The organism is Promicromonospora sp. NPDC023805 (assembly GCF_040639635.1).
GTDB lineage: Bacteria > Actinomycetota > Actinomycetes > Actinomycetales > Cellulomonadaceae > Promicromonospora.
Map to the genome: position 1 here is coordinate 1 of NZ_JBFAAH010000037.1, position 44025 is coordinate 44025.

35 protein-coding genes are annotated in these 44025 nt (G+C 71.9%); 12 read left to right on the forward strand and 23 right to left on the reverse strand.

Features of this window, described 5'->3' with window-relative positions; all coding sequences use genetic code 11:
* Window positions 1–134 precede the first annotated feature (134 nt).
* The 3 genes from AB0F70_RS25165 to AB0F70_RS25175 form a co-directional block, all read right to left on the reverse strand.
* Window positions 135–1550 carry a UTP--glucose-1-phosphate uridylyltransferase gene (locus tag AB0F70_RS25165; RefSeq protein ID WP_357455201.1) on the reverse strand — a complete coding sequence of 472 codons (1416 nt, stop codon included), beginning with the start codon at window positions 1548–1550 and terminating at the stop codon, window positions 135–137.
* Between the two features lie 9 nt (window positions 1551–1559).
* The gene (locus tag AB0F70_RS25170) at window positions 1560–2180 is read right to left on the reverse strand and encodes an L-threonylcarbamoyladenylate synthase (protein ID WP_357455204.1); all 621 of its coding nucleotides are present in this window, start codon (window positions 2178–2180) and stop codon (window positions 1560–1562) included.
* A gap of 78 nt (window positions 2181–2258) precedes the next feature.
* Window positions 2259–3254, reverse strand: a complete 996-nt coding sequence (locus AB0F70_RS25175; RefSeq protein ID WP_357455207.1) for a pyridoxal-phosphate dependent enzyme — start codon at window positions 3252–3254, stop codon at window positions 2259–2261.
* Window positions 3255–3349: 95 nt separating this feature from the next.
* Here AB0F70_RS25175 and AB0F70_RS25180 point away from each other — a divergent pair, with 95 nt between their 5' ends.
* Window positions 3350–4270 carry a LysR family transcriptional regulator gene (locus AB0F70_RS25180; RefSeq protein WP_357455210.1) on the forward strand — a complete coding sequence of 307 codons (921 nt, stop codon included), beginning with the start codon at window positions 3350–3352 and terminating at the stop codon, window positions 4268–4270.
* Between the two features lie 60 nt (window positions 4271–4330).
* A complete protein-coding gene (locus tag AB0F70_RS25185; RefSeq protein ID WP_357455213.1) occupies window positions 4331–4789 on the forward strand; it encodes a hypothetical protein in 459 nt (152 codons plus the stop codon).
* Between the two features lie 32 nt (window positions 4790–4821).
* On the opposite strand, the gene AB0F70_RS25190 is transcribed toward AB0F70_RS25185, so the two are convergent.
* Both AB0F70_RS25190 and AB0F70_RS25195 read right to left on the reverse strand, forming a co-directional pair.
* Window positions 4822–5394, reverse strand: a complete 573-nt coding sequence (locus AB0F70_RS25190) for a DinB family protein (RefSeq protein WP_357455216.1) — start codon at window positions 5392–5394, stop codon at window positions 4822–4824.
* A complete protein-coding gene (locus AB0F70_RS25195) occupies window positions 5391–6275 on the reverse strand; it encodes a class I SAM-dependent methyltransferase (protein WP_357455219.1) in 885 nt (294 codons plus the stop codon). The genes AB0F70_RS25190 and AB0F70_RS25195 overlap by 4 nt, the downstream gene beginning before the upstream one ends.
* A gap of 131 nt (window positions 6276–6406) precedes the next feature.
* Here AB0F70_RS25195 and AB0F70_RS25200 point away from each other — a divergent pair, with 131 nt between their 5' ends.
* On the forward strand, window positions 6407–7483 hold the full coding sequence (locus AB0F70_RS25200; RefSeq protein WP_357455222.1) for a hypothetical protein: 1077 nt from the start codon (window positions 6407–6409) through the stop codon (window positions 7481–7483).
* A 4-nt stretch (window positions 7484–7487) separates the two neighbouring features.
* Here the strand turns inward: AB0F70_RS25200 and AB0F70_RS25205 are convergent, their stop codons facing one another.
* Together AB0F70_RS25205 and AB0F70_RS25210 are read right to left on the reverse strand one after the other, a co-directional pair.
* Window positions 7488–8423, reverse strand: coding sequence for a DMT family transporter (locus AB0F70_RS25205; protein ID WP_357455225.1), 936 nt, complete (start codon window positions 8421–8423; stop codon window positions 7488–7490).
* A gap of 298 nt (window positions 8424–8721) precedes the next feature.
* On the reverse strand, window positions 8722–9402 hold the full coding sequence (locus AB0F70_RS25210) for a pyridoxamine 5'-phosphate oxidase family protein (protein ID WP_357455229.1): 681 nt from the start codon (window positions 9400–9402) through the stop codon (window positions 8722–8724).
* Between the two features lie 111 nt (window positions 9403–9513).
* Between AB0F70_RS25210 and AB0F70_RS25215 the strand changes: the two genes are divergently transcribed.
* Window positions 9514–10917 (forward strand): PLP-dependent aminotransferase family protein, encoded by a 1404-nt coding sequence (locus AB0F70_RS25215; RefSeq protein WP_357455232.1) that lies wholly within the window; start codon window positions 9514–9516, stop codon window positions 10915–10917.
* Between the two features lie 86 nt (window positions 10918–11003).
* Here the strand turns inward: AB0F70_RS25215 and AB0F70_RS25220 are convergent, their stop codons facing one another.
* The 9 genes from AB0F70_RS25220 to AB0F70_RS25260 form a co-directional block, all read right to left on the reverse strand.
* Window positions 11004–12857, reverse strand: a complete 1854-nt coding sequence (locus AB0F70_RS25220; protein WP_357455235.1) for an ABC transporter ATP-binding protein — start codon at window positions 12855–12857, stop codon at window positions 11004–11006.
* Window positions 12854–14767, reverse strand: a complete 1914-nt coding sequence (locus AB0F70_RS25225) for an ABC transporter ATP-binding protein (protein WP_357455238.1) — start codon at window positions 14765–14767, stop codon at window positions 12854–12856. The genes AB0F70_RS25220 and AB0F70_RS25225 overlap by 4 nt, the downstream gene beginning before the upstream one ends.
* An 85-nt stretch (window positions 14768–14852) precedes the next feature.
* The gene (ddaH, locus tag AB0F70_RS25230) at window positions 14853–15677 is read right to left on the reverse strand and encodes a dimethylargininase (protein WP_357455240.1); all 825 of its coding nucleotides are present in this window, start codon (window positions 15675–15677) and stop codon (window positions 14853–14855) included.
* Window positions 15678–15686: 9 nt separating this feature from the next.
* Window positions 15687–18296 (reverse strand): GNAT family N-acetyltransferase, encoded by a 2610-nt coding sequence (locus AB0F70_RS25235; RefSeq protein ID WP_357455243.1) that lies wholly within the window; start codon window positions 18294–18296, stop codon window positions 15687–15689.
* Window positions 18297–18325: 29 nt separating this feature from the next.
* A complete protein-coding gene (locus AB0F70_RS25240; protein ID WP_357455246.1) occupies window positions 18326–20821 on the reverse strand; it encodes a GNAT family N-acetyltransferase in 2496 nt (831 codons plus the stop codon).
* The gene (locus AB0F70_RS25245; protein WP_357455249.1) at window positions 20818–22233 is read right to left on the reverse strand and encodes a SidA/IucD/PvdA family monooxygenase; all 1416 of its coding nucleotides are present in this window, start codon (window positions 22231–22233) and stop codon (window positions 20818–20820) included. Before AB0F70_RS25245 ends, AB0F70_RS25240 begins: the two co-directional genes overlap by 4 nt.
* On the reverse strand, window positions 22230–23849 hold the full coding sequence (locus AB0F70_RS25250; protein ID WP_357455252.1) for a pyridoxal-dependent decarboxylase: 1620 nt from the start codon (window positions 23847–23849) through the stop codon (window positions 22230–22232). Before AB0F70_RS25250 ends, AB0F70_RS25245 begins: the two co-directional genes overlap by 4 nt.
* Before the next feature lie 177 nt (window positions 23850–24026).
* The gene (locus AB0F70_RS25255) at window positions 24027–27800 is read right to left on the reverse strand and encodes an Ig-like domain-containing protein (RefSeq protein ID WP_357455255.1); all 3774 of its coding nucleotides are present in this window, start codon (window positions 27798–27800) and stop codon (window positions 24027–24029) included.
* A 62-nt stretch (window positions 27801–27862) separates the two neighbouring features.
* The gene (locus tag AB0F70_RS25260) at window positions 27863–28762 is read right to left on the reverse strand and encodes a hypothetical protein (protein ID WP_357455258.1); all 900 of its coding nucleotides are present in this window, start codon (window positions 28760–28762) and stop codon (window positions 27863–27865) included.
* Between the two features lie 212 nt (window positions 28763–28974).
* Between AB0F70_RS25260 and AB0F70_RS25265 the strand changes: the two genes are divergently transcribed.
* Window positions 28975–29361 (forward strand): hypothetical protein, encoded by a 387-nt coding sequence (locus tag AB0F70_RS25265; RefSeq protein WP_357455261.1) that lies wholly within the window; start codon window positions 28975–28977, stop codon window positions 29359–29361.
* A gap of 74 nt (window positions 29362–29435) precedes the next feature.
* Here AB0F70_RS25265 and AB0F70_RS25270 read toward each other — a convergent pair whose 3' ends face one another.
* The gene (locus AB0F70_RS25270; RefSeq protein ID WP_357455264.1) at window positions 29436–31616 is read right to left on the reverse strand and encodes a carbohydrate-binding protein; all 2181 of its coding nucleotides are present in this window, start codon (window positions 31614–31616) and stop codon (window positions 29436–29438) included.
* 314 nt (window positions 31617–31930) lie between these two features.
* Window positions 31931–32890 carry an NADPH-dependent oxidoreductase gene (locus tag AB0F70_RS25275; RefSeq protein ID WP_357455267.1) on the reverse strand — a complete coding sequence of 320 codons (960 nt, stop codon included), beginning with the start codon at window positions 32888–32890 and terminating at the stop codon, window positions 31931–31933.
* A 114-nt stretch (window positions 32891–33004) separates the two neighbouring features.
* Here AB0F70_RS25275 and AB0F70_RS25280 point away from each other — a divergent pair, with 114 nt between their 5' ends.
* Entirely contained in the window at window positions 33005–33379 is a 375-nt protein-coding gene (locus AB0F70_RS25280; RefSeq protein WP_357455270.1) for a hypothetical protein, read from the forward strand.
* Between the two features lie 131 nt (window positions 33380–33510).
* Entirely contained in the window at window positions 33511–34194 is a 684-nt protein-coding gene (locus tag AB0F70_RS25285) for a thioredoxin domain-containing protein (protein WP_357455273.1), read from the forward strand.
* A gap of 92 nt (window positions 34195–34286) precedes the next feature.
* Here AB0F70_RS25285 and AB0F70_RS25290 read toward each other — a convergent pair whose 3' ends face one another.
* A complete protein-coding gene (locus AB0F70_RS25290; protein WP_357455275.1) occupies window positions 34287–34748 on the reverse strand; it encodes an NUDIX domain-containing protein in 462 nt (153 codons plus the stop codon).
* A 339-nt stretch (window positions 34749–35087) separates the two neighbouring features.
* Window positions 35088–35774: a PAS and ANTAR domain-containing protein gene (locus tag AB0F70_RS25295; RefSeq protein ID WP_357455278.1), complete on the reverse strand. Its 687-nt coding sequence runs from the start codon at window positions 35772–35774 to the stop codon at window positions 35088–35090.
* Between the two features lie 261 nt (window positions 35775–36035).
* Here AB0F70_RS25295 and AB0F70_RS25300 point away from each other — a divergent pair, with 261 nt between their 5' ends.
* The 4 genes from AB0F70_RS25300 (at window position 36036) to AB0F70_RS25315 (ending at window position 39378) form a co-directional block, all read left to right on the forward strand.
* Window positions 36036–36887 (forward strand): LLM class F420-dependent oxidoreductase, encoded by an 852-nt coding sequence (locus AB0F70_RS25300; protein ID WP_357455281.1) that lies wholly within the window; start codon window positions 36036–36038, stop codon window positions 36885–36887.
* 76 nt (window positions 36888–36963) lie between these two features.
* A complete protein-coding gene (locus AB0F70_RS25305) occupies window positions 36964–37488 on the forward strand; it encodes a cyclophilin-like fold protein (protein ID WP_357455284.1) in 525 nt (174 codons plus the stop codon).
* 45 nt (window positions 37489–37533) lie between these two features.
* Window positions 37534–38199, forward strand: coding sequence for an SDR family NAD(P)-dependent oxidoreductase (locus AB0F70_RS25310; RefSeq protein ID WP_357455287.1), 666 nt, complete (start codon window positions 37534–37536; stop codon window positions 38197–38199).
* A gap of 33 nt (window positions 38200–38232) precedes the next feature.
* Entirely contained in the window at window positions 38233–39378 is a 1146-nt protein-coding gene (locus AB0F70_RS25315; protein ID WP_357455290.1) for a PQQ-dependent sugar dehydrogenase, read from the forward strand.
* A 66-nt stretch (window positions 39379–39444) separates the two neighbouring features.
* Here AB0F70_RS25315 and AB0F70_RS25320 read toward each other — a convergent pair whose 3' ends face one another.
* The gene (locus tag AB0F70_RS25320) at window positions 39445–40206 is read right to left on the reverse strand and encodes a hypothetical protein (RefSeq protein ID WP_357455293.1); all 762 of its coding nucleotides are present in this window, start codon (window positions 40204–40206) and stop codon (window positions 39445–39447) included.
* An 89-nt stretch (window positions 40207–40295) separates the two neighbouring features.
* Entirely contained in the window at window positions 40296–41525 is a 1230-nt protein-coding gene (locus AB0F70_RS25325) for a hypothetical protein (protein ID WP_357455295.1), read from the reverse strand.
* Between the two features lie 297 nt (window positions 41526–41822).
* On the opposite strand from AB0F70_RS25325, the gene AB0F70_RS25330 reads away from it, so the two are divergent.
* On the forward strand, window positions 41823–42860 hold the full coding sequence (locus AB0F70_RS25330) for a YdcF family protein (protein ID WP_357455298.1): 1038 nt from the start codon (window positions 41823–41825) through the stop codon (window positions 42858–42860).
* A 434-nt stretch (window positions 42861–43294) separates the two neighbouring features.
* Here AB0F70_RS25330 and AB0F70_RS25335 read toward each other — a convergent pair whose 3' ends face one another.
* Window positions 43295–43915, reverse strand: coding sequence for a hypothetical protein (locus tag AB0F70_RS25335; RefSeq protein WP_357455301.1), 621 nt, complete (start codon window positions 43913–43915; stop codon window positions 43295–43297).
* Window positions 43916–44025: the final 110 nt, after the last annotated feature.

A 44025-nucleotide genomic window follows, 5' to 3' on the forward strand; every position in this document is an offset into this window, starting at 1 on the left:
GCGGGGCCCCGCCATCGTCGCGCTGTTGTATCGGGGGCGGTTGGTGGGTGGCGTGTTCGTTAAAAGTACTGGTGGTCGGCACACCGAGGTGCCGACCACCTGACGTTCTACCGACCACACGGACCCCCTCGCGCTCAGAACCCTTCCGGGCCCACCGTCGCGCCGTCGGGCACCGTGCCGCCGTCGCCCGTGAGCTGCGCCTTGCCCTGTACCCGCACGCCGGACCCGAAGGTCCAGTCGCCGCGGACCGTCAGGGAGTCGGCGGCGCGCAGCGACGGCGCGCCCGCGGCGAACCGTTCGGTGAAGCCGTCGATGAGCTTGTAGTGCTCCTTGTCGAGGTCCACAAGCGGCGCGAGGGCCTGTGCCTCGAGCCGGTAGTCGGGCGTCAGGTCGTAGACGTCCGAACGCAGCACCAGCAGGTCGTTGGTCGTCTTGACCGGCAGGAACCGCGACCGCTCGACCTCGATCGCCGTCGCGCCCTCGAAGACGGCGACCGCCGCACCCATCGCGGACTCGATCTGCACGACCTTGGGCGACGACGAGTCCGACGGGTCGACGGTCTTGTCGTTGCGGATCAGGGGGAGCTCCAGCACCCCCGAGGTCCGCTCGAGCTCGGCGGCCAGCGCCTCGAGGTTGAACCAGAGGTTGTTGGTGTGGAAGAACGGGTGACGGGTGGCGTCCAGGAACGCGGCGGCGTCGTCGGGGTGGGTCTGCGCGGTCTCACGCTGGACGATGCGGCCGTCGGCCTTGCGGACGACGAGCTGGCCGCCCTTGACGTCGGCGGCCGTCTTGCGGCAGAGCTCGGCGGCGTACGGGGCGCCCGAGGCAGCGAACCAGCCGGCGATGGTCGCGTCCGGCGTGGCGCCGAGGTTGTCGGAGTTGGAGACGCACATGTACCGGAACCCCGCCTCCAGCAGCGCGACGACAACGCCGGAGGCGTGCAGCGCCGGGTAGAGGTCGCCGTGCCCGGGCGGGCACCACTCGAGGTCGGGGTCCTTCTCCCAGGTGACCGGGGTGAGGCCGTCGGCCAGCAGCTTGGGCTCGCGGTTCTGCAGGAAGTCGACGGGCAGGCCGTCCACGGCGATGTCGGAGTAGCGCTCCAGCGCGGCGATGGTGTCGTCGCGGGTGCGGAACGAGTTCATGAACAGCAGCGGGAGGCGGGCCCCCGTGGCCTGCCGCGCCGCCCGGACCTGGCCGACGATGATGTCGAGGAAGGTGAGCAGCTCGGTCTCGCCGTCGGCCGCGCCGGGCGAGACCCGGACCGGCAGCAACGACTTGGCCTGGTCCATGCCCATGGAGGTGCCGAGCCCGCCGTTGAGCTTGAGCATCGCGGTCTGCGCCAGGGCCGCGGAGGCGTCGTCGGCGCCGATCGTGAGGTCGGCACGGTTCGGGATGTCGACCAGCGGATCGATGTCGTCCTCGCGGATCAGGCCCGTCTCACCCGCCTGGAGCAGGTGGTAGAACCGCGTGAACGTCTCGATGGCGGCGGGCGCCACGCCTGCCTCGGTCATCTTGGTACGGGCCTGCTCGAGCCCGGTGAGGTCCGTCATGGGCACAGGTTATTCGAAGCGGGACGGGTCCCCGGCACCCACGCGCACGACGTCGGGGAACCCGTCGGACCAGTCGACGACGGTGGTCGGCTCGGTCCCGGCGTCCCCGCCGTCGACCACGGCGTCCAGCAGGTGGTCGAGCTCTTCCTTGATGGTCCAGCCGTCCGTCATCGGCTCGGCCTGGTCCGGCAGGATCAGCGTGGACGAGAGCAGCGGCTCCCCCAGCTCGCGCAGCAGCGCCTGCGTGACGGCGGAGTCGGGGATGCGCACGCCCACCGTCTTCTTCTTGGGGTGGGCGAGCCGGCGCGGGACCTCGGCGGTGGCCGGGAGGATGAACGTGTACGGCCCCGGCGTGGCCGACTTGATCGCGCGGAACGCCGAGTTGTCGAGCTTCACGAGCTGCCCCAGCTGCGCGAAGTCCGAGCACACCAGCGTGAAGTGGTGCTTGTCGTCGAGCTTGCGGATGCTGCGGATGCGGTCCGCGCCGTCGTGGTAGTCCATGCGGCAGCCCAGCGCGTACGAGGAGTCGGTCGGGTAGGCGACCAGGGCGTCGTCGCGCAGCATGGCGACGACCTGCGCGATGCTGCGCGGCTGGGGGTCGACGGGGTGGACGTCGAAGTAGCGGGCCATGCCGCCGAGCCTAGTCGGGCCCAGGGCACCGCGCAGCGCTCCGGCAACCTGTTCCGGCAACGTGCTCAGCGACCGCCCTCAAAGGACGGACAGGGCCCGCCGCAGCTCGTCCCCGCTGGCGTTCCCGCCCGTGCACACGACACCGACGTTGCGGCCCGCGAAGCGGTCCGGATCGGCGAGGACCGCCGCGAGCGCCGCGGCGCCCGCGCCCTCGGCGACGGTGTGCGCGCCGGTGAGGTACAGGTGCTGGGCGGCGGTGATCTGGTCGTCGGTGACGAGCACGAAGTCGGTGAGGTGCCGGCGCATCAGGGCCTGGGTGACCTCGAACCCGCAGCCGACGGCGAGGCCTTCGGCGCGGGTCGTGTTGGCGCGCTCGACGAGTGCTCCGGCGTGCCAGGAGTCGTGGGCCGCTGGTGACGCGGCGGACTGGACGCCGATGACGGCGGTGCCGGGGGCGACGGCGGCGGCGACCAGGCTCGCGGCGGCGGCGCCGGACCCGCCTCCGACGGGTACGACGAGGACGTCGAGGCCGGGTGCCTGCTGGAACAGCTCGAGGTAGAGGGTGCCGACGCCGGCGATGATGCCGGGTTCGTTGGCCGCGCCGACGAGGCGGGCGCCGGAGCTCTCGGCGAGGGCGGTGGCCTGGGCGCGGGCGTCGTCGAAGGTGGCGCCGTGCAGCAGCACGTCGGCGCCGAGGTCGAGGACTGCCCGGAGCTTGACCGGGTTGGGGTCGTCTGGCATGACGATGGTGCAGGCGGTGCCGGTGAGGCGGGCGGCGTAGGCGACGCCCTGGGCGTGGTTGCCGGTGGAGTAGGCGACGACGCCGCGGGCGCGTTCGGCGTCGGGCATGGAGAGCAGGAGGTTGCTGGCGCCGCGGGCCTTGAAGGCTCCGGTGCGTTGCTGGTTCTCGTGCTTGACGACTATGGCGGCGTCGGTGGCCCGGTCGAGCTCCGCGTACTGCCCCACGGGGGTGCGGACGACGATGCCCTCCAGGCGGGCCTGCGCGGCGAGGACGTCGGCGATGGTCGGCGGGGCCGGTGCCGAGAGCCGGGGCGGGAGGGTCGCGAGCGTCATGGTTCCAGCGTGACCCGCGCATGACCCATAGGTCCAATACCTGTTACGAAGACTTTCGATCGATAACACCTATCTTTCTGGGTTAGCCTGGGGTCATGACCGCAGAGCTCGACCTGACCCGGCTGCGTGTCCTCGCGGCGGTGGCCCGTACCGGCTCCGTCACGGCGGCAGCGAAGGAGCTGCACTACGCGCAGCCGTCGGTGAGTCACCACCTGTCCCGCCTGGAGGCCGACGCGGGGATCCCGCTGCTCCAGCGCCACGGCCGCGGCGTCCGCCTCACCGAGGCCGGCCGCCTGCTCGCTACCCGCGCCGAGGAGATCCTGGGCCGCGTCGAGGGCGCGCGCCGCGAGCTCGACGCGCTCGCCGGGCTGCGCGCGGGCCGCGCCCGGCTCGCCGCGTTCCCCTCCGCGCTGGCCACCGTGGTGCCCGACGCCGTCGCCCGGCTCCAGCAGGAGCATCCGGGCCTCTCCGTCGGCCTGGTGGAGCACGAGCCGCCGGACGCCGTCGCCGCCCTGCAGTCGGGCGCCGTCGACGTCGCGCTGGTGTTCGAGCACACCGACGTGCGCCATGCCCGCTCCATGGAGGACCTGTCGCGCTACGAGTCGACGACCATCCTCGACGACCCGGTCCACCTCGTGACGGCGGTCGACCTCGACGCGGCCCCCGTGCCCGGGTTCGTGCCCGACCTGAAGCTGCTCGACGACGCGGAGTGGATCGCCGGCTGCGAACGGTGTCGCGCCGACATGGTGGCCCGCTGCGCCGCCGTGGGGTTCGCCCCGCGCATCGCGTTCGAGACCGACGACTACGTGGCGGTCCAGGCCCTGGTGGCCGCAGGGGCAGGCGTGAGCCTGCTGCCGGGGCTCACGCTCCGCGCCCACCGGAACCCCGGGATCGCGAACGCTCCCCTGCCGGGCGCCGTCCGCCGGGTCATGGCGCTGACCGTCGGGCCGCCCGCGCCGCCCGCCGCGGCCCTGATTCGGCAGCTCGTCGCGGCAGGCGCTAACGTCCCTCTGTGACCACGGCTGTGGCTCCAGCCACCTTCCCGCACGCGGCTAGCTGAGGACGGACCAGGCCCGATGCTCCTGCTGTCCACCTTCTTCTACTCCGCGGGCTCCGCCGTGGCGGCATTCATGGCGCTCGAGGCGTACCTGGCGGTGGCCGCGACCAACGACACCTACCCGAGCGTGCTGCTGGCGGCCGTGGCCGCGGTCGGACAGATCACCGGCAAGCTGCTCTGGTACTGGGCCGGCGCCGGGACGACGCGTCTGCCGTGGCTGCGCCGCAAGCTCGAGTCCCCGAAGGCCGCCGCCGCGATGACCCGCTGGCGCGACCGCACCGACGGGCGCCCCGTCTACATGGGCCTGGTGCTGCTCGCCTCCGCGTTCGCAGGCCTCCCGCCGTTCATGGTCATGTCGGTGGTCGCGGGCGTGCTGCGCGTGCGGCTGTGGCTGTTCATCAGCACCGGCCTGGTCGGCCGGTTCTTCAGGTTCTGGATAGTGCTCGAGGCCGCCGACTACGCGTGGCTCCTGCTCTGAGCCGTCCGCGCTGAGTCGTTTGCGCCGCGCGGTCAGAGGTCCGTCGCGCCGTCCAGGGCCTCGCGCAGCAGGTCGGCGTGCCCCGCGTGCCGGGAGTACTCCTCCACCATGTGCACGAGGATCCAGCGCAGGGAGATGTGCCCGTCGCGCCCGGGCCGCACGGTGGTCCGGTCCAGGACGCCCGCGCCGGTCGGCTGATCCTCGCCCAGCACCTCGTCGAGGATCCGCTCGGAGGCCGCGACGGCGTCGTCGAACAGGGCGGTGAGCTGCTCGGGCGTGTCGTCGAGGGCGCTGTGCCAGTCCCAGTCGGAGTCGGCCGCCCAGTCCACCGTGTCCCAGGGCGGGGCCGGCTCGTTGCCGGCCAGCCGCACGTTGAACCAGATGTCCTCGACGTACGCCAGGTGCTTGAGCATCCCCGCGAGCGTCATGGTCGACGGCGGGTGCGGCGTACGCAGCTGCTCCACCGTCAGGCCCTCGCACTGGCGGCGGATCGTGGCGCGGTAGAAGTCGATGAACGACCGCAGGATCGTCAGCTCGTCGCCGACGATCGGCGGTTCGGTCCGCGGGACGGCGCTGCTCTCGGCGTCGGGCTGGGGAGTGCTCATGGGGCGACAATACCGATCGCCAGGATGTGCTGGCTCATGTCGGTGACCCCGGGCGTCGTCGACAGCACGCGGGCGAGCGTGAGCGCGGCGTCGATCAGCTGGGGTGCCTCGGGGGCGTCGAGCCGCACCCGTTCCAGCGCCCCGCCGGCGGCGCCCTCGATACCGTGCACGACGACGTCGGACAGCCCTGCCTCGACGGCCTCCGCGGCGAGCTCCGCTGCGTCGTGGAAGTGGGCGGCGGGGAACCCGATGTCGTCGGGGGCGTGGCCGTGCTCGAGGATCGCCTGCCAGGCAGTGGGCGGGAAGAACTCGTAGCCGCCGCCGACCAGCGCCGCGAGCCGCGTGATCGCGGCCGCGACCACTGTGCCGCCCGGCCGGGTCACGCGCACGGCCTCGCGCAGGGCGAGCAGCCGGTCCGCGCGGCTCGCGAGGTGGTAGAGCGGGCCGAGGAGGAGCACCGCGTCGAACTCGTCGTCCGCGAGGTCCAGACCCGGTCCGCCCAGGTCCCTGGCGTCGCCGACGCGCGCCTCAAACGTGCCGTGCTGCGCGGCGCGGGCGACCTGGGCGGCGACCGGGTCGACCAGCAGGACGTCGTAGCCGTCGTCCGCCAGCGGTGCGGCGTGCACCCCGGTGGCGCCGCCGACGTCGAGCACCCGCGCGCCGGGCGCGAGATGCTGCCGGATCAGCTCCTGGGTCCTCGTGTGCTCAACCCGGCCCTGCGCCGAGCCGACCGTCAGCCGGGCGTGCTCGTCCCAGCCGGTCCGCCCGGAGTAGTACTCCTGGACCCGGGTGTCGACCGCGTTCTGATCGGTCGCATACCGACCGGTCCGACCGCCGTGCTGCCCGTCGTCTCGCCCGTCGCCGCTCGTCTCGCTCGCCATGGCGAGACCGTAACGGCGCCCCGTGTCCACCCGCCACGTGTTTCCGGGAGGAAAACACTTGTGTAATTCACCCGAGACGAATCGTTATGTGTCCAGTACGCCTCTTTTGCTCCGAGTGTGAGCATGGCAACATGCGCAAGGTGCACCTGATCCGAGAATTCGCACCTGACGCCTATGAGTTCGCGCTGTCGTCCTGGTCGTGGATCGGTACCGGTGACAAGACCCCGCGCTTCGCGTCCTGCTTCGGCGACATGTTCCTCGAGTCCACCGACGGCTGGTGGTTCCTCGACACCGTGGAAGGCACGCTCGAACGCCGCTGGGACTCCATGGAGGGCATGTTCGCCGAGCTCCAGGGCAGCGACGGCCGCGCCGAGTACCTCCTCGAGGAGACGTTGAACGCGGCCCTCGCACAAGGGCTGCGGCTGGGCGAGGACGAGGTCTTCGCGTTCCTGCCGCCCCCGGCGGTGACGGGCACCATGTCCGTGAGCTCCCTGGCGCCGCTGCGCTTCGCCATCGCCGCGAACCTCGCCGGCCGCATCCACGGTGAGCTGAACGGCGTGCAGCCCGACGCCGGCGCGTCCGCCCTCTTCGCCGCCCAGCGGTACGCGGCGCAGCAGGCGGCTGCCCAGGCAGCCGCGGCGCAGGCCGCCGCACGGGACGAGGCGGCCAGAGAGGCCGCCGCGCGCGAGGCCGCGGCCCGCGCGGCAGTGGCACGAGAAGCGGTGGCCCGGCAGTCCGCGGCACGGCAGGCGGCCGCTCAGCAGGCGGCGGCGCAGCGCGCGGCGGAAGCCCAGTCGGCCCAGCACGCGGCCGCGCAGCGAGCGGCCGCGGTCCACGCCGTACCCGCCCAGCGGTTCGCCGCAGCAGCGCCCACGTTCGACGCGCCCAACCCCCGGACCGACCGGTGGCAGCCCGCGGCGCAGCAGGTGACCACCGGCGCCTACCCCGTGTACCAGGCCGCACCGGACCCGGAGTACGTGGAGCCCCAGTACGCCGCGGGTTCGGAGCTGGACTACACCGGGGGCTACGTCGCCCCGGGCGGGAACGGCGGGTACGACTACGTGGACAACTCCCACACCGCCGACTCCGGGCAGTTCAGCCAGTACATCGCCGACCAGTACAACACCGGCCAGATGGCCGCCATCGACCACACGTCCGTCCCGGCCCGGCCGGGGCCGCACCAGGACGGACGCTGGTCGTACGCCTGAGGCGCTAGTCCTCCAGACCCGCCACGGCGGCCAGGATCAGCACCGACCCGACGATCCCCAGGAGCCCGAGCCGCTCCCCCAGCAGGACCGCGGCCGCGACCGCAGCCGTCACCGGCTCCAGCAGCGTCGCGACGACCGCCGCTCCGCTGCGGGTGGTGCGCAGCCCGGCGTAGAAGAGGCCGTAGGCCAGCGCCATCGTGAAGATCCCGAGATACGCGAGCGTGCCGAGCGCCGTCGGATCGCTCGTGACGAACGGGCCGCCGCCCGCCAGCACCACGGGGACGAGGCCGACGGCGCCCGCCGTCGTCGCGACCGTCGTCAGGGCGAGCGGGTCCACGTCGCCGGACGCCAGCAGGGTGCTGCCGAGCGCCGTCGTCGCCGCATAGACGGAACCTGAGGCGATCGCCAGCAGCAGGCCGAGCACAGGCTGGGGGCCGACGGCGTTCGCGCCCGACGCTGCACCCGACGCCATACCCGACGCCATACCCGACGCCATGCTCACCAGCACGAGGCCGGACAGCGCGGAGCTCACGACGAGCGTCAGCCGGACGGTGCTCCTGGTCGCCGTCCGGCGCCGGGCCCGGACGAGGTCGACGACCGCGAGGAGGACCGGTGCCAGCCCCAGGCTGACCACGGTCGCGACGGTGACCCCGGCCGTGGCCACCGACCCGAAGTACAGCGCCTGATAGGCGCCAGTACCCAGGCCGACGACGACGGCGCGGACCGGGCGCGCCCGCACGAGCGCCACGAGGTGCGAGCCTCTGCACCGGGCGAACGAGGCCACGAGCAGCGCGACGGCCGCGATGAGCATGCGGTAGGCGCTGACCGTGAGGACCGACATCGGCGAGTGGTCGCGCAGGATCTCAAGTGCGAGGCCGCCGGTGCCCCAGAGAATTCCGGCGAGGCATACGAAGAGCAGCCCGATACGAGTGGATGACATGTGTGCTCCTGGCCGGTCCCCGCGGGGCCCGGCCCGTTCCGAGGGAATTCCGTGGGCAGGGAATCGTCGTGGAGCACGCCCCAGCACCGGCCCGCGGGGGCCGGTCGTAGTGCCGCTCCGGTCAGACGACCGGGGGCGGCAGGACGGAACGTGTGGGAGTCACGATCGGGATGCTAGCAGCGCTGCCCGTGATGGTGGCGGCCCTCTCCTTCGAGGCCTAAGTTCCTCCGCTCTGAATCGGTTCAGAGCGGAGGAACTTAGGCCTCAAAGAAGGAGGCCGGGGGCCAGAGGCCCGGCGTCAGCCCCGGCCGAGCTCCGCCGCGCGACGCAGGACCAGGTCCGGGACCGGGTCGGACACGTAGTCCTCGGTCACGGGCGCCGACGCGACGCGGCGCACGGGGACGAGCCCGGCCCAGCCGCTCAGGTCCAGGTCGCCCGGCTCGAGCGTGGCGCCGCCCGTGCGCTGCTTCATCGAGGCCTCGGCCAACGGCAGCGCGATGACCGCCGTCGCCGCGAGCTCCTTGCGCGTCGCGGGCGGCAGGGTCGCTGCCCGCCCGGGCATCATGTGGTCGACGACGAGGTCCAGCGCCCGGCGCCGTTCCTCCGGGTCGGTCACCCGACGGGGTCGCCCGATCACGACCGCCGAGCGGTAGTTCATCGAGTGGTGGAAGCCGGTCCGCGCCAGGACGAGGCCGTCCAGCTCCGTCACGGTCACGCAGACGTCCTGCTCCAGGGCCGGGGCGAGCCAGCCGGCGGCGACGGAGCCGTGCAGGTAGAGCGAACCACCGTCGTCGGGCCCGGAGGCATCCACGGCGAACGCCGTCGGGAGCACCACCGGATGCCCTCCGGCGACGACGCCCAGGTGCGCCACGAGCGCGTCCGAGAGCAGCGCCATGAGCTGACGCCGGTCCTCGACCTGGCGGTTGCGGCCGCGGGTCGGAGTGGTGCGTGGGGTCGGGGAGAGCTGCTGCGTCGTCATACCGCTAGCCTGGCCCGGAAGTGGCTGGTGGACACGGGCCAGTTCGCAGCGATTCAAACAAGCCACTTGCTCGGTCCTCGCCCCAGCTCCAGCCCAACCGGAGAAGATCTCGTGCTCCCCGTTCGTCTCGACCGCGCCCGCCCCGAGCCGCTTCCCGCACAGCTCGCGGGCGCCGTCCGCGAGCTCGTGACCGGCGGCACGCTCACCGCGGGCGACCGGCTGCCCTCCAGCCGCGCCCTGGCGGCCGACCTGGGTGTGGCGCGCGCCGTCGTCGAGCAGGCGTACGACCAGCTCCTGGCCGAGGCGTGGGTGGAGACGCGCCGCGGGTCGGGCACGTTCGTGGCGTCGGGCGGTGCGCTTCCCCCAGCCGCGCGCACAGCACACGCACCCGCACGCGCACATGCACAGGCACCGCCACACACCTCCGCTCCCCCGACCCGGACCCGAACCCGGCCGCAGCCGGCCGTCCGCGAGCCGCAGCTCATCCGCCTCGACGCCGGGACGCCCTGGATCGACCCCAGACACCTCGCGGGCTGGCGGCGGGCCTGGCGCGAGGTGTCCGCCGTGGTCCCGCCGCGGGGCTATCCCGACCCACGCGGGCTCCCCGACCTCCGCGAAGCGCTCGCCGAGCGGCTCGCCCGCACCCGCGGCGTGACGGTGCGGCCAGACGAGATCCTGGTCACCGCGGGCTCGACGGACGGTCTCCGGCAGCTCCTCGGTGCACTGGGCCCAGGGGACGTCCTCGTCGAGGACCCCGGTTACCGCGCCGCCGCCGAGACGGTCCGGTCGGCCGGACGCGGCGTCGTGGATCACCCCGGCCTCGAGCCCGTCACGGACCTGGCCGGCTGCGCCGCCGCCTACGTCACGCCGGCACACCAGCACCCGCTGGGCCGGGTCATGCCCGCCGCGGACCGGCTCACCCTGTTGGCGGCGGCCCGGGAGGCGGACGCGGTGGTCGTCGAGGACGACTACGACTCGGAGTTCCGGTACGACGTCGCCCCCGTGCCCGCCCTCGCGGCCCTCGACCGGTCGCGCGTCGCCTACCTGGGCACCGCCTCGAAGTCGGTGAGCCCGAGCCTGCGGCTGGGCTGGCTCGTCGCGCCGCCGGAGATCCACGAACGCCTGGTCCGACGCCGCACGGTCACCCACGACACCCCGCCCTGGCCCACCCAGCGCGCCATGTTCACCCTGCTGCGCGAAGGCTGGGCCGACAAGGTGGTGCGCACGGCCCGCCGGGTCTACGCGGACCGGGCGCCGCGCGTGGCGGCCGCCATGGCACCGTACGCCGAGCTCGCCGGCCCGCTCGCGGGGATGTACTCGACCTGGCTCACTGAGCCCGAGCCGGCCGAGGCGGCGCGGGCCGCTGCCCGCGCCGCCGGCTTCGACGTCCCGCTCCTCGCCGACTACTGCCGCAGCGCCCGCCTGACCGGGCTCGTGCTCGGCTTCGGCGGCGTCACCGACACGGAACTAGACCGCGCGCTCGAAGCGATCGTCCACGGGCTGACCACGGGCTGACCCCCTTCGAGGTCTAAGTTACTTCGCGCTGAAACGTCTCAGAGCGGAGCAACTTAGGCCTCGAAGAGAGTGCCGACACGACAAGCTCAGACCAGCGAGTCCCGCCACGCCTCGTGCAGCCGGGCGTACCGGCCGTCGCCGGCGACGAGCTCGGCCGGAGTGCCGTCCTCGACGATCCGCCCGTGCTCCATCACCAGCACCCGGTCGGCGATCGCCACCGTGGAGAGCCGGTGCGCGATGATGATCGCCGTCCGGTCCGCGAGCAGCGTCTGCAACCCACGCTGCACGAGCCGCTCGCCAGGCATGTCGAGCGACGACGTCGCCTCGTCGAGCACGAGCACCGCCGGGTCGGCCAGGAACGCCCGGGCGAACGACAGCAGCTGCCGCTGACCGGCCGAGACCCGCCCGCCGCGCTTGTTCACGTCGGTGTCGTACCCGTCGGGCATGTCGAGCACGAACTCGTGCGCGCCCACCGCCCGGGCGGCGGCCTCTATCTCCTCCTGGGTGGCGTCGGGCCGTCCGAGCGCGATGTTCTCCCGCACCGACCCGCTGAACAGGTACGCCTCCTGGGTGACCATGACGACGGCGCGGCGCAGGTCGGCCGAGGCCAGGTCGCGCACGTCGACGCCGTCCAGGCGTACCGCGCCCTGGGACGCGTCGTAGAACCTGGTCACCAGCTTGGCGACCGTCGACTTGCCGGCGCCGGTGGTCCCGACCACCGCGACGGTCTGCCCGGCGGGGATCGTGAGGTCCAGGTCGGGCAGCACCACGGGACCGTCGCCGTACTGGAACCGCACGTGGTCCAGCCGCAGCTCGCCGCGAGCCCGCCCGCCGTCCGCGAGCGGCAGCGGCGTCGGGTGCACCGGCTCGGTGACGGTGGGCTCCTCGGACAGCAGGCCCGAGACCTTCTCGAGCGCCGCCGTGGCCGACTGGAACGAGTTGTAGAACATGCCGAGCTGCTGCACCGGCTGGAAGAACCGCTTGCAGTAGAGCAGCACTGCCGCCAGCGCACCCACCGCCAGCGTGCCGTCCAGGACCCGCCAGCCACCCACCGCGAGGGCCGCGACGACGGTCAGGTTGCCGATCAGGATGAGGCCCGGCTGGAACCGGCCGTTGACGCCGAAGATCAGCAGGTTCGCGTCCCGGTAGTCCTCGCCGAACTTGCGGTACTCGGCCTCGGTGGTCGGCTCGCGGCGGAACGCCTGCACGGCACGCATGCCCGTCATCGTCTCGACGAACTTCACGATGAGCCGGGCCGACGCCGTCCGCTGCTCCCGGTAGAACCGCTGCGACATGCGCTGGAACCAGCGGGTGAGCAGCCAGGCGGGGACGAACGCGACGGCGAGCACCAGCCCGGACCGCCAGTCGATGAGCAGCAGGCCCACGAACGTGAACAGCATGAGGAGCACCGAGGAGACGACGCCGGTGAGGCCGCCGTCGAGCAGCTCGCGCAGCGCCTCCAGGTCGGAGGTCTGCCGGGAGATGATCCGGCCCGACGTGTACGACTCGTGGAACTCCAGCGACAGGCGCTGGGTCTGGCGGAACACGCGGCGGCGCAGGTCGAGCAGCACCGCCTGGGCGATGCGTGCGGCGGCCCGCACGTAGGCACCGGCGGCGACCCCGCCGAGGATCGCGGCGGCGAGGTAGCCGGCGCCGCTGAGGACCAGCGGCGTGACCGACCCGTCCCGCAGGGCGGGTATGGCCTGGTCGATCGCGACGGACACGAGCCACGGCCCGGCGACCTGGCCGAGGCTGGACGCGACGACGAGCACCGCCGCCCAGGCCAGGGCCTTCCTGTGCGGGCGCAGCAGGTCGCCCAGCAGGCGCATCGACCGGCGCCGGACGCTGCGCGAGGCCTCCTTGTTGAGGCTGGTCTCGTCGTCCGCCGCGGCGTCGGTGGGCCGACGGCGGGTGGTGGTCGGCTCGGTGGTGGCGGTCATGACAGCGCCTCCTGGCTCTGCTGGTCTGCGCTGTGCGGTTCGGAGCTGCCCGGGGCAGGACAGTGCGGATCATTCGCCTCGTAGTCGGTCTCGAGGCTCGAGATGATGTAGCGGTAGTGCGCGTCGCTCGCGAGCAGGTCGTGGTGCGTCCCGACGGCGGTGATCCGGCCGTCCTGCAGCACGGCCACCCGGTCCGCGAGCGCGACGGTCGACGGCCGGTGCGCGATGACGAGCGTCGTCGTGCTGTCGAGCACGTCCCGGAGGCGGGCCGTGACCGCCTCCTCGGTGGTGACGTCGAGCGCGGAGAGCGGGTCGTCGAGCACGAGCACCGGCGGCCGGGCCGCGATGGCGCGGGCCAGCGCGAGGCGCTGCCGCTGGCCCCCGGAGAGCGACAGGCCCTCCTCGCCGATGCGCGTGTCGACGCCGTCGGGCAGCTCGGCGACGAACTGCGCCTGCGCCACCTCGAGGGCCTGGGTCAGGAGCGCCTCGCGTTCGGCCTCAGGGAGGGTGTCGGAGACGCCGAGCAGCACGTTGTCCCGCACGGACGCGGAGAACAGCGTGGGGTCCTCGAAGGCGACGGCGACCCGCTCGCGCACCTGGGCGCGCGTCAGGTCGCGGACGTCGACGCCGTCGACCTCGACCACGCCGTCGGTCACGTCGAAGAGCCGGGGCGGGAGCATCGCTAGCGTCGACTTGCCGGATCCGGTCAGCCCGACCAGGGCGGTGGTGGTGCCGGGCGGCAGCTCCAGGTCGACGTGGTCGAGCACGGGGCGGACGGCGTCGTCGTACCGGAAGGTGACGTCGCGGAAGGCGACGTGGCCGCCGGCCTGCCCGGCAGCCCCTGGGGTGACCGCTGGGAGGTCGGCGGGCGTCGCCGGGTCGGTCAGCGGGTTCACGGTCTCCATGACCTCGAAGAACCGGTCGACGGCGGTGCGCGCGTTGAGCGTCATCGACAGGGTCATGCCGAGGTCGACGACGGGGCCGTTGATGACCTGGGCCGTGGCGAAGAACGCGACCAGGGCGCCGAGCGTCATGTCGCCCTGGGCCACCAGGTAGGCGCCCACCACGAGCGCCACTGCCTGCGTGACCTCCGGGATGGTGCGCAGGGCGGTGGTCAGCCCCGCGTCGGTGGTGGCCTTGCGGATCTCGGTCTCGCGCAGCCCCTCCGCCTGGTCGGTGAACTGGTCCAGCGCGTCCGGCCCGCGGCCGAACGCCTTGAGCACGCGGATGCCGTGCACGGACTCCTCGACGGTGGTGGCGAGGTCGCCGGACTGGTCCTGGGAGAGCCGCGAGATCTTGCGGTACCTGCTGGAGAACCGGAAGGCCAGGATGGTCACAGGGATGGACCCGCACAGGAAGATGATGCCGAGCCAGCCGCCCGTGGCGACGAGCAGGGCGACCCCCACGATGATGGTCACGACGCTGACCACGAGCTGCAGGATGCCGAACACGAGCCAGCGGCGGAGCAGGCCGAGGTCGCCCATGATGCGGCTCAGCAGCTGTCCGCCGGGCCAGCGGTCGTGGAACGCGATGGGCAGGTCCTGCAGGTGCGTGAACAGGGCCATCCGCATCCCGGCCTCGACACGCGTCCCCGGGAACATGACCAGGGTGCGGCGCAGCAGGATGAGGCCGGCCTCGCCCACGCCGAGCACGGCGATGAGGACGACGGACCAGGCCAGGCCGGACCAGTCGTGCTCACGGACGCCCTCGGTGAGCGGGCCGTCGGTGACCCACCGGAGCACGGCAGGGATGGCGAGCGCCATGAGGCTGGCGCCGAGCGACGCGACCAGCCCGCCGACCAGGCGGGGCAGGGCGGTGCGGACGTAGGGGTGGAGACGACGGATCGAGGCGAAGGTGCTGCGCTCGGACGACGGATCGGATCGATTCGAACTATCGGCTGTTTGAGGCATCAGGACCATTATCCCGCTGCCCGCAAGTTGTTAGTTTGGGTAAGCACCTTGTTTGCTGTGACCTGCGTCACGCCAAGAAAGGTGCTCAGCGCACCCGCACCGACAGGCAGGTCACGCACCCCTCGAGCTTCTCGAACTCGGTGACGGGCGTGGTGAGCACGGTCAGCCCGCGCCCCCTGAGCAGCTCGGTCGTGGCGGGTGCGGCCGCGGACATCAGCACCGTGGACTCGTCCAGCACGACGACGGCGCTGCCCTCCGCCTCGGGCACCGGCACGAACGCGTCGAACACGCCGGCGTCCTCGACGAGGGGCGCGTACCCGATGATCGTGCCGTCCGGCAGGGCGGTCACCGCGGACTTCAGGTGCAGCACCCGGGTCACCGGCACCTCGACCACGCGCCACCCGCGCGGCTCGAGCAGCGCCCGGAGCTGGGCGGCACCTTCGGCGTTGGTGCGCGCCGTGCGGCCGACGTACACGGTGCGGCCCACCTTGAGGACGTCACCGCCCTCCAGCGTGCCCGGCTCCGTGATCTGCGCGAGCTCGGTCACCACCGCCTCGACCACCGGCCGCGCCGACTCCACCTCGCCGCGCCGGGTCAGCGCCCCCGGCCGGGTCAGGACCGCCAGGTCGTCGAACACGACCACCGCGTCCTCCACGAAGACCCCGTCGGGATGCGCCTCGGCCGCCGGCACCGCACGCACGTCCCAGCCGTACCCGCGGAACACCTCCACGTACCGCTGCCACTGCTGGGCCGCCAGGTCCGCGTCGACGGGGACGCGTTCCAGGTGGGTGAGCTCGCCGTCGGCCAGGCGGGCCGACGGCGGGCGGACGAGCAGGGTGCGCCGCGGGCGCCCGGCCGGCTCGGCAGTGGTCGACTCAGGGGCCTGTTCGGTGGTCGGTTCGTTCGCCATGCGGCGACGTTATCGGACCACCCGCCCGCCGGCCGCCTCCTCACGCCTCAGATACGCCATGCGTGCCACCTTCGGACCCTGCGGCGACTCGTACGAGACCTGCTCGCCCGCGGTGAAGCCCATGGCGACCATCCGGCTGATGGCCTTGTCGTTGTTCGCGTCGGGCTCGCCGACCAGCCGCCGGGTGCCCGGTCCGGCGAAGAGGAAGCCGTGCAGCGCAGGGCCGAGGACGGTCCACGGGTTGTCGGGCGAGCCGTGCCGCGCGGTGGGCCCGCGGCTCCCGAGGAAGAAGTGCATGCCGAGGTCGCCCGGCTGCACGTCGTAGGCGGTGGCGATCGGATCGTGCTCGGGGAGGTACGCCTGGAGGAGCACCACCGGCTCGCCGTCCCACCGCACCAGGTAGGCGTGATGGGTGGGCAGGGACTCGACGAACGCGTAGGTGTCCCGCACCTCGTCGCGCGTGTGGTCGCCCATGCCCCAGAAGCTGGCCCGCGGCTGCGTGAACCAGCCGTGCAGGACGTCGGCGTCGGCGTCCGGATCGAGCATGTGCACGGTGATGAGACCGACCGCGCCGAAGTCGCGGCGCCACACCTCCGCCCCGCGCGGGCCGTTCAGCAGCCGCAGCGTCGTGTCCGCGGGGTACAGCCGGTCCCAGTCGGTGACGACGGGGGCGGTTCCGGCGTCGGCCCAGGTGGCGTGCTGGTCGTCGAAGTGCGCGCTGCCCGGGCGGCCGTCGGCGCCGAAGGGCACGCCCCAGCGGCTGTTCGCGCGGTCCGCCAGGTCCCAGACGTAGCGCGCGACGGAGCCGCGGTAGGCGGTGGCCGCAACGCCCGGCGACCCGCCGGTGCAGCGGACCGTGTCGTTGTTCCCGGAGACGTGCGCCGGGGTCACGCCGGACGCCGGGTCGCCAGGGCCCGGCACGGGGTGCAGCGGGGCGGGCACGTGCAGCTCACCCCAGGTGAGCTCGTCCTCGGAGGCCACCTCGGCCAGCGCCGCGCGCGCCTCGGCCGCGGAGTCGATCCGCAGCCAGTCCGCCGCGAGAATGTTGGCGAGCCCGGCCCCGACGGCCGTCGGCACGTCGAGCACACCCCCGAGCACGGGAGCGAAGGACGGGTCCTGCCCGTGCGGCTCGTGCAGCGGCGCGAACACGGGGTGCCGGGCGAGGCGGTGCGTCAGCGTATCCCGCCACCGCATGTACAGGGCGGCGGCTGTCGAGCCGGCGTCGACGTGCGCGCCGTCAGCGACCCAGGCGCGCAGGCGGACGGCGGGCGCCGAGCCGTCGTCGGCGAGGTGCGCGACGAGTCCGGGCGCGCCCAGGTCGCGGGTGTCGCCGTGGATCCGCGCCTGCGTCGCCGGCGACTCCGGGACGGTCGCCGCGGCGAGCAGCTGCCTGATCCGTTCCGCACGGTGCGGCGCGTACGACCAGCCGAGCTCGTGCGCCTCGCGGCCGGGCCGGACGTCACGCGGGCCGAGGCCCGGGCGGCCGTCCAGCTCGGCGGGCGGCTGGGTCACCGGCCGCTCGTTCGCGTCGACGGCGACCTGCGTGACCGCTACCGGCGCGGGGAGGTCCACGTACCCGTCGGCGGGCTTGGCGGCGGACAGCGCGCGGTCGGCGGCGGCGGGGACCTTGCCCGCCGTCATGCTGAGCACCTCACCGGTGCTGTCCGCGGCCAGGACCCGGTTGACCGGGTCCACCCAGCCGCTGAACGCCTCGGCGACGTCGCTCGCGGTGCGGGCGTGCAGCAGGGCGCGCCAGGACGCGACGCCGACGTCGGCCAGCTCGCGCGCGGGCCAGTGCAAGTGCCAGCCGTCGGCACCGGCGCTGTCCGCGCCGTCGGCGACCACCTCGACATGGTGCGCGATGGCGTTGGTGATACCCCACGCGACGGAGCCCGTATGCCCGAAGTGCGGGATGCCGGGCACCCCTGGAAAGGCGAACCCGAGCACGTCGTACGGCGCGGCCGGGTCGGTGCAGACGAGCCGGACCTGCTGGTAGGGGCCGGGGAGCTCGAGCGTGCGGTGCGGGTCCCCCGCGACGAGCGGGCTGCCCGACGAGGTGTTCGAGCCGTGTACCGCCCACGCGTTCGAGCCGGAGCTCGGCCCGGCCTCGGCCGCGAACAGGCCGAGCACCTGCTCCAGCGGCACGCCAGGCACGTGCAGGTGCCTGGCGACGTGCTCGCGCCACAGGATGCTCGGGAAACCGTTGAACAGCACGTGCGCGGTGAGGAAGACCCCGATCGGCGTCCACGGCTGCCAGGGCTCGTGCGGCACCCCGGCCAGCTCCGGCACGTCCCGCCCGCCCGCGAGCAGGCCGGCGCTCACGCCGTCGGAGTACGCGGCAAGCCACTCCTGCTCGGGCCGGTCCAGGGCGTCGTAGATCTCGCGGGCCGTTGCGGCCAGGCGCTCCCGGGCCGCGAACCGGTCCCAGGCGTCACCCGCCGCGCCGGCGATCTCCGCGTACCGCTCCTCGGCCCGCATCCGGTCGGCCTCGACCTGCAGGCCGCGGTCCTGTGCGGTCACCCAGCCCTGGCCGTAGGCCAGCGCGGTCTCGGAGGCGGCCCGCACGTGCGGGATGCCGAGGTCGTCACGGAACAGGTCGAACTCCACGTTCCCCATCATCTCTCGATCATCTCTTGCGCAATCCTCGATCATCCGTGGGTTCTTCGGCCGGCCGGGTTGGCCAGGGTCCCTGCATAGATCAGCGACTCCGACTGGTTGGTCAGGTCGACCATCTGGAGGGTGTTGCGCAGCTGCAGCCGGTTGAGGCACGAGTGCGCGAAGCGTGCGGCCCGCAGGTCGATGCCGAGCCCGGGCCCGCGGCCACCCCCGGGAACGGCCACGGCCGGGTGCTCCGCGGCGTGCCGGTCGATGGTCTCCGCGACGAGCGCCCAGAAGCGGTCCTCGCCCAGCACGCCGTCCTCGGCGAGGATGCCGGACAGGTGGCGCAGCACGCCGTCGAACACGTCGGTGAAGATCGCGAGCGCCTTCTCGTCGTCGTCGACCACGGCGCGGATGCGTTCGATCCGGTCGGGCAGGGGCTGCTCGCCGAGCACCGCTACCTCTTCACCGATGTCCTTCATGACGGTGCGGCGGACCACGCCGTCGTGCAGCACGAGGATGAGGTTCTCGCCGTGGGGCATGAACGCCAGCTCGTAGGTCACCAGGCAGTGCACGAGCGGGTACAGGTAGGCGTCGAGGTAGGCGCGCAGCCACTCCTCGGGCGCGATGCCGGACTCGCGGACCAGGGCGGTGGCGAACGCCGTGCCGCTCACGTCGCGGTGGAGCAGGCTCGCCATGGTCGCGAGCCGCTCGCCCGGTGCGAGGTGCGGTACGGGCGACTCGCGCCAGAGGGCGGCGAGCATCTTGCGGTGCGCGTTGGGCTGCGGCGTGCGGTGGTAGACGTCGCCCGTGTAGCCGACGGACGCGACCTCGCGCAGCACGCTGAACCCGGCGCCCTGCAGGGTCGCGTCGTTCGTCACCAGGTCAGCTACCCAGTCGTTGATCCGCGGTGTGGCGCGCATGTAGGCGGGCGACAGGCCGCGCAGGAACCCCATGTTCTGGATGGCGAGCGCGACCTTGACGTAGTGCCGTTCGGGGCGCGTGCGGTTGAACATGGTGCGGATCGACTGCTGCGGCTGGTACTCGTCCGAGCCGGGGCCGAGCGGCACGAGGTCGCCGCGGGCGACGTCGGCGGCGAAGGTGATCGCGACGCGGTGCTCCCACTGCCAGGGGTGCACGGGCAGGTACAGGTAGTCGGCGCTTTCCAGACCGCGGGCGGCGAGCCGGTCGGCGAAGGCCGCGCGCTCGGCGTCCGACAGCTCGGCGCCGTAGTGGCCCTGCTCGCTCTGGTCGGCCGCGAGCGCGAGGTGGGTGTGCTCGCGGCGGGCGGCGAGCCACAGCATGCGCATGCGGGCGCCGCGTTCGGGGGCGTAGGCGCGGTAGTCGCTCAGGGAGAAGCCGATGCGGCCGTTGTTCGCGAGGAAGCCGGGGTGTCCCTCGGACATGGCTGCCTCGACCTGCTGGAAGGCCTCGGCGGCGGCCCGGGTGCCTGACGCCGTCCGCATCGCCTCGAGCAGGCCGCTCACCGACGGGGTGTGCCCGTCGAGCTCGCGCTCGCGCTTCGCGGCCGCGCTGGCCAGCGTGGAGGAGAGCTCTTCGAGGTAGGTCGCGAGCATCGCGTCGGGCACCTGCAGCAGGGGCTGCAGCTCGGTGACCAGCTCGAGCGCGTCGACGGGCAGCTCGACGTCGCCGCGCATCCCCGCGGTGGCCGTGCGGCGGATCGACGCCGGGTCGACCACCCAGTGCTCCAGGGCGTACCGGCGGGCGGTGTACCGGTAGACGACGCCGTCGAGCGCGAGGCGAAAGCCGTCCGCCGGGGCGCCCGGGGCGTCGTCGGGCTCCGGCTGGAACAGCCGCTCGTGTGCGAGCTCGGCGAGCGCCTTGGCCGCGAGGTGCCGGTGGGCGTGCTCCATGTGGTCGGCGGTCAGGTGGGTGGCGAGCAGGTCCGATCCAGGCTGCTCGGAGGCAGGGAGCGGGCCGTCGCCCAGGGCGGACGCCGCGAAGTCGGCGCGGGTGGCGACGCTCAGCGCGGCGCGCTTGGCGTGCGCGCCGCGGCCGAGGTCCAGCTCGCGCAGGACGCGGAAGCCTGCCGCGGCGTTCTTGTCGGCGATCTTCCGGTTGCCGACGTCGGGCTCGACGACGACGCGCGTGGCGCCCTGGCCGCCGCCGTCGGGCTGGGTCTCAGTGAGGCAGAACCGCATGACGGCGGTCATGACTGCGTCGGTCATGCCGTGCCGCGGGTTGACGGGCGGGGCCACCAGCAGGTGCATGCCGAGGTCGCCGGGCAGGGCGTCGTGGACGTCCGCGAGCAGGACGTGCGCGGGGTCGTACGTCTCGGTCATGAAGACGGGCTCGCCGTCGAGGCGGCCGAGCCAGGCGGCCTCGTGGGGGCCCGCCTGGACGCCGGCGAGGTACTCGCGCACCTCGTCGACGCGCAGCTCGGCCATCTGCCAGTACGAGGCGGCGGGGTGCGCGAGCCAGCCCTGGACGAGCTCGGCGTCGCGGTCCGGGTCTATCGGCTCGATGGTGACCTCGCCGAGCCGGGTGGTGGTCGTGAACGTGTGCACGGTCGTCGGGGCGGTCACCGGGCGGCCTCCATCTCGTCGTCGGGCTGGCCGGCCTTGGTCTCGACAGGCGCGAGCCCCGAGGCAGGCAGGCCGAACTGCTGGAACGCGATCCGGCGCTCCGTCGCGTACGGCTCGCGGCCCGTGACGTTAGCGAGGATCACCGAGTTGCGCCAGGGTCCGAACCCGAGGTCTGGCGCGGTGACGCCGTGGGTGTGCTCCTCGACGCCCACGACGTGGATCCGCCGGTCGTCGTCGACCGTGTAGTCGCGCGCGACGGCGTAGCGGCCGCGGTGGTCGAGGTTGACCAGGCCGGGTGCCAGGAAGCCGGGCACCGTAGCGGCGTAGCCGGTGGCGACGACGAGCGCCCGGGTGCGGTGCTCCGCCGTCGTACCGAGCTGGGCATGCCGCAGGGTCAGGACGTACTCGCCTGCCCCGTCCGCGCCGTCGGCGTCGAACCGGGCGGCGGTCACCTCGGTGTCGGACAGGAGGGTGGTCGGCACCTCGGCACCCAGCGCGGACTTGCGGTAGAGGGTGTCGTAGATGTCGTCGATCAGGTCGCCGCTGATCCCCTTGTAGAGGTTGCGCTGCTCGCGCGCCAGGACGTCGCGCTGCTCGATGGGCAGGGACACGTAGTGGTCGGTGTACTCGGGCGACGTCATCTCGAGCGTCAGCTTCGTGTACTCCATCGGGAAGAACCGCGGCGAGCGGGTCACCCAGTCCACGCGATGCTCCCCCGCGCCGGTACCGCAGCCCTCCAGCAGGTCGCGGTACACCTCCGCGGCGGACTGCCCGCTGCCGACGACCGTCACGGAGCCGGACGCCGCCAGCTCCGCGCGGTGCGGCAGGTAGTCGCTGGTGTGCACGACGGGGCCCGCGCCCTCCAGGCCCTGGAGGTGAGCGGGCAGGCGCGGCTGCGTCCCGGTGCCGAGCACGAGGTGCTTGGCACAGTATTTCTCGACATGCTTCTCGACACCATGGACGGACTCGGCGGTCACCTCGAACACGTAGCCGCCGGACTCGCCGTCCGCCGACGCAGGGGCCGCGACCCGGACGACGCTCGTCACGCGCCGCCCCCAGCGCAGCGTCGGCAGCTGCTCCGCGACCCAGCGGCAGTACTGGTCGTACTCGGCGCGCAGCGGGTAGAACGACTCACGGATGTAGAACTGGTACAGCCGCCCCGTCGCCTTGAGCCATGCCAGGAACGAGTACGGCGACGTCGGGTCCGCCATCGTCACCAGGTCGGCCAGGAACGGCACCTGCAGCGTCGTGCCCTCGATGAGCATCCCGGCGTGCCAGGAGAACCCGTCGCGCTGGTCGAGGAACACCGCCTCGACGTCGTCCAGGGGCTCCGCGAGCGCCGCGAGGCCGAGGTCGAACGGGCCGATCCCGATCCCGAGCAGGTCGTACGTGGGGGCCGGGGCGGTCGTCATCTGGTCTCTCCGTCGGTGTCCTGGGCAGCGTGTGCCTCAGTGTGTGCGTCCGTGCGCGCCAGCCGCGGGTGCACGTCGCGGCACGGCGGCTCGTCGGTGTCGAGCAGCGCCTCCCCCGCGAGCAGGCCGTGCGCGGCCGAGCGGACGAGCTCGAGCACGCCCCGGATGTCGGCGAGCGTCGCGTCGGGGTTGAGCAGCGTGAGCTTGAGGCAGGGGCGGCCGTCGATGACGGTCTTGGCGACCAGGGCGCGGCCCGAGTCGAACAGCACGCGGCGCACCTGCGGCACCAGGGCGTCCGCACGCGCGGCGTCGAGCCCCTCGGGCTGGTAGCGGAACAGGACCGTGGAGAGCTGGGTGGTTCCCACTACCCGGAAGTCGCGGTCCGTCGCGAGGTCCTGGTGCACCGCGGCGGCCAGGTCGCAGACGGCGTCCACCATCGTGCCGACGCCGTCCGCGCCGAGCGCGCGCAGCGTGACCCAGAGCTTGAGCGCGTCGAACCGGCGCGTGGTCTGCAGGGACTTGTCGACCTGGTTGGGCTCGGCGTTCTCCTCCGGGTTGAGGTAGTCGGCGTGCCAGGCGACGGGTGCCAGGTCGGCCCGCTCGCGGACGACGAGCGCGCTGGACGACACGGGCTGGAAGAACGACTTGTGGAAGTCGACGGTGACGCTGCGGGCGCGTTCGATGCCGTCCAGCAGGTGGCGGCGGCGCGGGCTCACCAGCAGCCCGCAGCCGTACGCGGCGTCGACGTGCAGCCAGGTGTCGACGGCGTCGCACAGGTCGGCGATCGGGTCCAGGGGGTCGATGCAGCCGCGGTCGGTGGTCCCGGCGGTCGCGACGACGGCGATCACCGTGTCGCCGGTGCGCTCGATGTCGACGAGGGTCTGGGCCAGGGCGTCCGGGCTCATGCGGCCGTCGGAGTCGGTGCCGACGGTGACCACAGCGTCGTCCGGCAGGCCGAGCAGGAGGGCGGACTTGGCGATGCTGAAGTGGCTCACCGCGGTGGCGAGGATGCGCATGGACTCCAGGCGGGTGCCGGCGCGGCGCGACTTCTCGCGCGCCAGGAACAGGGCCTGGAAGTTGGACTGCGTGCCGCCCGAGGTGAAGATGCCGTCGGCGACGGCGGCGTCGCCCTCCTCGCCCACCGTGAAGCCGATGCGGCCCGCCGTCCACTCGACCAGGCGGCGCTCCATGAAGGTGGCGACGGTCGACTGGTCGTAGGTGTCCACGGACGTGTTGATGGCCGCGAGCATCGTCTCGGCACCGATCGCGGGCAGCGCCACCGGGCAGTTCAGGTGCGCCGTGTACGTGGGCTCGTGGAACCAGATCGCGTGCTTCGCGTACAGGTCGCCGGCCTCGCGCAGCGCCTCCCGGGTGCCCGACGGCGGGCCGTCCAGGTCCACGGCGTCCACCAGGGCGCGCAGCTCGGAGCGGCTGGCGCCGGAGAACGGCTGCGTGACGGCGACGAGCCGGGCGGCGACGTCGTCGGCGACCTCGCGGACCGTGTCCGCATAGACGCTCGCGGTGGCCCCGCGCAACAGTGCTGTCGTGTCGTGGCTCGCGCCCTGGACGGGTGCGGTGGTCGCTGGCTGCGTCGCTGCGGGCAGGCGTGAGGGCATGCGGACGGCTCCTCGGGAAGGGATGCGGGAAGGGCAGGAAAGTACGCACGAACGCCGCCCGTTTCGGGCGGCGTTCGCACTACTTAGGTTTGCCTGACCTAACTTAATCGTTCGGAGGGCCGCGTCAAGCCATGGGTGAAAGCAGCTTCGTGGTACACATCACTCTCGGACGGGTCATCAGCTGCCCGATCCGCCGTGTCCGGGCCGGACCACCAGCCGCAGGACGAGCTCCGTACCCGAGCTCGCACCACGCAGCACGAGGTCGTGGCTGCCCGGGCGCACCCGTGGGACCACGAAGCGCGGCGTGACCGTGCCGCCGTCCGTCGCGGTCACCTCGCCCAACCGCTGCTTGGTCCGCAGCGAGACGGACACCACCTCGCCGGGCGCGAACCCGCCCGCGGTGAACGTGACCTCCCGCCCGATGGCGCCGCGCACCGGCCACGGCGCGACGGTCACCGTGGCCACCGCGACCAGCCCGGTCCCCTCTACCGCACCGCGGACGGTGAACGTTCCGGCCTCTGCGTACGCGGCCTCCTCGACGGGCTCCCAGTCGACGGCGGACGTCGTCCGGCCGCCCCCGGCGAGCGTCACGCCCACCGTCTCCGGCAGCACCGGCGCCCTGCGGGCCACCGTGCCGACACCCACCGCGTCGGCACTCTCCCGCTCGTCCCAGAATCGCGTGCGCAGGAAGGTCGCGGTCGACGTCGCCCGGGTGCTGTTCGCCGTGGCGGTGACGCCAGCGTCGAGCTCGCCGTCGGCGCCGGTCAGCGGCGCGGTACCGACCTGGGTCCACGGCCGCTCGGGCGACGTGCGGTAGTAGCCCGTCATCGTGCTCTCGTCCGTGCGCTCGAGGCGGAGCTCGACGGGCGCCGTCGCGAGCGCGACCTTGCTGCCCTCGCTGTCGAGCCAGCCGTCGCCGTTCGAGTCCCACTGCAGGTACGCGCCCGAGGGGCTGGTCACGAGGTCGACGTAGCCGTCGGCGCTCCCCTTGCCTGCCGCCGACAGGTCGTTACGGACGATGAGACCCGCACGCGGGTCGGCGCTCGCTCCCCTGTCCAGGCCTGCCACGTAGGTCTGCACGGAGCCGCCGACGGGCAGCCGGCCCGGCTGGTAGACGACGCTGAGGTTGTCCTTGTTGGTCCACAGGCCGTCGTCGGAGTCGGAGATGCGGAACGCCGACTCCTCCCCCGCGCAGGCCGACCCCGGACGGGTCGCCAGCGTGGCGAACAGCCACGGGGCGCTCACCGCGTCGTCGGCGCACCCTGTGCCGGCGAACGTGAGCGTGTACGTCCGCGTCGTGCGCCCGTCGGGCGCCGTGACGGTCACGCGTGCGGCCGCCTGGTCGGCGCGGACGGCCACCGTCGCGTCGTCCTGCAGCGGGTCGGCGGTCACCTCGGGGACGGGTCCCCACGGCCCGGGATCCACCCAGTAGTCCAGGGTGGCGGCATCGAACCCGGCAACTGCTACGCCGTTGACCTCCAGACCCGTCAGCCGGGCGTCGCTGCGGGGGTTCAGGACGCGCACGAGGTAGACCCGTTCGGCGACCGCGGCGTCACCCTCCTCGGCCGTCACCGTCACGTGCGCCCAGGGGCGCTCGGCGGTCGGCTGGTCCACGGTGACGGTCGCGGCGGGATCCGTCGCGGTCCCCGTGATGACCGGCTCGGAGCCTGTCGTGACCACCGTCTGGTCCCAGTCCGCCGGGTCGAAGCCGTCCACGTCCTCGCCGTCGACCGCAAGGGTCGCGAGATCGGTGGCCGACGTCGGCGCGAGCCCGAGGATCTCGACCTCCGCGACCGCCTGCCACGTCGCGGCCTCGGTGGTCAGCCGCAGGCGGACGGCGGTCGTGGGCGGCACGGACGACGCGTCCAGCCGGACCACCGGCGCGGGTCCGGCGGCGTCCTGGGCGACGTCGGCCGCGACGTCCGTCGTCTGCCAGTCACCGTTGGTGTCGAGGTACTCGACGGCGATCCGCGACGGCCAGGTAGCGGTGGTGCCGTCCTGGTACAGGTGGGCCACGATCTCCCGCGGCGCCCGCAGCTCCGGCCACGCGTAGTCGAGGGTGCTGTCGCGCGGGTAGTTGCCCCCGGCCGCCCAGTCGTCCCAGCCCTTGCCGAGCCTCCCGTCAGTGGTGCTCGCCGCGAGCTCCTGCCGCACCGAGGCCGTGACCGCCGCCGACGGCGCGAGGTTGTGCGCGCCGTGCGCGACCACCTCGACGGTGCGCCGGAACGTCCGTCCGGCAGTGAACTCGTCGTCCCCGGCAAGGGTGCCCGTGATCGTCTGCGGACCCGCCGACCGGATCACGTCCGGGCTCCACGTGACGGCGACGTCGGAGGCGACGCCGTTCGCCGTGACCTCCACCGTGCCGGGCAGCGCCGCCGTGAGGTCGTCGTTGGTGCGGACGGTCGCCGGGAGCCGGTCGTCGGTGACCTCCCAGATGTACCGGCCCGCGCCCTTGTCGTCCCAGTACTCGCCGGTCCACCCGTCCGCCCAGCGGGCGTCCTCGACCGCGGGGTTGCGCATCTCGAGGCTCCCGCGCTCACCGATGGTGATCGGCAGCCAGACGTACGTGGAGTCGGCGGCGCCGGCGTTCCAGCGGTCGCCCATGTAGACGAACTTGCCGCTACCCGGGTCGAGCGGGAGCACGTTCGTGGACTGCGACCCGAAGCTCGTCCGGCGCGAGTCACCCACCGACAGCAGCCCGTCGCCACCCTCGGGGATCGTGTTGTAGGCGACGTTCTCGTACTTGTCGTCCGGGTCGACGCCGCGGATCCACGTGCCGAGCATCGAGTCGGCGGTGTAGTACGTCTCCGGGTTGGGCGACCAGCCGGTCGCGCCGGAGGCGACCGTGTAGTACTTGCCGTCGTGCACGAACACCGCGGGCGCCTCCAGGATGCCGCAGCGGCGCACTATGCCGTAGTCCGCACCCGCGACGGGCGCGCCCTCGGTGCCGTCCGCCCAGATGCGCGGGTACCGGCCGTCGGCCGAGAACTGGATGCCCACCTCGTCCTCGGTGGTCGTCCGCTCGACGTTCGTGTACTCGTCGTCGAGCTTCGCGATGTAGAGGCTGCGGTTCTCCTCGGACGAGTAGACGACGTAGGCGGTGCCGTCGGTGTCCTGGAACACGGTCATGTCGCGGGCCTGGCCGGGCACGGCGCTGGGCATGTCGCACGCCGTCTGGTACGTCGGCTCGTTGTAGAGGCGGTACGCGCCCTGGAGCTCGAACGGGCCGGCCGGCGAGTCGGCGACGGCGACCGCCGCCAGCGACCGGGCGTAGTTGCTGCCGCCGGGCGTGATGCTCCCGTCGGAGTGCCACCACATCACCCACTTGTCGGTTCGCTCGTTGTAGAGCACCTTGGGCCGCTCGAAGATCGCGTTGAGCTGCGCCCCGCCCGCCTCCGTCGTCGCCCGTACGTTGAGGTGGTAGAACAGCTCGTCGATGCGCTCGGCGTCGGGCGTGCCGTCGTCGGCCACCGTGTCGTAGAGCGCGTCGAAGTACTCGGACTCCAGCTCCGCGCGCGACGTGACCGAACGCAGCACCACGCCTTCGTTGGTCCAGTTGAAGGTGTCGGTCGAGGTGTACAGCGAGACGCCGGGGCTCTCGTAGTAGCCGTTGGACCGGTCCTCGCCGTACCAGTGGTAGACGGTGGTGCCGTCCTGGTCGACGGCGGTGGTCTCGCTCGCCTCGACGCCGAGCTCCTCGGCGGTGTGCGTGACGATCTGGCCGCCGTGCGCCTGGATGTGGCGCCCGTCGGTGTCGTACCAGTGCGGCCGGAAGTAGCTGCCGGACGACGCACCGGGGTCGGCCACCGCCGGGTAGGCGTCGTACTCGATCGGGTCGGGGACCGTCGGCACGTCGGCCACGGCCGGCGCGGCGACACCGGCCGCGCCGGCCGCGAGGGCGAGGACCGTGACGGCTGCCGCCAGTCCGCGCGAGGTACGTCGAATACTCATGGCTGGAAGTTCCTCACGCGTGGTTGCGGACCGATCAGGTGTCGGCTGGCCCTGCGGGCCGATCAGTTGGCGGTACGGCCCACGTAGACGTTGCGGGCCCGGAAGTGGGTGTCGGTGGTGGGCCCCGGTGAGCCCGACGCCCCCTCCATCTGCAGGTTGATGATGAGGTTCATCGGCTTGCCCACGAAGTTGGACCCGACGTGCCTGGCCTTCCAGACGTCGTCGAGGTAGTAGTGGATCTCGACGTCCGTCGCGTTGATCTTGTTCATCCAGATGCGGTACTCGTGCCAGCTCCCCGGCGAGCTGACCGGGACGATCGTGTTGTCCCAACCGCCGTCGTAGGTGTTGAACCAGTTCCGGGCGTCACCCTTGAACTCGAGGATGTCGCTCTCCGGCGGCCAGCTGTTCGCCCCCGTGATCCAGAACGCGGGCCACGTGCCCCGGGCCGACGGCGCCTGGAACTCGCCGCGGATCTCGTAGCTCGGGTAGGTGTCGTTGACGACTATCTGGTTCTTCGCGTGGATCGCCGCCGAGTGGTACTTGATGGGCAGGTGCGGGTCCTTGTTGCTGACGCCCTCGTCCCAGGAGATCCGGGTCGCCTTGATGTTGAGCTGCCCGGCGGGCGACAGGAACAGGTGGTTGCTGTCGGACGAGCTGGCGTACATGCGGGCGGTGCCGTTGTGGTCCGACCCCCACGGGTACAGGTAGTTCCACTCCGACTCCAGCGCGGCGCGACTGGCGAACGAGTTCCCGTCGATCAGGGTCTCCCAGGCCATCGCCCCCGCCTCCGCCGGCGCGTTCTCGTCCGCGGGGCCGGCCGGGGCCGACGCCGCGGGGACGGACCCGCCGACGAGCAGAAGGACCGCGGCGGCCGCGGTCGCGTACGCGGCACGCAACGGGCCGGGACGGGTTGGTACCGGACGGGCTGGCGCAGGACGGCGGTTCGCGGCGCTGATCGGCATGATGATCCCCTTGTGGCTCGGCTGTCGTCGTTGACTGTGCTCGTCGGGCGATGGCTGCCCCGGGGGATGCGAACTGCGATGTTAGCGCCACCATTTCGGGATTTTGCCACCATCTGTGAAGTTGGTCAAGATCCCGTCAAATCGGCGGAATGTCCAGCGCGAGGCGCCGAGCCGCGGGCGGACACCCTCCCGGAAAGTGCACTATGGGGACCATGCCGCAGAACAGCTACCTCGTCGCACTGGCCACCCTGGTGATCGCCGCACTGACGACCGCCACGTGGTGGACCCTCGGCCGGGACACGACCGGTGAGGTCGACGCCGCCACCGGATCCGTCACCGGGCCCTACGAGGCGCCTCAGGTGATCGCGTGCGTGGTGGTGCTCGTCGGGTTGGCGGTGATCGCCGCCCTGGTGCTCCCGGCATGGCTCGCGGTGCTCGCGGTCAGCCTGCCCTTCACGGCCGCCTGGACCCTCCACGCCTCGTCGACCGACGACTCGGGGCTCTGGGCGGTCGGCGCGATACTCGTCCTGGTCGGCACGCTCGTGGGCAGCATAGTGGTCACCGCGGTCACGCGCAGGCTCGTGCGCAACCGGTCATGAGCGGTCCTCGCGCAGACGACAGGGGCGGGCGGACCGCGCGGTCCGCCCGCCCCTGATCCGGAGCCGTGGCTCGGTTACGGGGTGTGGATGTTGGGCCAGGGGTAGCTGGTGACCTCGCTGCCGATGTGGAAGCTCGGGTGCGGCGGCTGGTTGTAGCCGGTGTTCTGCCAGGCGATCGCCGTGCGGTACTGCACGTCGTGCATCAGCGTCGCGATGCGCAGGGTCGTCCGGTGCGGCGTGGCGTAGATGCGCAGCGCCGAGGAGTCGGTGGTCCGCCAGACGACCTCTTCACGCCAGTCGCCGAACAGGTCCGCCGAGAGCGACGGCGTCGCCTTGGTGCCGTTGTTCGACGCCACGTTCGAGCCGGTCAGCAGACGGCCGTTCTGGTAGTCGTCGATGGTGGTGCCGTCGAGCAGCTCGCGCTCGCCGTCGCCGTCCCACCAGGCCAGGAAGTTCAGCGAGCTCGGCTTGGTGCCGACGGAGCCTCCTGAGGAGTTCCGCAGGTCCGTCACGTTCGCGGACCAGTACTCACCCCCGGCATTGCCGGGAGTGACGTTCGCGGCCACGCCGCGGCCGTTGTCACCGCTGGGGCTGGTCTGGAACAGGACCGTGCCGTTCGAGCCGAGGAGACTGGACGACGGCGCGGTGCCGCTCTCGTGCACCATGTACACCTCTTGGCCAGCGCGGCTCGGCACGAAGTCCGAGACGTGGAGCGCGTCGCCGTGTCCCATGCGGGAGTTCCACAGCGCGTTGCCGTCCGAGCCGACCACCATCGCCCCGTAGACCACGTCCTGCCGGCCGTCGCCGTTCAGGTCGGCGATCGACAGGCTGTGTGCGCCCTGGCCCTCGTACTGCGCGCCCCTGGCGTTGGAGTCGAAGATCCACCGGGTCGTGAGGTTCTGGCCGTCGAAGTCGACAGCCCAGATCACCGAGCGCGTGTAGTAGCCGCGCGCGAAGATCATCGACGGCGTGGACCCGTCGAGGTACGCCGTGCCGGCCAGGAAGCGGTCGACCCGGTTGCCGTAGCCGTCGCCCCAGTCCGCCACGTTGCCGCGCGCGGGCTGGTAGTTGACGGAGTCGACCGCGCCGCCCGTGCGGCCGTCGAAGATCGTCAGGAACTCCGGCCCCGTCAGGATGTAGCCGCCGCTGTTGCGGTGGTCCGCGCTGGCGTTGCCGATGACGACGCCACGGCCGTCGCGCGTCCCGTCGGCGGTCTTCATGGCGATCTCGGCGTCACCGTCACCGTCGTAGTCGTACACCTGGAACTGGGTGTAGTGGGCCCCGGACCGGATGTTGCGCCCCAGGTCGATCCGCCACAGGCGGGTTCCCTGGAGGGTGTAGGCGTCGACGAAGGTGTTGTCGGTGACGCCGGTCTGCGAGTTGTCCTTGGAGTTGGTCGGGGACCACTTGACGACGTACTCGTAGTCGCCGTCGCCGTCCAGGTCGGCGACGCTGGCGTCGTTGGCCTCGTGGATGCTCGAGGGCCGGCTGATCGGGATGTCGAAGTAGCCGCTCGAGCCGAACCTGACCTCGGCTCCCACGCGCGTCCCCTCGGTGCCGCCGTTGACGGCCGCGACGGTGTAGGTCCCGTTGCCCGTGTCGAGGTAGTTCGTGGCGCCGGTGATCGGCGTCGAGTTGAGCCGCGTGCCGTCGCGGTAGACGTTGAAGGCCACGTTCTGGGCGTCGGTGCCCAGCAGGCGCCAGCTCACGAGGTTGCCGCCACCCGAGGGCACGACGGTCACGCCGCGGGTGAGGGCCTCTACCTCGTAGACGCCGCTCCCGCCGCCGGGCTCCTCGGAGCCGCCGGTCGTGGCGTCCAGGTAGTCGACGTTCGCCAGGCCGCCCGCGCCGGTGGCCCGCAGCCGGACGGTGTTCGCGCCGGCGTTGAGCTGTGCGGTGACGGTCTGGCTCCCCCAGCTCGTCCAGGCGCCGGTGGCGCCGAACTGCGAGGCCCCCACCACTGCGCCGTTCACGAGCACCTCGCCCGGCCTGCTCTCCGTCCCGCCGTTGGCGTAGCCGAACGTCAGGGTCGCCGGGCCCGCCGCGGCGGCGTTGACCCGGAACTCGACGGCGGCGCCGACAGCGTTGTCGGAGTTGCAGAACCCGCTGCCCGAGTGCCCGGCGTGGTTGGCCTCGACCAGGCCACCGCAGACGGTGGGGGCGGTCTCTGCCTCGTGGCGGACCGTGGCGGCGTGCGCCGTGTTCAGCGCGACGACGCTCGACGCGACGACGGCGAGACCGGAGAGCCCGGCCACGAGCGCCGCTCTGGTACCTCTTCGCCTCGATCTTGTTTCGGACATTGTTCGCTCCCTGTGCAGTGGCTCGTCTTTGAGGTGGCTCGTCTTTGAGGTGGCTCGGCCGTTTCGGGCGCGGGCTGAGGGCTGGCGAGGTGCGGGGACGACCGACGGGGCGCCATCGCCACGGGGTCGTCCACCACCGACTTGTATCGATCTAATCGGCGTCGTCGACGGTAAGGTAAGCGTTTGCCCGGTGTCAACGAGTAGCACCTACTTAAATGATTCAGAGCCCCTCCCGTGGTGCCGGCCGGGAACCTGAGTGTCTGCGGACCTCACCACGACGGCATGCCCAGCGCGGCCAGTGCCGAGCGCAGCCGCTCCCGGCCGCGCAGCGACCCGTGACCACGCATGCGGGTCAGGACGCGCCCGATCCACCCTCCCGTGAAGCCCTCGTCGCGGTAGAAGGCGGTCATGCGCCGCTCGTACGCGCCCAGCGACCGGAGCTGCCGCGCCATGTCGTAGGTCTCGTGGTGCAGGACGACGGCCTGCGGCAGACGCGGCTTGACCCGCCCGGGGCATGCCGGGTCCGGGCGGCCGACGACCAGCCCCACGACCGGTGCGGTCCCCCGGGGCAGCTTCAGCTCGGCCGCGAGCGCCTCCGGGTCGTCCCGCACCCCGCCGAGGTAGACGGTGCCCAGGCCGAGGGACTCGGCGGCGACGACTGCGTTCTGGGCGGCGAGCGCGGCGTCGAGGAACGCGGTCATGGTGGTCTCGAGGTAGCCGGTGGCGTGCACCGCCGTGCTCCGGCTGGCGGCGAGCGCCCGGACGCGGGCGAGGTCCGCGATCCAGACGAGGAGGAGCGGTGCGTCTCGCACGTGGTCCTGCTCGCCGGACAGCGTGGCGATGCGCGCGAGGCGTGCCGGGTCGGTGACGGCGACGACGCTCCAGAGCTGCAGGTTGGACGACGTCGGTGCGGACTGCGCGGCGGCGACCAGGGTGGGCAGCACGGAGGGTGCCAGAGGTCCGGGCAGGAACCGGCGAACCGAGCGGTGGCCGAGCTGAACCTCGAGCACCGAACGGGGCAGGTCCGCTGCCGCCGCGAGGGCGCCGGCCACCTGCGGTGCCGCGAGGTCCGCGTGCCGGGCGTTCACGCCGTAGCGCGCTGCGACCTGGGTGCGGGCGGCGGCGAGCCGGCCGCGGTGTTCCGGCGGGTCGGGCTGGACCGCCCGTGCCGTGCGGGTGATCCGGACAGGTTCCCGGAGGGTGACCGGAGAGGCGTCGATGGCTGTCATGTGAGCTCCGTGGGGGTGGACGGAGGGCTACGCACTCATGCGGGGCGCCGTCTCGTCAATCCCCTCACTCGACGTCTCACATTTCGGGCGGGCTCGACTACTGTTGGGCTCGCCATGGACGCCACTCGTCGCACTCGACCCCTCCTCGCCGGTGCTCGGCGCGGGCTGGCGAACGTCCTGACGGCCATGTTCCTCGTGCTCGCCGTGGTCAGTGCGGGCGCGGTGTGCGGCACCTATCACGAGGCGACCGCCGTAGAGGTCGCCTCCGGGTCGATCCACGACGGTTTCGGAGACTGCTCCGATCGCCACCCGCCGTCGGTGCACTGCGGTCCGCTGCTGACCGTCTCCTCCCCCGGACCGGCCGCGCTGCCCTTGCCCTCGGCCGGCACGCTCGTTTCCGCAGTGGTGCACGACGACGTCCCGGTCCCCGCCAATACGGCGGACGCGACCGCGCCATCGCTGCACGCTCTCGGGATCTCCCGGACGTAGCCCACCCCGCACCCGCCGACGCGTTCAGCGTCGGCGGCATCGACGCACCCTGATACCGGGTGCGCTCCGCGTGGTTCTGCTCCGATTCGAACGATCCCCAGTTGGCCTCGGCCCCCGCCCAAAGGAAACCCATGACTGCACAGCGCCCAGCCCCCCAGCGCCCGATCACCGAACGCCTGACCTCACGCCGCCTGCTCCAGCTCGTGCTCCTGATCGGGGTGCTCGGACTGCTCGGCCTCCTGGTCGCGTACATCCTGGCCACCCCCGAACGCGACACCGCCGCCGCCGACGTCGTGCGCGAGGACAGCCACGTCCTGAACCAGGCGCCCGACGAGAAGGCGGTGCTCGTGGAGTTCCTCGACTTCGAGTGCGAGGTCTGCCGCGCCTACTACCCCACGGTCGAGCAGCTGCGTGCGGAGCACGGCGACGAGCTCACCGTCGTCATGCGCTACTTCCCCATCCCGTCGCACACCAACTCCACCAATGCCGCCGTCGCGGTCGAGGCCGCCGCGGCACAGGGCCAGCTCGAGCCGATGTACCAGCGGATGTACGAGACGCAGGGCGAGTGGGGCGAGGCACAGAACTCCAGGGCAGATGTCTTTCGCGGCTTCGCCCAGGAGCTCGGGCTGGACATGAACGCCTACGACGACGCCGTCGCCGACCCGGCGACCACCGAACGCGTCCAGTCCGACTTCGACGAGGGCCGGGCGCTCGGCGTCGGCGGCACACCCACGTTCTTCCTGGACGGCGAAAAGCTCGAGCTCACCAGCCCCGAGGGCCTGGCGCAGACCGTCCAGGACGCCCTGAACCAGTAAGCATCTGTCAGAACGCTCGTTGAGTGCGGGCTATTTGTGGGACCGGCGGCCGCTGTCCCACAAATACCCCGCACTCAACGAGCGCTGTGCTGTCAGTGCTCGAGGAGGCCGCCGACGGCGACCGGCACGACATGACCGTCGGCCGGCGTGTGCTCGTTGAGGCCGAGCCCGATCGCGACGAGCGACGAGCGCCTGAGGTTCGCGACGTCGTCGATCGGAACCCAGGCCGCCGCGACGATCTCGGGGTCGGGCTCTGTCCGCAGGTCGCCACCCGTGATCGCAACCCGGTAGTAGATGCCGACGTTCTGGTGCTCGGGTCCCGGCCGGAGTCGTTCCGCTGCCGGGATGATCCGGGAGTCCACGCCGAGCAGCCGCTCGACCGCACCGCGGTAGCCGGTCTCCTCGTGGAGCTCGCGAACCGGTGTCTCGATCGGGTCCTCGCCATGTTCGACGCCGCCGCCGGGCAACGTCCAGTGGTCGGTCGCACGGTGATGGACGAGCAGTACACGCCCGGCATCGATGCAGAGGGCGTAGGCAGCCAGCCGAAAGGTCATCGCAGCAGCGTAAGGGGGTGGCGTTCCTAGCCCTCCACGAGCCGGAGAGCCTTCTCGGTGAAGTAGGTGACTTCGCCGTCTACGTCCGCGGTGACCACTTCGGCTCCTGGCGTGGAGCCGCTTGCGGTCCGGCCCGGGAGCGAGGAACTTTCCTGACCAGCCGATCGCCTTCAAGGCGGAAGAAGCACCGTGGGGTGGGAACGTCATGCGGACGGTGATGAACTCCGACAAGTCGATCCATCGCACGGAGGTCGTCCCCAACGATGAGCTCTACAAGGTGGCGGCGCGGGCGGGAATTGAGTTCTTGGCTGTCCTGGTACTGCGTAGCAGCGCAGGGCGTCAGAGGTCGTCCGACAGGACCGGGGCGGCCAGGAACTCGTCGATGATCTCGCTCGTCGGGAACTCCGTGACATCCGGCCCGGAGAACAGCTGCACCAGCGAGTAAGCGATGTCCCGCAGAGGGAGGTTCGACTCGTTGGACGCCTCGCGCAGCCGCTCGATCGCCTCGTCCTCCTCGATGCCGTGAACGACCATGAGCACGCCCTTGGCCTGCTCGATCACCGCACGGCGCTCCGAGGACGCCTGGATCGAGGCCGACGCCTCGCGAGCCGCTGCCTCGCGCTGCGCCTTGGTCACGTCGATGAAGTACCCGAACAGCTCCGTCATCCGACCTGTGGCCGGGTCCCGCCGGCCCTGGCCGGTGACGGCCAGCGTGCGGGTACTTCCGGAGGCATCCACGATGCGGTGCACCGAGCTGAACGGCTGCCCGGTCTCCGCCGCCCGCTGGAGCAATCCGTCCACCCGGCCACGGTCGTCCGGATGCTTGTGCGACAACATCAGCGGCGTCGTCGGCACCACCTCGCCCGGCTGGAAGCCGTGCATCACGTACACCTCGTCCGACCAGGCCCACTCCCCTGTCGCCAGGTCGAGCCGGTACCGACCGACGGGAGGTCGGGCGCCGCTGACGAGTACTTCCTCGATATCGCTCGCTGACGGCGTCTGGCTGGGCCTGGGGGCGGGGTTCACGGGGTCCTCCTCTGGTGCTGACTGACGCGGCTCCTGCCCCACGAGGGAGGGCTCCGAACCTGCAGCGGAAAGAATATCGCGATGAAGATACTTCACGGTCTAGCAATTTCACCCGGTGCCGATGCCTGAGGGGTTCTGTCCGGGCCTCCCACACCCGGGCACCCGAGCGTTTTGATGAGTTCCGACAGAGCCACCGATCGCCGCTACGCCGTCACGAACCCTGCAGGGAGGGCAAGGACGAGCAAGGAAAGGAACCGCACCGTGGAACTTGGTCTGCACATCGCCGACTTCAGCTGGACCGGTGGAGCGCCCACGCTCGGCCCGACCCTCGCGCAGCACGTACGCAGTGCCGAGCAGGCCGGCATCACGCGCATCACCGTGATGGACCACTTCTGGCAGATCCAAGGCGTAGGCCCGGTCGAGCACGAGATGTACGAGGCGTACACGGCGCTCGGGTTCATCGCCGCGCACACCGAGAAAGCTCTGCTGCACACTCTCGTCACCGGCGTCATCTACCGCGAGCCCGCACTGCTGGCCAAGGCCATCACCACCCTCGACGCCCTCTCCGGAGGACGAGCCGGGCTGGGCATCGGAGCGGCATGGAACGGCGAGGAGTCCGAAGGTCTCGGGTTCCCGTTCCCGCCCGTGAAGGAGCGGTTCGACCGGCTGGAGGAGGCCATCCGGATCTGCCTGCAGATGTGGTCCGACTCCGAGGAGCCGTTCGAGGGCACCCACTACCAGCTCGGACGCACGCTGGACTCGCCGGGGCCGCTGCGACGTCCGTACCTGATGATCGGCGGTGGCGGGGAGAAGCGGACCCTGCGCCTGGTGGCGCAGTACGCGGACGCCTGCAACATCGCGGCGGGGCCGGAGGCCGGCCACAAGCTCGACGTGCTGCGCGCTCACTGCGACGCCGTCGGCCGTGACTACGGCCAGATCGAGAAGACCGCGATGCTCACCCTCGACCCGCAGGACGACGCCGACGACCTCGTGCGCAGGGCCGAGGAGATGCGGGAGATCGGATACACCGTCGCCTACGTCTTCGCGCGCGACATCGCCGAACCGGCCCGGATCATCGACGTCCTCGCCGCGGCGGGACACCGGCTCGGCTGAGTGTGTCGAGCCCGTGGCCCGCGAGAGCCACCCCTGGGCCTGCCCAGTACCGATACCTGTACCCAAGGAGCTTCCTGTGCGACGTCCACTCCCGCTGTTCGTCTCCGTGACAGCGGTCGTGCTGCTGGCTGCCTGCGGCAGCACGACGCCGGAGCCGTCAGGAACGGCCTCAGGAACTGCGTCGAGAGACGCGTCGCCGACCGCGTCGCCGACGGAGACCGCCCCGACACGCGTCGAGGGCACCGTCGTGCGCTTCACCGGCGGGGGCACGTCCGTGGACGTCACGATCGGCGCCGAGACCCCGACCACGCGTGACTTCCTCTCGCTGCTGCCCCTCACGATGGAGCTGGAGGAGCTCAACGGCCGCGAGAAGATCGGCTACCCGCCCCGGGAGCTGGACGTGGACGGCACGCCGGGCTCCGATCCCGAGAACGGCGACCTCATCTACTTCACCCCGTGGGGCAACATCGGCTTCTACTACAACGCCGACGGCATCGAGTACTCCGACCAGACCCTGCACCTCGGGACCTACGAGGCCGGCCGTGACCAGCTCGACCAGCTCGCGAGCGGCGAGGTGAGCATCGAGGTCGTCGACAGTTGACACGCCAAGGATGACGCAGCAGCAACGACACACCGAAGGAGCATCATGACCACCATCGCCATCGTGGGCGCGGGCCCAGGCCTGGGCGCCGCCGTCGCCCGCAGGTTCGGCGCCGAGGGCTTCGCCGTCGCCCTCGTCTCCCGCAACCAGGAACGCCTCGACCAGCTCGCCGCCGACCTCCAGGCCGACGGCGTCACCGCGCGCGGCTACGCGGCCGACGTCCGCGACCCGGAGTCGCTGGTCGGGGCCCTCGGACGGGCCTCAGAGGAGCTCGGAACCATCGAGGTGCTCGAGTACAGCCCGATCCCGCAGCGGGAGTTCCTGCGGCCCGTCCTGGAGACCACTGTCGACGACCTGACCGCAGCGGTGGAGTTCTCCGTCCTCGGCCCGGTCACCGCCGTCCAGCAGGTCCTGCCGGGCATGCGGTCCCTCGGGCGGGGAACCGTCCTGTTCGTCAACGGCGGCAGCGGCGCGCGCCCCAACCCCGCCGTCGGCGGCACCTCCGTCGCGTTCGCCGGCGAGAGCGCGTACGCCGGGATGCTCCACGACGTACTGGCGCCCCAGGGCATCCACGTCGGCCAGCTCATCATCCCGGGCGCGATCCAGGCCGGAGACCCGACCAACGATCCGACGGCACTGGCCCGGACTCTGTGGAACATGCACACCACCCAGGGCGACTTCCGGGTGTTCTCCAGGCCCCTCGACGCCTGACCACTCACCCCTCTGCCCGACCCTAGGAACCTGATGCGTCCCCGCCACCTCCAGTCGTTGATCGCCGTCGCCGCGTTCTCCTGCCTCGCTCTCGCGGCGTGCACCGCCGCGCAGACGCCGTCCGCCTCCCCCTCGGCATCGACTCCCGCCTCGCCGTCGATGACGCCGTCGACGAAGCCGTCGTCGACGCCTCCGGCGCCCTCCCGCGAGTCCGGCGCGGTGGCCCCGGCGGACGAGCCGGTCGACGTCGTCACCGGGCTCGCCGCGCCCTGGTCCGTCGCCTTCCTCGGCGACACTCCCCTGATCAGCCAGCGCGACGACGGGACCGTCCTTGAGGTCACGGGCGACGAGACCCGGGCCATCGGGACGGTCGAGGGCGTGGTGCACGCCGGCGAGTCCGGGCTGCTCGGGCTGGCCGTCGACGACCAGGACCGGCTCTACGCCTACTCCACCGGCCCGGACGGCAACCGCATCCAGCGCTACCCGGTCACCGGCGAGCCCGGCGCGCTCGCCCTGGGTGAGCCCGAGACCGTCGTCGACGGCCTCCCCTGGGCCAGCCACCACGACGGCGGCCGCATCGCGTTCGGCCCGGACGGCATGCTGTACGCCACCGTCGGCGACGCCGGACAGGGCGACTCCGCGCAGGACGTCGAGAGCCTCGCCGGGAAGATCCTGCGCATGACCCCCGACGGCGATGTACCGGACGACAACCCGTTCGGTGACTCGCTCGTCTACAGCTACGGGCACCGCAATCCTCAGGGCCTCGCCTGGGCCGAGGACGGGACCATGTTCGCCGCCGAGTTCGGGCAGGACACGTGGGACGAGCTCAACGTCATCACCCCCGGCGGCAACTACGGCTGGCCCGACGTCGAGGGCATCGCCGGACGGGAGGACTACCTGGATCCCGTGCAGCAGTGGAGCCCCGAGCAGGCCAGCCCGAGCGGCATCGCCATCGCCGGCGGAACCATCTTCCTGGCGAACCTCCGCGGCCAGGTGCTGCGCGCCGTCCCGGTCGCCGACCCCACCACGTCCACCGACTTCTACGCCGGCGCGTACGGGCGCCTCCGAGCCGTCATCTCCGCCCCCGACGGCGACCTCTGGTTCCTCACCAACAACACCGACGGCCGTGGCACCCCCGGGGACGGCGACGACCGCCTCCTCAGCGTGCCGGTCGGCTGACCGCGGGACGCGCATCGCGCTCGAGCGCGCCCCGCCGGCACAGCGTGCGACCAGGCCCGCCTGAGCTCACTCCGCCGAGGCTGCTGCCGCCAGCTCCCGCTCCGGATACACCGCGGCATCCACCAGGGTCCGGTCGCCGAGCGGCTCGTCCAGCTCGACCGTGAACGGCGTCGGCGGGTGGGACTGGCAGGTCTGAACGCCCGGCAGGGCCTCGACGCCGACCACGAGCTCCACCCGGTCCTCGTGCTCGACCAGGCGCTCCAGGGTGACCCGGCCCTCGGACAGCTCGCCGCTCGCGCACGCGAACTCGGTGACGAGCAGGTGCACCTGCGAGGAAGCGGGGTCCGGAGGGTTGTCGGGGTCGAGCGCCACTACCGCGCTACCGAGGTCACCCAGGTCGTACCGCAGCGCGCAGTCGCTCTGCTGCCAGAGCTGCCAGCCCTCGCCGCCGTCCTCGGTCTGATCGACCCACTCGATGCCCATGACCTCGTGCGTGCGCTGCTCGCCGTCGCTGTCCCGCGGCTCCGGGAGCTCTCGGACGAGATAGACCTTCGTGCCGGACTCGGTCACCACGCGCCACTGCTCCGGCTCGATGTCAGGAACGCTCGCTCCGTCCAGGGCGGCGGCCGCTTCCTCGCCGAGCTGGTCGGCGGTAGGGCCGTCGGTCAGCACCGACGCCGGGACCCGCGTGCCCTGGCAGAGGTACTCCTCCGATTTCCCAGCATCGTCACTGACGGGTGACCCGCCGGCAGCATCCGCCTGGGCGCAACCACCGACCAGCATCATCAGGGCGGCCGCCCCGCCCTGCATCAGCCTGCTCCGTCGCATTATGTCGGCTCCTCCGGTCAGAGCCGCATCGTCAGCGGCGCTCTTCCGGAATGTGTGCGGTGCAGGTCAGGTCTTGCAGGACCTCGCCGTCAGCCCTGCTCCGCTGCCACCCAGGCCGCGATCTCGGACCCGGCCGCGCCCCCGTTCATGCTGATGACGTTCCCGTCCGGGTCGTAGGTGACCGACGCGTCGTGGTACGCCCCCGACCCCCAGACGCTGATCTGGTACGGGAGGTCGTCCTCGTTGAACGTACGCGACGGTACGCTCACGGTGACCGACGGCGCGTCCTCGAGCTCGAAGCCGCCCTGCTCCGGCAGGCGGTCGGCGAGCCCCTGGAGCCCGGCCCAGTCGACGTCGGCGGCGTCGAAGGTCTGCAGGGGCAGCTCGTCGCCGCTCGGCTGGATGAGCGACGGCTCCCGGGCCGTGACCTTGCCGTCCCGCCAGTCGATGTCGTCAGTCGTGTCGGCGTCCGGCGCGGTCGGCACGGTGCCCGTGGCGGCCGTGGACCCGAGGTGGACCTCCGTGAAGCTGGTGTGTCCCGCCTCGGCGACGAGGTCGTCGATCACCTCCTGGGCGCGCGCCGGGTCCAGGGTGCTCTCCGCCCGTTCGAGACGTAGCGTCCGGGCGTCGGCGACCGCGGACGGCGAGGCGCCCGCGAGGATCTCGGCGAGCTCCGCGCGCACCGGATAGAGGCGGGCGGCGAAGCCGACGACGAGCAGCAGCACGAGCACCGCGGCCGGGATCCGCAGGATCCCGCGAGCGTCGCGGGTCGTGCTCGGCTCCTGCACCCACTCGGGTGCGTGGTCCATCCGGCCCACACGGGTGTCGTCCGCGACCTTGTCGCGCCAGCTCTGCGGGGGCGACTGGACGAGCGTGACCGCGGGCTGGTCGGCCTTCACCTGCAGCACCACCACCACGTTGCCCGGCTGGAACTGCGGCAGGCGCACCTGGTCGATCAGTGCCCGCGTCCGCGTCGAGTACGGCAAACGGGACGACGTCGCCACGACGAGCTGCAGCTCGGCCACCGGGTTGTCGTTGATCTGGGTCCCGGTCGACGAGATGTCCACGACCCTGGCCAGGTGCAGACGCCCCTCGCGCTCCGCGGTGGCGATCGCGTCGTCCGACGGCGCGGGACGCAGCACGCTCCCGGCAGCGCTCGAAAGGCCCGTCACGACGGTCGAGAGGATGACCGTCAGGACGCCGATCGCCAATGCTGTGGGCAGCCACCAGCCCGGCACACCTCCGCCCAGCCCGAGAGCGGCGAGCAGGAGCCAGCCCAGGAGGAAACCGACCGACAGGGAGCGCAGGATCCGGATCACCTGGGAAGTATTCCGGTTTCCGTGCGTTCTGGGAATCACCCCGGCCGGTCGTTCGCCCCAGGGCGCCCGTCCGGTCTCGCCGGCTGTCCGTCGCCCTTCACCATGTCGTCGAGCGGAGTGACGTCCGCGAGGGATCGCGGAGAACCTTCGGATCGACCTGCGCAACTCGCGGCGCTGATGATCTCACCCAGCACCCAACTCGAGCACGCAGGTCCGAGAGCGCCGACCTCTGCGCTCCACGCCATGGTCTCGGCATGGGACCGCGCCGCGATGAGCGGTTGTCCATAAGATCGAGCGGTGACCGGACCTCTCGCCCTCATCCTCGCTGTCGCTGGTCTCGTGGTCGCCCGTCGCGATCCTCGGCGGCTCCTGCCCGGAGTACTGCTCGGCCTCGCGGCGATGTCGCTCGTGGCGTGGGTGGTAGGGGGCATGCTCGAGCTCGGTGCCGTGCTCGCAGGGCTCGACGACGGGACAAGAAACCTGGTCGGTGGTCTGCTCATGCTTGTCGTGCCACTCGTAGCGGGTGTCGCGCTGGGTGTCGCGCTCGTGATCAACGGCATGACGATGCGACGCCGCGAACGCCGATCTCTCGCGAACAAGCTTTCACTGCTGGTAGGTGTCGCCATCCTCGGTGTGATCGCGGTCGGCGTGCTTGCGGTATGGACGGGCTGGCTGCAGCTGGCGGTCATGCTCCTGCTCCTCGTCGCACCGGTCGCTTATATCGGTTCGGCGTTCGCCGCGTTCCTCGGCTGGTCGCTCGCCTATGCCCGGCTCGCGCGTCGAGCAGCCACGCCGGCCGCCGTCGTGGTTCTCGGGTCCGGACTTATCGGGGGGCGGGTGCCACCGCTGCTTGCTCAGCGTGTCGCACTCGGCGTCGAGGTCCAGAACAAGCAGCTCACGCCGGTACTCGTGCTCTCGGGCGGCCAAGGCGTCGACGAGCCGCGCAGCGAAGGGGAGGCGATGGCCGAGTACGCGCGCGCCCTCGGTGCTCCTGCGGACCGCATGCTCGTCGAGACCAAGTCGACGACGACCGAGGCGAACCTCAAGCTCTCGCGAACGCTGCTCGCCGAGTCCGGTGTCGAAGGGCCGGTGCTGGCCGTCAGCAACGACTATCACGCGTTCCGTGCGGCCACGTTGCTTCGCAAGCTCGGAATCGCGGGGCATGCCATCGGCGCGCGTACCGCGCGCTATTACCTGCCGAGCGCATTGCTGCGCGAGTTCATAGCACTGCTGCGTGACCACCGTGTGCTCAACGCGACGGCGCTCGGCATCCTCATGCTGCCGGTCGCTGCCTTCGTCATCTTTTCGCTCGCCCGGCTCGTGGGTGGAATCTGAGCTCACAGGGTGAAGCAGCTACGCAGGCAGCACGCCGCGCCCGTCGAGGTAGTCGACCTAGAACGGGCAGAGCAGTACCTTTTGCCCATGAATGCGCTTCACCGCGCTGACCTGGTGCGATGCCTTGACGAACGCCAGATTGGGCACCAGTGGGGTTTCATCGATCAGTTGCCGTTGCCACCAGCTCAGCCGGTGGGCACGATGCCAACAGCCAGGTGGGCTGAGTCATCGGCGTGAGAGGCGGTTGCCTCTCGAGATCAGGCTAACGGTTGGACGCCAGCAGGGCCGCCTGTATGACATCCCCGGACGGCACCATCGGAGACCGGGACCGGCGACGGCGGGGCACGCTGCGCTACCCCTTCGCAGGCACGGAGCAACTGGGCCCGTCGGCTCGGCCGGCCGGAGGACCCTAGTTCGTCTGCTCGCACGCCACCTCAGTTGCGTTCTGAGAGCCGCTGTAGAGTCTCGCGGGCCTTCCGGAGGCGAGCATTGGCCCGTGCCGCGCGCTCGGGGTCGTTCGCGATCTCGGGCGCAAGGTCGACCTCGAGCATCTCGAGCGCCTGCCTGGCCGCAGCAGCACCCGCCGCCGCCCTGCTCGTGCGCGTGAGGGCGATCGGCTTTGGGTCGGCGTACCCCTGCGGCCAGGACTGGACGAGATATCTCTCCATCGGGTCGGTCACCACGAGGTCGGGGGCATTGCCCCGGCCTGCGGCGTGTACCCGGACGCGGTACCACCCCGGGCCGGCCGGGTTGATCCGGGCGGAAGCACTCGCGGCATCCTGCCCGCCGACGACGAGTACAGGGGCCTCGCCGGCTTGGATGCTGAACTCCACGATCTCTTCCCACGGAGAAGAGTCAGCCGCAGGTTCGGGTGGACCGGGTCGTGCCTGTACTTCGATCTCGACGGGTCCCATGCTGATGCCCGTCACGATCAGGGGACGGTCATTGTGATCGTCGATGACCAGCCCGCTGATCGCGCCGGGGTCCAGGGGCGGTCGCCAGGTGGCGTCGCGTAGCTCGAGATACCGCTCATCGACTCGCGTGGTGTACCTCATGGCAACCGTCCCTGTACCTAGGGCCTGTTTGGGATTGGGTCAGCGTCGGCTGATCCAGTCCAGGACGTCGTCGGCGATGACGGTCGGTGCGGCGGCGGTGGTCTTGGCGC

Coding starts and splice junctions, on each gene's coding strand:
- AB0F70_RS25165 (WP_357455201.1), bottom strand. CDS start 1,550: ATGACGGACCTCACCGGGCTCGAGCAGGCCCGTACCAAGATGACCGAG.
- AB0F70_RS25170 (WP_357455204.1), bottom strand. CDS start 2,180: ATGGCCCGCTACTTCGACGTCCACCCCGTCGACCCCCAGCCGCGCAGC.
- AB0F70_RS25175 (WP_357455207.1), bottom strand. CDS start 3,254: ATGACGCTCGCGACCCTCCCGCCCCGGCTCTCGGCACCGGCCCCGCCG.
- AB0F70_RS25180 (WP_357455210.1), top strand. CDS start 3,350: ATGACCGCAGAGCTCGACCTGACCCGGCTGCGTGTCCTCGCGGCGGTG.
- AB0F70_RS25185 (WP_357455213.1), top strand. CDS start 4,331: ATGCTCCTGCTGTCCACCTTCTTCTACTCCGCGGGCTCCGCCGTGGCG.
- AB0F70_RS25190 (WP_357455216.1), bottom strand. CDS start 5,394: ATGAGCACTCCCCAGCCCGACGCCGAGAGCAGCGCCGTCCCGCGGACC.
- AB0F70_RS25195 (WP_357455219.1), bottom strand. CDS start 6,275: ATGGCGAGCGAGACGAGCGGCGACGGGCGAGACGACGGGCAGCACGGC.
- AB0F70_RS25200 (WP_357455222.1), top strand. CDS start 6,407: ATGCGCAAGGTGCACCTGATCCGAGAATTCGCACCTGACGCCTATGAG.
- AB0F70_RS25205 (WP_357455225.1), bottom strand. CDS start 8,423: ATGTCATCCACTCGTATCGGGCTGCTCTTCGTATGCCTCGCCGGAATT.
- AB0F70_RS25210 (WP_357455229.1), bottom strand. CDS start 9,402: ATGACGACGCAGCAGCTCTCCCCGACCCCACGCACCACTCCGACCCGC.
- AB0F70_RS25220 (WP_357455235.1), bottom strand. CDS start 12,857: ATGACCGCCACCACCGAGCCGACCACCACCCGCCGTCGGCCCACCGAC.
- AB0F70_RS25225 (WP_357455238.1), bottom strand. CDS start 14,767: ATGCCTCAAACAGCCGATAGTTCGAATCGATCCGATCCGTCGTCCGAG.
- ddaH (WP_357455240.1), bottom strand. CDS start 15,677: ATGGCGAACGAACCGACCACCGAACAGGCCCCTGAGTCGACCACTGCC.
- AB0F70_RS25235 (WP_357455243.1), bottom strand. CDS start 18,296: ATGATGGGGAACGTGGAGTTCGACCTGTTCCGTGACGACCTCGGCATC.
- AB0F70_RS25245 (WP_357455249.1), bottom strand. CDS start 22,233: ATGACGACCGCCCCGGCCCCCACGTACGACCTGCTCGGGATCGGGATC.
- AB0F70_RS25250 (WP_357455252.1), bottom strand. CDS start 23,849: ATGCCCTCACGCCTGCCCGCAGCGACGCAGCCAGCGACCACCGCACCC.
- AB0F70_RS25255 (WP_357455255.1), bottom strand. CDS start 27,800: ATGAGTATTCGACGTACCTCGCGCGGACTGGCGGCAGCCGTCACGGTC.
- AB0F70_RS25260 (WP_357455258.1), bottom strand. CDS start 28,762: ATGCCGATCAGCGCCGCGAACCGCCGTCCTGCGCCAGCCCGTCCGGTA.
- AB0F70_RS25265 (WP_357455261.1), top strand. CDS start 28,975: ATGCCGCAGAACAGCTACCTCGTCGCACTGGCCACCCTGGTGATCGCC.
- AB0F70_RS25275 (WP_357455267.1), bottom strand. CDS start 32,890: ATGACAGCCATCGACGCCTCTCCGGTCACCCTCCGGGAACCTGTCCGG.
- AB0F70_RS25280 (WP_357455270.1), top strand. CDS start 33,005: ATGGACGCCACTCGTCGCACTCGACCCCTCCTCGCCGGTGCTCGGCGC.
- AB0F70_RS25285 (WP_357455273.1), top strand. CDS start 33,511: ATGACTGCACAGCGCCCAGCCCCCCAGCGCCCGATCACCGAACGCCTG.
- AB0F70_RS25290 (WP_357455275.1), bottom strand. CDS start 34,748: ATGACCTTTCGGCTGGCTGCCTACGCCCTCTGCATCGATGCCGGGCGT.
- AB0F70_RS25310 (WP_357455287.1), top strand. CDS start 37,534: ATGACCACCATCGCCATCGTGGGCGCGGGCCCAGGCCTGGGCGCCGCC.
- AB0F70_RS25315 (WP_357455290.1), top strand. CDS start 38,233: ATGCGTCCCCGCCACCTCCAGTCGTTGATCGCCGTCGCCGCGTTCTCC.
- AB0F70_RS25320 (WP_357455293.1), bottom strand. CDS start 40,206: ATGCGACGGAGCAGGCTGATGCAGGGCGGGGCGGCCGCCCTGATGATG.
- AB0F70_RS25335 (WP_357455301.1), bottom strand. CDS start 43,915: ATGAGGTACACCACGCGAGTCGATGAGCGGTATCTCGAGCTACGCGAC.